A 52,834-nucleotide genomic window follows, 5' to 3' on the forward strand; every position below is an offset into this window, starting at 1 on the left:
AATCGATTTAATTACGAGAATTTTTTGGATACATTGTTAGAAAATCGAGTACCTTATACGAAGAAGACTGTACCTAAACAAACAGTTCTAATAATGGAGAAAGAAATTGATCCAGTCGTATATTTTATCGAGAGTGGTGTAGTTTCATTAGAACGTGAGGGGCAAGTCATTTCATTTTTAGGGGCTAGCCAGATTGCTGGGTTAAGTAACACTTTTATTATTGAGGAAAGTTTATATACTTTTAGAGCGTTAGAGCGATGCAGTGTGTATGCGTTTCAACGTGAAGCTGTGGTTGAATTATTACTCAGTATGCAAGAGGGCTGGATTTATTTGTATATGAATCACATGAACCATGACGGTTTCTTAGTAGAACAATGTTTAATTATGCGAGAACCGAGTGAAATACGGCTGAAGCATTGTTTAGCAGCATTGTTACCGAAATATGCTGTTTTAGAAGGCGAAACAGTGATACTGGAAAGATGTTTCACAAAGAAAATTATTTCGAATTATGCTAATGTAAGTACGAAAACAATGACGCAGACGTGGAAGAATTGGAGTGATGAAGGGTATATTGATGGTGCTGCAAATCAGTTTATATTCCATTCCATTGATTTTTTGCAAGAATAGGACAGAAAGAGGATAGTGCCCGTATAAAAGTGGCGAGACTATCCTCTTTTTATGTTTTAGAGCGTGTAGGTCATGGTGTAATCGTCCATGATGAAACCGCCGCCGACATCGGTTATAAGGGCTTTTTCGACGGTGAACCCCATTTTTTTGTAGGCTTCGATGGAATTTATGTTGTATTTATTCACGAAAAGTCGGATGCTTGGCAAGTTGTTTTTTTCTGCAAATTGGGTGATTTCGGTGAATAGTTGTTTGCCAATTCCTTGTTTGTGGTAGGTGGGATCAATGTATAGTTTACTAAGGAATAGTTCGGTGTCTTTTTGGTAGAATGCCGCGTAGCCAACGAATGTGGAGTCTTGGTAGGCCATGAGGTAGGTTGTGCCATTCGTGATTTCGCTATATATGGTGTCAGCGGATTGGAATTTGTTCAACATGTAGTCGATTTGTTCTTCGGTAATGATAGAAGGATAGTGTTCGTGCCAGATGTGGTGTGCGAGTTTGGAAATATGTTGGCTATCTTCTTTTGATTTTGCAATTTTTATATGCATGGTAAAACTCCTTTATTTGAAAGATAGTATTATCGTAGCATATTGGAGATTTGATGGGAAGTGGAGCGGGTTGGGAAGGTAGACAAAACTCATAAAAATAGACTTATCATAGGAGTTGCTCGTGTGTCATTGATTTTCGAAATGGGGGTCGATATACTGAGAATGAAAACGAATACAAAAATGGCTGGAAAACTGTTTTGGGATAGGTGAGAGGGGCGGGATTTGATGAAGAAAACGGCGTACATAATTTCACATTCGCATTGGGATCGGGAGTGGTTTTTACCGCTGGAGACGTTGCGTTATCGGTTGGTGACGTTGCTGGATGAGACGGCGGATTTGTTGGAGAATAAGGATGGGTTTGATTATTTTCATTTGGATGGGCAGACAATTATGTTGGAGGATTATTTGGCGGTGAAGCCTGGGGCGCGGGCGCGGATGGAGCGTTTGGTTCGAGACGGAAAATTGCGGATTGGTCCTTGGTATATGTTGCAGGATGCGTTTTTGACGAGTAGTGAGGCGAATGTGCGAAATCTGCTTTATGGGATGCAGGATGCGCGGGAGTTTGGCGCGGTGGAGCGGATTGGGTATTTTCCGGATACGTTTGGGATTTATGGTCAGGCGCCGCAACTTGTGAAACAGGCTGGGATTGATTCGGTGATTTTTGGGCGGGGCGTGAAGCCGACTGGATTTAATAATCAGGTTTTTGAGGGTGGTTACACGTCGCCGTTTTCGGAAATGTTTTGGCAGGCGCCGGACGGGACACGGGTTTTGGGCGTGTTGCTGGCGAATTGGTATTCGAATGGGAATGAGATTCCAGTGGGGCGCGAGGATGCGTTGGCATTTTGGGATAAAAAACTTGCGGATGTGGCGGATTATGCGTCGACGGATGCGTTGCTGTTTTTGAATGGGTGTGATCATCAGCCGGTGCAAGTGGATTTACCGGAGGCGTTGGATGTGGCGCGGGAGCTGTATCCGGACGTGGATTTCAAGCATAGTCATTTTACGGAATATGTAGCGGAGTTGCGGAAGTTGTTGCCGAGTGAGGATTTGCAGGTGATTGAGGGCGAGCTTACGAATCAGCGGACGGATGGCTGGTCGACATTGGTGAATACGGCTTCGTCACGGATGTATTTGAAGCAGGCGAATCAACGGGTGCAGCAGTTGCTTGAGAAGCAGGTTGAGCCGATTGCGGTGATGGCGACGCGGACTGGGACGGCGGCGTACCCGGAGGAGTATTTGAAGTTTACGTGGAAGTTGCTGATGGAGAATCAGATTCATGATAGTATTACGGGCTGTAGCGTGGACGCGGTGCATCGGGAGATGGAGACGCGATTCATGAAGGCGGAGCAGGCGGCGCGCGCGATGCTGGACGATAAGGTGGCACGGATTGTGCGGCGAGTGGACACGACGGCAAAATTTGATGGGGGCGCTGAGGCTGTGCCGGTTGTGGTGTTTCATACGTCGGGTTATGCGGCGACGTGGGTCGTGACGGTGGATGTGGAGTTTGCGCGGACGTATTTTGCGGAGATGCCGTTTGAGGAGATTCCGGCGTATTTGGATTCGTTGCCAAGTGTGCGATTGGAGATTCGGGATCGGGACGGGAATTTGGTGGATGCGGACGTGACGGAGCTTGGGATGCAGTTCGATTATGAGCTGCCGGATCGGGCATTCCGGAAGCCTTATTTTGCGCGGCGCTATCGTGTGCGCTTTGTTGCGGAGGATTTGCCACGGATGGGTTTTGCGACGTATTTTGCTGTACCTGTGCGGGGTGAAAAGGAGACTGTAAGGGTTGAAAATGACGCGAAACGGTTGGAGAATCAGTTTTTGCAAGTGGATGTTGCGAAAAATGGTTCGTATACGCTGGTTTGTAAGGAGTCGGGGCAAACGTTTGCTGGGCTTGGGGCGTATGTGGATCAGGGCGATATCGGGAATGAGTATATGTTTAAGGAGACTGGCGACGGGCTACGGGTTTCGACGGAGGGCTTGGACGCGGAGTTTGTGGTTTTGGAGAGTTCGAAGGTTCGCAAAACAGTGGAGATTACGCATCGGATGATGTTGCCGGAAAGTGCGGATGCGGAGGCTTTTTCGGATGAGAAGGCGCGTGTGGTTTGGCATCCTGGACGGGTGTCGCCGAGATCGGAGCGTTTGCGCGAGTTTGTCGTGCGGACGAGATTGACGCTTGAGTCGGGTTCGAAGGCGCTGAAAGTGGATGTACGTTTGGATAACGACGTGGCGGATCATCGTTTGCGTGCGGTTTTCCCGACTGGAACGACGCGCGCGACGCATTTTGCGGATAGTGTTTTTGAGATTGTGGAACGGCCGAATCAGGTGAGCGAGGAGTGGCAAAATCCGAGTAATGATCAGCGGCAGCAGGCTTTTGTGGCGGTTGGAGGCTTGATGGTGGTGAATCGTGGTTTGCCGGAATACGAGGTGAACGCGGATGGTTCGGAGATTCGTTTGACGTTGTTACGTGCGAATTCGGAGCTTGGTGATTGGGGCAACTTCCCAACTCCTGAGGCGCAGTCGTTTGGCGAGCAGGTCGCGGAATTTTATGTGATGCCGTATGTGGAGGAGACGCTTCGGACGGAGGCGGCGAAATGGGCGTATGAGTATCAGATGGAACCGCTGGCTGTGCAGGCGGATGGGCAACATGACGGGGAGCTTTCGAGTCGTGTGGAATTTGCGATGTGGCATGACGCGCCGGGACTTATTTTTTCTAGCTGGAAACGGGCGTCGAGCGGGGACGCGGAAATTTTGCGATTTTATAGTGTGAGTGAGACGGTGCGGGAGATGGCGTTGCTGGATGAGATGCGCAAAACGACGATTTTGGAGGAAGCGGTTCCGGATGTGGCGTTAGCGCGGAGTTGGCAGGTTGCGCCGAGTGAAATTATAACGTGGAGAAAAGAGGATGGGAAATGACGACGAAAAATGTGCCGAAAAGTTTTCAGAAAATGATTAATCGGGTTGCGGAGGTTTTTCCAGAGCATGAAAAGTTACAGGAAATGTTTCAGCAATGCTTTTTAAATACGTACGCGACGACGCTGACGGAGACGAAGGAGGGCTTGCCGTTTGTGATTACTGGGGACATTCCTGCGATGTGGTTGCGGGATTCGACTAGCCAAATTCGGCCGTACTTGATGGTGGCGGAGGATGATCCGGAGATGGCGGCGGTGATTGCGGGACTTGTGAAGCAGCAGATGCGTTTTGTGCAACTGGACCCGTATGCGAATGCGTTTAATCAGGAGGCGAACGGGAAGGGTTTTCAGACGGATAAAACGGAGATGTCGCCGCACGTTTGGGAGCGCAAATATGAGATTGATTCGCTTTGTTATCCGATTCAGCTGGGCTATTTGCTGTGGCAGAGTACGGGAAGTTTGGCACATTTTGACGCGGATTTCCGTCGTGGTGTGGCGGCGATTCTGGCTGTTTGGAAAACGGAACAGCATCATGAAACCGAGTCGCCGTATTCGTTTGAACGTGCGGATGTTCGCCAGTCGGATACGCTGAATCGTGATGGAAAGGGTACGGAGGTCGCGTACACCGGCATGACGTGGAGTGGCTTCCGGCCTAGTGATGACGCGTGTCTTTACGGTTATTTGGTGCCGAGCAATATGTTCGCTGTGGTCGCGCTTGGTTACCTCGAAGAAATCAATGAGGCGTGTTGGAAAGACGCGAATCTTACCACGGAAATCGCGACGCTAAAATCGGAAATTGAGCAGGGAATTCAAGATTTTGCGCTGCAGGAGCATCCTTATTATGGCGAAATGTACGCCTATGAAGTCGATGGAACTGGACGTAAAAATTTCATGGATGACGCGAATGTTCCGAGTCTCCTAGCCGCGCCGTACTTAGGTTTTGGCGATTTCACCGATCCAAAATACCTCGCAACACGGCATTTCATTTTGAGTCGCGAAAATCCTTTTTATGTGGAGGGAAGTCAGCTGACGGGGATTGGCAGTCCGCATACGCCAGATCATTACGTGTGGCCAATCGCGCTTAGTGTGCAAGGTATGACGGCGACGAATTTATCGGAAAAGCTAGCGATTCTGGAGATGCTGACAACGACGGATGGCGGTACTGGTTTTATGCATGAAGGCGTCAACGCGAGCGATCACAACGAGTACACCCGCGAATGGTTCGCCTGGTCGAACGCGATGTTCAGCGAATTCGTTCTGAGTCTGTGTGGCATCTGCGTGAAAGGCTCGCCGCTAGCCAAAAATACAAAATAAAATGCGAAAAGAGTGCGCCTAATTTGGCTCGCTCTTTCGTTGTAGGAGATGATATATGATGAATAAAGTAGAAAAAATGGATAAATTCTTCGTCGCCAGCCAGTGGTTGATCCGCTTCGTCTGGGCGAACCTCATTTGGATGTTTCTGATCGTTCTAGGGCTGGGCATTTTCGGCTTCATGCCAGCAACCGCAGCGCTTTTCACCGTAACTCGGAAATGGTCGCAAAAAGATATTGATGTCGCGATTTGGCCGACCGCTTGGAAAGCCTACAAAAAAGCCTTCGTAGAGACCAATTTGGCGGGATTATGTTTCGCGGCGATTCTGGGATTCCTATACATCGATCTCCGCATCGTTTTTGCAACAATGAATGGCTTGGCGTCAAGCTTGCTCTACTTTTTTCTGTTTTTCCTATTCGCGATGACGATACTTGCGCTCGTGAATTATTTTTCCGTTTACGCGCATTTCATTTATCCGCTACGAGGCTATGTTATCCAGTCGTTCTTGCTCGCCTTCACAAGCTGGAAAACCTCACTGCTGCTCATCGCGGGCTTTGGAATCGCGGCTTATCTCATCGCCCAAGTCCCAGCGCTCATCCTCTTTATCTCAGGCGTTTTGCCGGCGTATTGGGTGATGAAAGTCAATCTCGTTCGCTTTCAGAAAATGCAAGCAAAAATCGCAGCCCAATCCGCGCAAAATGTGGCATAATAGGGACTGGGGGTGTTTTCTAAAATGAGTGCAAACAAACGAAAACGGCGAATTTTTCAGCGCATGTTATTGATTTTTTCCTTAACATCGCTGTTCACCGTCGGACTACTGCTGTTTTTCATATCCAAATACTACACGAACATAAAAGTCGATGCCGTGTTGCAAGAAACGAAAGCGGTTTCAGAGTCGCAACTTGTCGCAGTGGACCGAAAAGAAGCCGCGCTCGTCGCCATGACGCAGGAAATCTATAAAAACAGCGATCTCATGAATGACGTCCAGATTGCGATGACCCACGATTACGCCGACTATATCCGGCAGAACATCGATAACTATTACGCGCGGCAAGGCTTTTACAGCGTGGATTTGCAGAGTTTTCTGAGGTCCTATTTTACATATGATGAGGATGTAATCGCGGTGCAGCTTGTGTCGGCGGACAAAGAATTCACGTATACTTTTCCGACAAATTATGGCAAATGGCAACCGTTTTTCGAAAAATACGGCGAGAAAAAACTGCTACAGAGCATTTCGCGTAAAGAAAATGTATTCCGATTGGGCGAGAGCCTCGTGTTCAAGCAAGTCATCAATGATCCGAGTACGCTGCAACCGCTTGGAACCGTTTTGATGTACACCGACCCCGGATTCCTAGGCGATCTGATTCCAAGTACCAAATCAGCATCCACATTCGCCGTCCTAAACCGCGAAAAGGCAACGCTATACAGCAATCACGCGCTCCCTGACATCACGTCCGAAAATATGGAAAATGGCTACCGTCACGGCAGCGGCTACATCCAAACCACCGAAGAACAAGCATCCGGCGTCTTCGGCCAAGTCGTCATCCCAGAAAGCCAAATCGGCGGCATCCCCGTTCTCCAATGGACACTATTCGGCGTCGGAGTTGGCCTCGTCCTGATTTCCATCGCGGTCAATTTTTTCATCAGCAGGCGCTATTCCAACCGCATCCAGGTTATTATCGACGGCATGGATCAAATGGAAAAAGGCGAGCTCCACGCCAAGCTTCCCGTCGACGAACGCGAAGATGAACTCACGCTGATCAGTCAAAGCTTCAACAAGATGGGAGACAGCCTGAACGACTACATTAAGCAGGTTTACACGCTCGAAATCGAGGAACAGAAAGCCCAGTTGAAAGCGCTACAAGGCCAAGTCGAGCCTCATTTCCTCTACAACTCTTTAGAAGCCATCCGCATGCACGCGAGGTTAGAAGGCGCGAAGGTGACCAGCAACATGATTTACCACCTATCCACGCTTCTGCGCTACACCGCCGACAATATCGAGATGGTCACGCTTGCCGACGAGGTCAACTACGTCCGCCAATACTTACAATTCATGGAACTCCGCTACCAACAAGAAGTCCCATTTTTCCTAGAAGTCGAAGAACCACTATTAGAACACCCATTTTTAAAATTCACGCTACAACCGCTCGTCGAAAATTTCTTCAAATACGCGCGACATGAGGAAAAGCGAACGAGCCTCACGTTCAGCGCAAAACGAGTTGGCGGCGTACTCGAAGTGAGGATGCGTGACGACGGACTCGGCATTACAGACGACAAAATGCGTCAAATACAGAGCGATCTCGCGGATGAAAAAAGCGAACAGGGCCGCATTGGACTTGTGAATATTCACCGCCGCATCCAGCTTTATTTTGGAGAACAATACGGACTCGCGATTACGAGCATCGAAGGCCAGGGCACCGAAGTGACACTACGCGTTCCATACACATCGCAGGGGAGGAAAAACTATGTTGAAAATGCTTTTAGTAGATGACGAACCGCTGATTGTGCAAGGTTTACAGGCGGTAATTCAGGAATTTGATGAGGAAATTGAGATTATTGGAACCGCGAAAAACGGGATGGAGGCGCTGACGCATTTCGCGAATGAGCCGTGCGACCTCGTGATTACGGATATCAAAATGCCGAAAATGGACGGTTTACAGCTGATTGAGGCTTGGAAAAAAGAACAACCCGAGACGAAATTCATCGTTTTGTCGGGATTCCAGGAATTTGAGTATGTGAAACGAGGACTCGCAATCGGGATTGAGAATTATTTGCTCAAACCGCTGAACGAGACGGAGTTACTTGAAACAATCACGCAGATTAAAGAGAAAGTGGAGGCCGATTTTCAAGCGACGGGAGACGATGCCGCATACTATATTTTGCGGGATAATGCGCTATGGCGTTGGCTAAATGACCGCATTGGGATGGAAGATTGGAAGGAACGGATGGCGCTTTATAAAATGCCGCTTGCCAAAGAAATGAGGACGGCGCTCGTGTGGATTCAGCCGATGTATGGACAGGTAGACCGAACGGCGGACGGCTGGAAAAAGCTACAGAGCCATTTGCGCGCGGAATATCCTTTCATGTTGCTAAATCCCGAAGAAGAACTGCTCATCGGTTTAATGGCGGAGGACGATGCTGGAATCGCGGCGCAGATCACGACGGTATACGAAGAAATCGGGGCCCTCATCGGCGTGGAACAATGCTTCTTTTTGATGAGCGAAGTTGGAACCGGAACCGCCTATTTTCCGAAAGCATTCCGCGGCCTCGAACAACTACTCCAAGAACGCCTCGTCTCCTCACCAGGCACACTTATTTCCGCCGACAAAATTTTACCGCATCGCTGGCGCCCGAATTTCAGCCAACATCAACTAGCGCGCGCCCTCGTTTTGCAGGAAAAAGAAAAGACGCTAACCTGGCTCGATAATTTTTTCACCGAATGGGAGGCACACCTTTACGAAAGCGACCCACATCAAGTCATCCGCGTGCTCAGCGAAGTCGCGCTCATGATGTCCGAATCCGACCCGGAGCAACTACTAAAAGCGATCCGCAGACTAGACGGCGCCGCAACCCCATGCGAACTCAAAACCACGATGCTGGAGCTGATTCACCCATTTTTCGATCGCAATCAACACGATGACAACAGCAAAAGTCCGATTATCCAGAAAATCATTTCTTACGTCACCGAACATTTCACAGAGGGCATGTCACTGAAAACGCTAGGCGCCAAGTTCCACATTAACGCCGTTTATCTCGGTCAACTTTTCCAAAAAGAAGTCGGCAGTCATTTCACGGACTACCTCAATCAATACCGCGTCAACCATGCCAAAGAAGTGCTGCTAACAACCAAGCAACCCGTGACCGCGATCGCCGAAGAATCAGGCTACACCGACATGGCCTATTTTTACCGGCAATTCAAGAAATACACCGGCTACACCCCGAACGGCTTCCGCAAAAAAGAGAAAGTACATTAAAAAAGTGTCGCGTCTCAGCTTACAGAGTGGGGCGCCATTTTTAATACAGGTGGAATTTGCTAAGTTGAAAACGCCGAGCTATAATTGATGTAGTACGCGAAAAGGGGGGACGATATGAGCACTCGTCTGAAAGTACTGTTTATTTTATTAGGCCTCATCTTAGTGATTATACTAGGTTATGTGATATACAAAGATTACTACGCGGATTTCATGCTATTTCTTGACCCAAAAGCAGACCGTGCCCACCTAATGGAAAGTATCCGCAGTCATAAATTAAAAGACGCGTTACTTCTAGTGGCTCTGACCGCTGTCATGTGCGCTATCCCAGGCGTCCCCAACTCGGTTATCGGCATTTTTATAGGTGTGTGTTTCGGTCCGTGGATTGGTGTTTTAATGAACGTCAGCGGAAATATACTGGGAAACTTCATTGTTATCCTAATTTTGCGCAAATACGGTTTATCCAAAAAAGCGAAAGATCCCGGAGAATTCATAACGAATATTTTAAACATGAAAAAGCCTACCGTCGGGATTACAGTAGGGTACATGATACCGGTGCTTCCATCCGTGATTGTGAATTACGCAGCAGTAAAACTGAAATTACCGCTGAAATCTCTTTTGCTGGCGGTGACAATCGGTGTTTTGCCAACCTCCTTTTTATACGCATTTGGAGGAGACGCCTTACTTAAAGGAAATACTAAGATCGCCATTTTATCGATCGTTTGCGTTGTGATTCTTGTATTCGTCCTGCGAATTTTCCAAAAGAGACAAGTACGAAGCAATGCGTGATTGGCGCTATGGCGATCTTAGCAACTATAAAAATAAGAGAGTGAGTGAAGTAGCATGACAGAAACAAAGATAAAACAAATTTTGGTGGCGTTTGACGGTTCAGAACAATCAAAGGATGCATTCCAAGAAGCGGTCAGGATTGCGAAATTCGAAAAAGCGAGTTTGACCTTCCTAACTGTGATAACCGAAATCATGCCAAACGACGACGAACTCTACTTACAGCTGGATGTCCGCCCAGAAATTGACGACATCTACCGAGCGCTGGCAGAAAAAAGATTAGAAACCATAACTGCCGACCTTGATAAAACAATTCCATACAAAAATGAAGCAGTGCACGGCGACGCAAAACGAAGCATTGTAGAATACGCGAAAGAAAACGGAAGCGATCTAATCGTGATTGGCGCAACAGGAAGAGGCGCATTAGAAAGAAGACTAATCGGCTCTACAACAGCATATGTAGTCAACCACGCACCATGTAACGTGATGGTAGTAAAATAACGATTGTTAGAACCCTATACATGAAAAAAAGCCTATCTCATCATTGAGGTAGGACGAAGATATTGCTTTAAACAAATCGAGCGAAAGCGTTTGTATTCAGGGAGTTTGGTGGAAGCCGGAAGCGGAGCATACTGGTGTATGTGATGACTGAAAACAGGGAGGGAGTAGTTTCCCCGACCATGTAAGAAGTTAAGCGTTAGCCGAACCGGAAGTCCGCCAAACTCCCTGAATGCGAGCGCTTGTCGCCGATTTATTTGGGTTATGCACCTTTACATATGAAGTTGCTCGTCTTGCAATCGTTTCATCCGTGTAGTCAAACGATAAAAACGCCGTCTATTTTGAGTTTCCAAAGCAAGATCAATCTCGTTTTGGATTCGTTCCATCCGTTGTTTCTGTGCGAGCATTGTCATGAAACAGTCGATGAACATATCCATAACGATTCTTTCATTTTCAAGCTCCTTGTATTGTTGGGACATTGCTTCAGATATTTTCTTGGCAGACATGACAATCACTCCTTCAAAGTGTATTTTCTAAATTATTAATAGACAATACCACCTTAAAAGAGGGATGAAACCTTTTTATGGAAAAATATTTAGTAACATGGGCGTTTGGATGATGCGTCTGGTGCTATAAGGGGGTTATAAATAGAGGTTATGCGTTTTTTTTTAACATAACGTGAGAAAAATTGCAGAGGGGTCTCTATTTCTGTATTTATCGGGTTATATTAATTAGACGTTTACTTTAGTGATTTCAAAAAACGGTTCTTTTTTCTATATTGTTTAAATAATTTTTATCTAAATATCGCTAATCCAAAGAAAAAAGTATCTAATGGCAACCTGATTTCATATCCTATTTACTTTTCAAAAAAGGGGGCTATGTTTCCTCTCTTTGAGTACATTTTTGAATTCGTTTACATTACCCCATATAGATAAAAAGAAGTAATAAATATATTGTTCTTTAAATTATATACTTTTCGAAAATTTAAATCATAAAGTCAATTGAAAAAATAAAAACGTTGACAATTATACGTTATCACGTTAAATTTACGTTGATAGCGCTATCATGATTTGAATTTAAGGAAGAGGGGGAAGATATAATGAAAACGATAAAGAAAATAATTTCTATGTTACTGATTTGTACGCTAATCATGGGTTTGTTACCGATACAGATGATGGCATCTGCATCGGTGTCTTGGGGAACGGAGTTTATTACTAATATCAACATTACAGATAGGAACGGGAATACTATCTCAGAAGCCCCTATAAGTAAAAGTTTTAAGGTTCGATATGATTGGACGATACCAAATAATATAGATGTTAAAGAAGGAAATACAATGAATATCACGCTGCCAGAAGGACTACGAACAGCGCAAAATGACGTGATGGAGTTCAAAGCTGCGTCAGGCGCGGTCGTGGCAAGAGGACAAGCAACTTCGCCTGGTGGTACAGCCTACAATGTAACGTTTACTGATTATCCAGAAACGCATTCCAATGTAAGGGGATATGTTGAATTTTATATACAATTTGACTCAAGTGTGAAACCTCAGCAGAAAATTGAATTTGATTCTTTGCCTGGTAAACAGCCGGTGACAATAACGGCTATAAAAGAGGATGAAGGGGAAGGCCCTCCTGGGGAACCAGGGCCTGTAGAGATTACCACGGACACCAGTTATAAAATGCGATCGTATAGAGGGAATGGCATAATAGAATGGTATATTTTTGTTATTCCACCTAAACTTAAATCCAATCCAGCAGGTCCGGGCTACTACGACCCAGTATATAACGTTGTGCTAGAAGACACTTATGGCGTAGGTCACACGCTTATTTCAGACTCGGTTAGAGTTAGGCAAGCATACGGAGTTAGAGGCGGATTTTTTGTAGAAAATAGATTGCCTGAGATGGAAATAACGAAAAAGGATGCTGCGGCAAGGACTTTTTCGTTGGATTTAGGGAATCTAGATGATGGTTTCGGAAGAGAGATTACGTACAGAACAAAAATAACAGATGCGGATCAAGAAGCATTTTATAATGAGGTAGCCATCAAAGGAGATGGGTTTGAAAGAAAGATTAACGGTACGTTACGACTTGAAGGCGGTACTGGCGGGGCGGAAGGCGAGCAAGCTGGTTTCACTGTCATAAAACAAGATGAGAATGGCAAACCGCTGGAAGGCGCTAGTTTTGATTTATATCGTATGTCAGCAAGTGGTGGGGAAACGGAGATAGCAACTGACTTAACATCGGATAAAAATGGTGTTATAAGCCATGACAAGTTGCGTTTTGGGACGTATGAGCTTCGTGAAAAAAATGCGCCTGAAGGATATAAACGCTTGGATGCGCCATATCGTTTTGTGTTAGATTCTAGTGGCATGACGACATTGGGAATTCCGATTATCAATGAGCGTGAAAAAGCGCCTGTCGGATCTGTAGAATTAAGCAAGTACGATGAGGCTGACAAAAGTAAACAATTGGCAGGAGCGAAGTTTGATTTATATCGAGGACCACCAGCAGCAGGAAAGACACCAATCAGCTCCTATACAACGTCAGCAAGTGGGATTGTATTAGTCAATGATTTAGAATTCGGAGATTACTATTTTGTAGAGAAAGAGGCACCAGAGGGTTATGAGTTAGATGTAACACCAAGAATGTTCACTATTGGACAAGATCAAGTAGCTGTACCATTTGAATTAGGCGTCGCGAATAGAGCGATTCTTGACCCGACCATTCAGACCATCGCGTTTGAAACGGGGACAGAGAATAAAGTTCTTTTTCCAAGTGAAGCGGCGCAGATTAGTGATCGTGTTTCTTACAACGACTTAACGTTAGGTAAGGAATATCGTTTGGACGCAACACTTGTAACAAAAAATAGTGCACTACAGCTAACAACAGGGCAAAAACAGTTCACTGCAATGAGCACGGCAGGTCAAGAAGTAGTCGATTTAGCAGCTTTTGACGCGAGGGCATTGCGCGGCCAACAAGTTGTAGTATTTGAACAATTGATCGATGTAAAGTCCGGACTTATCGTCGCGACACACGAAGATTTGAACGATGCAGATCAAACAGTGGCATTTTCAGATCCGCGTGGTGGTGTAAGTTTTACAAAAGTAGATGCAGATACGCAAAATCCGTTGGCAGGAGCAGAGTTCACCTTATATGAAGGGACGTCAAACACGCCTGGCAATGCGCTAGGTGTCTATATAAGTGCCGTGTCAACTGGAAAAGTGGAGGTAAATAACTTACCATACGGCAATTATCACTTTGTTGAAATAAAAGCACCGAGTGGCGGTTATATTTTAGATGGTAAGGCGATAGATTTTGAAATTATGAGCGACGGAACGGTTCTAGAGTTGGATAATGTCACAAACAAACGTGATTACCAACCGCGAATCGAAACGCTAGCTTTTGAAACAGGAACGAACAATAAAGCACTGTACCCAGGGGTGGCAACGTCTATTAGCGACCGTGTTATGTATGAAGAATTAACACCTGGCAAAGCGTATCGTCTAGAGGCAGAACTGATGACGAAAGATGGTCAAACTGTGTTAACGCAAGGTTCGAAAACATTCACAACGACAACGGAGAATGGCGAAGAAGTCGTAGCATTAGACGGATTTGACGCACGTGCTTTGAAAGGGCAACAAGTCGTCGTATTTGAACGTCTGATTGATACGTCAACGGATGAAGTAGTGGCAACACATGAGGACTTAAATGATGCAGATCAAACAGTATCTTTCTTTGCACCAAGTTTACAAACATTTGCATTTGAAACGAGCACAGGATTACAACATGACATTCACCCGCACCAAAACGTACAACTTAGCGACCGCGTAGTATATACAAACCTAAATCCAGGCGAGCGTTACACATTAGAAGCAACATTGGTAGACAAGTTAACTGGAAACATCGTTCTAACGCAAGGTTCACACGAATTTATTCCGACAACGGCATCTGGAGAAGTCACAGTACCACTTAACAATTTAGATGCGACGGCTTTAAAAGGTAACTCGTATGTTGTCTTTGAAGTGTTGAAAGATGAGTCAGGACAAGTAATGGCAACACACACGGATAAAGATAGCATGACACAAACCGTATCATTTATTGAGCCAAGCATTGGAACGGTTGCACGCGACAAAGAAACAGGGAAAAGTAGCGTACACGCTGGACCAATCACGATTGTCGATATGGTACAATATCAAAACCTAGACACGACACAAACATATGATATCGAAGGCATTTTGATGGATAAAGCAACGAATCAACCATTACTTGTAAATGGACAAACAATAACGGCGACAAAAGCCTTTAGTCCAGCAAATGTGGATGGTACGGAAGAAATCGAATTCACAGTGGACGCATCACAATTAAATGGCAAAGACATCGTTGTTTTTGAAACATTGAAATTAAATGGCGCGCTAGTAGCCGTTCACCAAGATATTAATGACGTGAAACAAACAATTAAAGTCGTGGATCCAGCGATTGGAACGACTTTGCGTGACGAAGAAACAGCGACACAAGCACCAAGTCCAGAGGAAGATGTAACATTAGTAGACGTTGTCAAATACGAAAACTTAATTCCGGGCCACGAATACACGGTGCAAGGAATTTTGATGGACAAAGCAACAGAAGCACCACTCGTGATTGACGGCGAGCAAGTAGAAGCAGAAACAACTTTCACACCGGAAACAGCAAATGGCGAAGTAGAAGTAACGTTCACATTTAACGCCAAAGGTTTGGCAGGACAGGAAATTGTGGCATTTGAGTATTTATACCAAAACGGCAAAGAAATGACTTCCCACGCTGACATTAACGACGCTAACCAGACAGTTATGTTTAAAACACCGAAAATCGCTACGACGGCAACGAATCAAAACGGCGACAAAAAAATTAATGCAGACAAAGTGACGACCATCATTGATACAATAGGCTATGAAGACTTAATCGCAGGTAAAGAATACACGGTCCAAGGAATTTTGATGGACAAAACAACAAACGCGCCGATACTCGTAAACGGTAAAGAAGTGCGCGGCGAAACAACCTTCACACCAGCAAATATAGACGGTTCTGTGGAGGTAGTCTTCACATTTGACGCAAGTGACTTATACGGTAAGGATATCGTCGTATTCGAGAAATTAATGCGTAACGGGAAAGAAGTAGTCAACCATGAAGATATTAGTGACGAAGGCCAAACCGTATTCATAGAAAATCCAGAAATCGGTACAACATTGCGTGATGCAGAAACAGGTACACAAAGCCCAAGCCCAGAAGAAGAAATTAGCCTTGTTGACACGGTTCGTTATGAAAATCTTACACCAGGTCGTGAGTACACGGTGAAAGGAACTTTGATGGACAAAGTTACAGAAGCACCATTATTAGTTAACGGTGAGCAAGTAGAAGCAGAAACAACCTTTACACCGGAAAGACCGAATGGTGAAGTGGACGTGATTTTCACATTTGGTGCTAAAGGTTTTGCGGGGCAAGGTGTTGTAGCATTTGAGCGCCTATACCAAAACGGTAAAGAAGTAGCAGTTCACACAGATATTAACGATGCAAACCAAACAGTTACGTTCAAAACACCAGAAATCGGGACAACAGCAACCGATCAAAACGGTGAAAAAGAACTGAATGCAGACAACGAAGTAACGATTATCGACGTAGTAGATTACAAAGATCTAATCGCAGGGAAAGAATACACGCTCCAAGGAATTTTGATGGACAAAGCAACAAATGCACCAGTTCTTGTAAATGGTGAAGAAGTACGCGGTGAAACAACATTCACGCCAGAAGATACAGATGGTTCTGTAGAAGTAGCGTTCATATTTGACGCAAGTGATTTATACGGTAAGGATCTAGTCGTATTCGAGAAATTAATGCGTAACGGTAAAGAAGTAGTGAACCATGAAGACATCAACGACGAAGGCCAAACGGTTACGATCAAAACACCAGAAATCGGCACAACTTTACGTGACGAAGAAACAAACACACAAACACCAAGTCCAGAAGAAGACGTGACACTTATCGATACGGTTCGTTATGAAAATCTTACACCAGGTCGTGAGTACACGGTCCAAGGAATTTTGATGGACAAAGCGACAGAAGCACCATTATTAGTTGACGGTAAGCAAGTAGAAGCAGAAACAACTTTCACACCAGAAACACCAAATGGCGAAGTAGACGTAACATTCACATTCAACGCCAAAGCTTTAGCAGGGCAAGAAGTGGTAGCATTTGAGCGTCTATATACCGACAACAAAGAAGTAGCGGTGCATACAGATATTAATGATGCTGACCAAACCGTGACATTCACGAAACCAGACCTAAAAACAATCGCAACAGATCAAAATGGTGAGAAAGAAATCATGCCAGAAGAAAAAGTAAGCATTATTGACAAGGTATACTATGAAGACTTAATCGTCGGAAAAGAATACACGGTAACTGGGAAATTGATGGACAAAGCAACGAATAAGCCAGTTCTATCAAACGGTAAAGAAGTACTAGGCGAAACAACATTCACACCAGAAGAGCCAAACGGTGTTGTAGAAGTAGCATTTGACTTGGACGCACGTGAATTAGGTGGACGTGAAGTCGTTGTCTTCGAGAAATTATTCCGCAATGGGAAAGAAGTTGTGGGACACGAAGACATTAACGACTTAGACCAAACGGTTCGCTTTATCGAGCAGCCAGACCCAGAAAATACAGGTCAACCAGAAAGAGTAGACCGACTAGGAGACCCACAAAATCCGCTAAAACCAGAAAATCTATCTGTAGCGGGTAATGGTATAAGCAAAATAGAGGAAATAGAGAAAGTTGACAAAGTTGACAAAGATAACAAAGGTAAAGAGAACACAATTTTAACAGAAAAAATGCCGAAAACTGGAGACACATTCTCACTGCTGAATCTCTTATTTGGAAGTATAATTATAGTGATGGGGTCGAGTATGTTCCTTCGTAAAAGGAAGCAGCACCTTTAAAGATAAGTCATGAGAGCGTTTATGCAGCGCGTTTTCCAAAGTGAAAGCGCGCTTTTTAATGCGCAAATTTGTGACTCAAAGTATGCATTATATTCCAAGTTAAGCGTTTACAAAATATCAAAATAATGGTAAAGTAGGAATGTATATAAAAAGATGTGATTTTATATGCTCATAAAAACACAAAGAAGGGATGAAGAAAATGAAAAAAATTCTAGCAAGTATGATGATGATAGCTGTTCTTTCCGTTAGTTTTGTTGGTGCGTCGGGAGTTATTAACGAGCAAAAAGTAGAGGCTGCCGCTGCAACTAGTATTTATGTAAAAGTTACTCGCACGTCTCAGATACAATATGGCTCGCTCTATGTTACAGTGTCACAAAATGGTTATACTTATAGAGGTACCGTCTACAATACAAAGGCAGCAGCATGCTATTCTAAGAACGTTACCGATGCTTATTATGGTTGGGTATATAGATAAGCCCTTTTCAAAAAAGTGGACTTGACAATAAGAAACTTCACTAAGGCGTTCACCTGAGGGAGGACGCCTTAGTGTGATTTTTACAAATCTAACGCCAACGCTCTAACTTCTTCAAGAATTTTTTAGTATACATCTTATTAAGGAAAAACTTCCCGACTTTACTCATATCAGATTCCTGAAATCCTTTTAAACTAATTTCGTAAAACTCATCAAACGTTGCGTCAGGATTCGTCCACTCGCCATTTTCGTAACATTTCAAACAGAATTTCTCCGAGCGCGTACCATCTTTTTCCGTACCAAATTCTTCAGGTTTACTCATAGGCATGCCGCAACTTTGGCACTGTGGTGTTTTCGCCATTCTTCATCTCTCCATTTCCATAACATATAGTATAAAGTATAGCGTACTCCGATTCTGCGCACAATAGGCGAGCTGAAAATAGTAATTATTTCATGTACCCGAGGATTAAATCTTGCTCAGCTTGTATCTCTAGTTTGCGAATAATTAACATATACTGATACAAAGCAGTGTTTGAACAGCTGAACTTGTTTTGCTGTAATTGTTGAAAAAGATATTCCAGTGTAGCTGTAAATACAAGATGGAAGTATTGAACCGTTTCTAACAATGGCGTTCCGATATCCTTCCGATCTTCTCCAACATTTTGAAAGATGGAAGTGCTGACATAGTTTTGTTGTATTTGCTTACTAACCATTTGAAAAAGTTGTGTAATTTCCTGTGTTTGCGACACAAGAAACCCGTCGTATTCCTTGCGCTGTGCATATTCGTCGGTCTCCGTGTAATAAGTAGAAACCCAATAGCGGACAATATTTTCTATATTCTGCTCAACATATTGAAAAATTTTTTGCACCATGCGAATCCCCTACTTTCTAAATACTGCCATGCTAATTCATTATACTGCCTTGGCGTAGAAAAAGATAGATGATTCGACGTTGTTCACAGAATTGTCGGAATTATAAGGATATCTGGTAATATTTTTCCTCTTATGAAATAAAAACCAATCACAACTCGCTCGCTATCCACCGAAACTTCCGCTATACTATAAAGTAATAAAGTTCGAAAAAAGGAGAAGTCTATGAATACCAATGAAGTGATGCAACAACTCGAATCTCTCGGTTCTGAGCAAACCAAAAAGACCCTCTGTCGACACGGCGTTAATGAGCCAGTTTTCGGTGTTAAAATCGGAGACATGAAGAAACTTCTAGTCAAAAAAATAAAGGACTCAAATGTTTCACGTGAACTTTTCGCGACTGGAAATTATGATGCACAATATTTAGCAGGCCTGACAATCAACCCAAAAGAAGTCACAAAAGAAGAGCTTCTCACCTGGGCAGAAACAGCGAATTGTTCTGCGATAAACGAAGCAATCGTCGCCAGTCTTGCAGCAGAAACCCCGTACGCAACCGAGCTCGCTAAAACATGGATGGCATCCGACGAAGAACGAATAGAAGATACCGGATGGAGCTGCTACGCCAACTATTTGTCACTAACACCAAACGAGGAAATCAACGAAACCGAGGTCCTCACGCTTTTAGAAAATGTCGAAAAAAACATTCACGAAGCCAAAAATAGCGTCAAATATACGATGAACCAATTCGTCATCTGCACAGGAAGCTACTACCCACCTCTACTTGAAAAAGCCATCTCCGTTGCCAAAAACATCGGCCAAGTACACGTAGACATGGGCGACACCTCCTGTAAAGTCCCGCTAGCAAGCGACTACATCGAAAAAGTAATAGAAAAAGACCGCGTTGGGAAAAAACGAAAACGCGCCATTTGTTAAATGAAAGCCTGTGAAATCAAATTGGTTTCACAGGTTTTCTTTATTCTGGAAAACTAGAATACTAATTTTGTCCACAAATCTATATTTCCCCCACTATTCGCACAGCCCCTAAAAAAGGTACACTTAAGATGTTGAAAACACTTACAAAAGCGGGGTGACACGAATTGAAGAAGTTCTTCAAAAAACTCTACGCGAATAAAATCTGGTTATTCATGGTTTTGCCGGGAGTCGCATGGTTTTTAATCTTTGCGTATTTACCGATGTTTGGAACTGTGATTGCCTTTAAAGATTACCGTGTAGATGGAAACGGTTTCATATCTAGTCTGATGAGCAGTGACTGGGTAGGTTTAGAAAATTTCAAGTTTTTATTTAGAACAGATGATGCCTTTATTATCACGCGAAATACCGTACTTTATAACTTAGTCTTTATCATCGTGGGGCTCCTTTTGGGCGTTGCTTTGGCGATCGTCTTTAACAGTCTCGTGAACAAACGCATGGCAAAAGTCTACCAAACCGGTATGCTATTTCCCTATTTCCTATCCTGGGTTGTTGTAAGTTACTTCCTATACAGCTTCCTGAGTGAAGATAGCGGACTACTTAATTCACTGATTGTTTCCTTTGGCGGTGATCCGATTTCGTGGTACAGCGATCCGAAATATTGGCCCTTTATCCTGATTTTCATGAACATCTGGAAAGGCCTGGGCTATGGAAGTATCGTTTATCTGGCCGCGATTGCCGGAATTGACCGGAACTACTACGAGGCTGCGATGATTGATGGTGCTGGCAAATGGCAACAAATCCGCCACGTGACAATTCCAGCTTTGACGCCACTGATCATTATCTTAACAATTCTAAACGTCGGCAAAATTTTCAACTCTGATTTCGGTTTGTTCTATCAACTTCCGCGAAATTCAGGGCCACTTTACCCAGTGACGGATGTTATCGATACATACGTTTACCGCGGTTTAACATCGCTTGGGGACATCAGTATGAGCGCTGCGGCAGGACTTTATCAGTCGATTGTCGGCTTCATTCTCGTCATGCTGACAAACTATATCGTGAAGAAAATCGATCCAGAATATGCACTATTTTAAAAACGGAGGCGAGTTAATTGGCAGAACAAATAGAACAAGTCGAGCAGTTAGAGCAGGTTAATGGCGACCTCCGCCTGCCGAAAAAAAATAAACCTAACAAATCGGACGTCGTAGATTTTGAACCGAAAATGAACGTAGCAATGAATATCTTGCTCGGATTTCTCGCCATACTCTGCGTTTTTCCGTTCCTGTACATCATCGTTATTTCATTCAGTAGCCAAGATGCACTGGCAACAAACGGTTTCCGCCTCATTCCGAGCGAGTGGAGCACCGAAGCTTATAAATATCTGTGGAATATGAAAGGTCAACTGCTCCAATCATATGGCGTAACAATCGTCGTGACGGTAGTTGGTACTGTGTTTAGCGTATCGATGATCGCCTTATACTCCTACGCGATTTCCAGAAAACAGTTCGCCTACCGCAAGCAATTCACGTTCTTAGCCTTTTTCACGATGCTATTTAGCGGCGGGATGGTACCAGCATACATCGTCATGACCCAAGTACTCCAACTGAAAAATTCCATCTGGGCACTGATTCTGCCACTAGCGATGAACGCATTTTACATCATGATTATGCGGACCTTCTTTATCCGCTCGATTCCAGAGCCGATACTCGAAGCCGCACGAATCGAAGGCGCCAGCGAACTACGCATTTTGCTAAAAATTGTCTTACCATTATCGTTACCTGGTATCGCAACAATTGCACTGTTCAGCACGCTCGGCTATTGGAACGACTGGTTCAACGCCTCACTTTACATCGACAACCCGCAACTAGTCCCGCTCCAATCCTTGTTGATGAAAATTGAGAATAATCTAGAATTCATGCGCCAAAATGCAGACATCGCGTTCACATCGGGAGCCTTCAAAGGAATCCCACAAGACGGCGCAAAAATGGCGATGGTTGTTATTTCGACAATTCCAATCGCGATTACGTATCCATTTTTCCAGAAATATTTCATAAGTGGTTTAACCATCGGCGGCGTAAAAGAATAGCCCAGCGGGCTGAGAAACGGTCATCTGCGTCGTTAAAGATTCCGTTCCGGTGCTCATGTACAGGTCGTACATTCCGCTCCGGTACTCATCCTTGCCTAGCATCTAACCATTTCTCAGCCCGCTGGGGTTCGGCGATGCAAGACTGATTTTGAGTAAAAAAACATTTAAAAAATCTATGATAAAATAGGGTTCTGGGTAGCGCTCGGAATCCTGATGAAAAGGGAGGATTTTTGATGAAGAAGAAACTGTTTTTGGTGATGATTTTGAGTTTTGTGATGTTGGTGATGGCGGCTTGTGGGAGTGATAAATCGGCGAGCGGGGATAGTGAGGTTACGCTGAAATGGTATATGATTGGGACGCCTCAGAAGGATCATGATAAGGTGATGAAAGAGGTGAATAAATATACACAGGAGAAGCTTGGTTTTGGCGTGGATATGACGCAAATCGACTGGGGCGACTACGGTAGCAGAATGCAAACGATGATTAATTCGGGCGAAAATTTTGATATCGCTTACACGGCTGCGGGAGAGTTCGTAACGTATTCTCAAAAAGGCGCGTTCATGGATATTTCGAAGTATCTTGATAACGAAGGCAAGAAGATGAAAGCCGAATTGAATAGCCAGCTTTGGGAAGGCGTGACGATGGATAACAAGGTCTATGGTGTGCCTTCGAACAAAGAAATCGGTGAGCAACAAGTGTATGTTTTCAATAAAAACTTAGTGGATAAATACAAAATGGACGTTTCCAAAGTGAAGAATTTTGCTGACTTAGGTCCGCTTTTGAAAATAATCAAGGAAAATGAGCCGAACATCACGCCAATCGGTGGGAATAAAGACTTTAAACCGGTAACGCCGTTTGATTATTTGATTGACTCTGCGGTTCCGCTTCCATTTGCGGTCGATGAGTACAATGATACTGGCAAAGTAGTGAATTTTTATGAGCAACCTGAAACGGTGAAAATTTTGAAAGACTTGCATGGTTTTTATGAGGATGGCTATGTGAGTAAGGATATCGCGACGTCGACTGATCCGTGGTCTTATGAGAAGGAAAACTGGTTTGTGCGTATTGAGAAATATCAGCCGTACGCGGAATCGATTTGGGATAAGCAAACGAATGGTCAGTATAAAGTGGTGACGCAGCCAATTATGAAAACGCCAATCGTTAAAAATAGTTCTGTGACGGGCGCGATTCAAGCTGTTTCTGTGACGTCGAAGCATCCGAAAGAGTCTGTGGAGTTCTTGAACTTGCTGAACACAGATCCGTATTTGCGTAACTTGGTTGACAAAGGGATTGAAGGGACGCATTACACGGAGCTAGCGGATGGCAGTATTGAGGATCTACCAGCGCGCGTGGAGAATTATTCGATGCCGACTTATGCGCTCGGAAACCACTTTATTTTGAAGCGTTATTCGGATGAGCCGAAAGATAAATGGGAGAAATTCAAGAAGTTTAACGAGGAGTCAAAAGCATCGCCAGGACTCGGATTCTATTTTGACTCGAAAAATGTCCGCACAGAAATTGCCGCGATTACGAACGTTTGTAATGAATTCGGACCAGCGCTTCTGACGGGGACGGTCGATCCGGATGATTACATGCCGAAATTCAAGAAGAAATTGAATGACGCGGGCATGAAAACCGTGATGGCTGAGATGCAGAAGCAGTATGACGCGTTTAAGAAAGAGAATAAGGAAAAGGTAAATTAAATACTGTTAAAACGCTAAGTCGTGGTTCGATAGCCTCTATCAAACCACGACTTTTCTGCGTTCTAAAACTAATTTCCAAATAAACGCTTGACTTTTAAAAACTACAACTGTAGAATGTAATTAACGACAAGTGTAGAAAGTGGAAGGAGGGTTGAGAAAATGAAACGTTTACCGGATGCAGAGTTTGAAATTATGAAGGCTGTTTGGAAGAGTTCGCCACCAGTTTCGACGAATGAAATCATCGCGGTGTTGGATGGGGATAAACATTGGAAACCGCAGACTGTTCTTACTTTATTAGTGCGCTTAATCGAGCGGGACTTTTTAGAAAGTGAGAAAGTTGGGCGGGAAAGGGTGTACACGCCGATCGTTACCGAGGAGATGTATCTTCAATCGGAGACGGAGCAGTTCATGGATAAGCATTACAATAATTCGCTGGTGGGGCTCGTTAATACGCTGTATAAGGGCGGCGATATGTCGGACAAAGACATTGACGAACTGAAAGACTGGCTTTCAAAAAGGAGTTGATAAGATGTGGGGCAAATAATGTTTGACTTACTAGAAGCATCAATCACGATGGCGATTATTATCGTATTGGTCATGTTGTTTCACCACTTTTTCGGGAAAAAATATTCAGCAAAATGGCGATATTACATTTGGTTCGCTGTGTTAATCGGATTGTTGTTGCCGTTTCGTTTGGAGTTCGAAACAGCGTTGATTAAAGCGCCGATTATTGCGCAGACGGGTGTGGCTGAACCGGCTACTACGATGGGGAATCTGAATGAAGTAGTCGATGTTAATCCGGTAAATACAGCCGCGTCGCCAGTTGTGGAATCGTTCTGGACGTTACCGATGGTTTTATTTAGTATCTGGTTCGCTGGATTTGTTGTTTTCCTAAGCTACAACGTGTGGAAGCATTATCGCTTTTTGCGGATGGTGAAAAGGTGGACGACGCCAGTAACGGATGCATCGATTTTGGCATTATTTGAGCAAGAGAAACACAATGTGGGGGTAGCTTCAAAGCATATTGAGATACATATGTGTCGATTTGAAATTAGCCCGATGTTGATTGGATTCCTGAAGCCGACGATTTTGCTGCCGGAAAAACCAATTGATGAGGAAGAAATGGCCCTGATTTTGCGTCATGAATTAGTCCATTTTAAACGCAAGGATTTGTGGGTGAACGCGGCGCTCTTGTTGGCAACTGCGATCCATTGGTTTAACCCATTTGTATACGTGATGGGCCGAGCATTCCAGAACGATTGCGAGGAATCCTGCGATGAAACGTTGCTAACAGGCGAAAATATGGATAAAAGAAGAACATACGGAGAAGCGATTATCGGCTTAATTCGTAACAAAGATGTAAAACGAACAGCATTATCAACTAATTTTTATGGAGGGAAAAAGACATTGAAAAACAGACTGACATCTATCATGGACACGAGTAAGAAGAAGGTGGGCATAGCGGTACTTTGCTGCGGTGCAACGGTTACAGCGATTTTCTTATCGGGAAGCATTTTTATGAATCAAGGCGGCGAAAAAGCGGAGGCGGCTGCTGAAATTACGGCTAAGCGCGCACAAGAAATTGCGTTGGCAGAAACGGGCGGCGGAACGGTTGTGAAGTATAGCCTCGATTATGAGAACGGCAAGAAAATGTATGATATTAAAATCGTGAACGGTAATACGGAATATGAAATGGACATCAGCGCGACGGATGCTAAGATTTACAGTTTTGAGAAAAAGGCAATTAAGGCTACAACCGCAACGAAAACGCCAGCTTCGACTAAATTGACAGTGACGCCGACTAACGAAATCACGGTGGCAAAAGCGAAACAGATTGCGCTAGCTAAAACAGGCGGTGGAACAGTGACGCGTGCTAATGTGGACTATGAAAATGGCAAGAAAGTCTATGATATCCAAATTGTGAACGGAAGCGCGAAGTACGAAATGGATATTGGCGCGACGGATTCTAAAGTATACAGCTACGAAAAAGAAACAATCAGAACGAGTGCAACAACACCGAGCAAAAACACACAAAGTAACACGACAAAACCAGCGCAAAATACAACACCGAAAACGAATACGGGAACAACAAACAAAGTAACGACGAATAAAACAACAACAACCGAAATTTCAGCAGCAAGAGCACAACAAATCGCACTAGGCAGAACTGGTGGCGGAAAAGTGGTACAATCCTATGTGGATTACGAGAATGGCCGTAAAGTGTATGATATTAAAATCGTAAATGGCAACACGGAGTATGACTTGGAGATCGGCGCGGCGGATTCTGTTGTGTACGGTTTCGAGAAGGAAACGATTAATAGAGCGGCTACAAGTACGAAGCCAAACACAAATACAACTGCGAAGTCTGCAGGAACTGTTTACAACGACAACGATGATGACGACGACCGTTACGATAACGACAACGACGACGATGACAGATATGATAACGATTCGGACGATGATGATCGCTACGATAACGACTAAAAATTAGAAATAGGAAACCGTCTTATCACTTTCTTTGGAAGGGATGGGGCGGTTTTTCCAATATTTGTTGGAATGGCGGGATATTTTACGTTATAATAGTGGGAACTGTTGGCATCAGCAGAATCACATTAAAAAGGGGATACATAATGAAAAAGATAGCAAAGCAGAGGTTAAAGGGCGTTTATTTTTATTCGGTTATTGTTTGGTTGGTTTATATGTTTGTGACGGATCAAGTTGGGACGTATAAAACAGAGTATAATGGGTTAGGTTTTTCGATACCGACAATAGGTGATTTTCTGCCAGATACGATATTGGTTGTGTTATTTTTAGGGTTGTTCTATATTTTCGTAGTTTTACCGCTTATGGCATCTATTCAGTGGTTTTTCTTGCGAGTAGCGGATGTGCAAAAGGCGAGTTGGCGCGAAATCTTGGAAGTGTTCATGAAGCAGAATTATGTGCGTTATTTTTTAGCGAGTTTACTTATCACGATATTTACTTTCTTATGGTCGCTTCTTTTTATCGTACCAGGAATCATAAAATCGTTTAGTTACTCGCAGGCGTTTCGATTAATGCGTGATAATCCGGATTTGACGCCTTTAGATGCGATTAACTTGAGTCGCAAATTGATGGATGGACGAAAAACGGATTTATTTATGTTGCAATTGAGCTTTATTGTTTGGTTTATTATACCGCTTGTTTTGCTTATCGCAGCTGTGATTACGGAGAATATCTTGTTGACTCGAGCAACGGATATTGTATTTTTTGTAGTGCTTATTTTCGTTGGGCCTTACTTTCATACCACGAATGCTGTGTTTTATGTCGAGGAAATCAGAGAGCGCTCGGAGCCATTAAAACTATAATTTGGAGGGATTGGGATGGTTGATACGGTGGAGGAATACATGGCGGGGGTGGAGACGGATGAGCAGCGGAAATGGACGATGACATTTGTTAGTTTTATGCGTGAAAATTATCCGGATTTCGAGGAGAAGATTTCGTATCAGATTCCGACATTTAAATTTGGGAAGCAGTATATCGCGTTTTCGAATGCCAAAACACATTTTTCGGTGCATACGCTGGATTTTGAGTTGGTTTTGGAGATGAAGGAGCGATTGCCACACGCTAAATTTGGTAAAGGGTGCGTAAAAGTGAAGTTTGAGGATGATGACGCGATTCCGGAGCTTTTCAAGTTTTGCAGGGAAATTGTTGTTCGAAATCACATAGGAATGTAAGTGGAAATCGCCCAAGTTGGATGACAGCTTGGGTGTTTTTTTGGCTTCTAGACACACTTTTGACAAAATGAGGATAGTAACACTGGATTTCTTGAGGTTAGATATTGGAATTCGTGGTATATTTAAAAGGGAACATAAGTTCTTGTTTTATTTGGGAATAGAGAGGGGAAATTTTGAGATGTATGATGATACGATTTTAGATGGGGCAGTTGTGAATGTGAAGGATGCGTTATTTGGCGCGAAAGGGGACGGAGAGACGGATGATACGGTGGCGATTCAGGCTGCGATTGATGCGCTGTTTGCGTCGCCGGTTGGCCCGGACTCTACGGTTGCGATGGAAGGGGGCATTGTGTTTTTCCCGCCTGGGGATTATGTGATTACGAAGCCGATTCATTTGGTAAATACGGGTGTCAAGCTGATGGGCGCGTCACCGGTTTCGTCCACGATTGTTCCGCGAGGCGAGTTGGTGATGGATGAGAATGGTGTGAAAAAGCTATTGTTTGACGGGAAAGAAGAGGGAAATGCTGCGATTGAGATTAAGTATATTAACAAAGAGGGCAAGCGGACGTTTATGCGGGATATGAATATTCAAAATCTTGGTTTTGATATGGGGAATGTGAATAAGACGACGATGATTCGAGTGATTCGGCCATATGATTTGTGCCATTTTGAGAATTTGATGTTTGTGAATATCCGCGGGACGGCGATTGCTTGTATGAGTGAATATCCAGATAATATGCAGCCGGAGCCAAAAGGATTGGGGCAGGGCGTGATTTTCCGGGATATTCATATTGATAATAGTGCTACAGTGCTCGACAATTTGAAAAATGGGCAGTATGTGACGTTTAATAAGTTGTTGGATCGGGGACGACCGCAAGATGCAACGTTGCCCGCGATTTATTTGGAGAATGTGAATGAGAGTTATATGGACAATGTAAAAGTGAATGCGACGGGTGTGAAGGTTGATTTGGCTGGGAATGTGGTGCGGGATGCGACGAACCAGACGGCGATTTCTTACGCTCCGAGGTCGGCAGTTTTGATGGAAGGTTGCCAAGGTATGAATATTCACATGTCGTCGTTTAACCAGTTGAGCAAGCCGGCGATTGATATTCGGCGCGGGACGATGGGGAAACAGGGCGCGTCGATTTATCATTTTATCGGTGGGAATACGTTCGAGGAGATTTCAGATTCGGCGATTAGAGTGGACGGAGATGTTGTCGCGGCAGGTGCTGGTAAGAATGTCAGCAATATTATTGTGGAGGAAAACCGGATTCTTGGCAAAAAGCAACCGGAGTACCAGTATGTTCTCGATAATTGCGATTTGGTGACGATTCACGGTCGGACTAGTGTGAAAGTCGGGAAAAATGCGCTGAATACGACGATTTATGCGACAGATGTGAATAAAGCGGATGCGGCGAATCCGATTTTGGGTCAGCGAAAAATTCTTGATGAGGGACAGCGAACGTTGATTATTGGGCGGGAATATCGATTTGATGATTATACGCAAACGCTTGCTATCAATTCTGTCGTGAAGCCGGCCGGAGCAATTTTACCGGTACAAAAAATGGCGGATTTGGCGCGTGCTTCGGTGAATAATGTGGGGAAAGTGGCATTTGTGAGGGAAGGAGCGGGTGCGGCGGAGCAGGATAATTTGATGTATGTCAAAAAATGCTTGGATGGGACGCATCAATGGGCGCGCGTTCAAAGCCAGATTGTGTATACGGAAACGGTGACGCCTGTGAAATATAAACTGAGTGCTTCGTATATCACGGGAACTTACACGGGGAATGTGAAAAAACTGCGTGTGACGGCAACGAATAGTGCTGGGACGGTGATTGATAAGCAAGGTGGCGAATTTTTGGCGGATGGGACGTTTCGTTTCTATTATAAAACAGTGTTGAATAATATCAATTATGATGTTAAACTTCAAGTACTTGGAGCGAACGACGAGATTATTTACAAGACGGGGCTCGAATTAGAAGCGTAAGGAGAGATGCGAAAGTGGCGAAATATCCGACGATTCACGAGGCAGCGCTGAGCTTGAAAGGCGCGACGCATGATTACAAAGAAGAATGGGGCGCTGACCGCTTTTTTGTAGGTGAAAAAATGTTTGCGATGCTTGGAACGAACAAAGAAGGCCGCGATATTCTCACGGTAAAAGTGGAGCCGAATCAGGGCGAGATTTTGCGATCAGAAAACCCAGCGATTATTCCGGGTTATTACATGAATAAGTCGCACTGGGTATCGGTATTATTGGATGAAGAGAATAACGCAGAATTCTTGGCAAAATTGTTGGCGCATGGCTACGAACAAGTCTTGCGAAAACTACCGAAGTATCGCCAAAAAGAGATAGAAGGCTAAGAAAAAGAGATTATCGCCGTCAAAGGGTAGCGATAATCTCTTTTTGTGTCATGATTTTAGATCAGCGAGTTGCGCCCGATCGATATCTTTAAAATCAGCTAAATAATCCGACGCGTCTTTTTTCATTATCACGGTCGCGACGCTTTCTGATTTAGCGTTGACGGTGTTCCACAAAGCATCAGGAACAATCACGATTTTTTTCGCGTAAGTCCGTGCATCGCCGAGTGTGATATTGCCGCCGTATGCGACTGTTTGTTCTTTTTCGCCAATTTGGATTTTCGTCGCGTCACCTTGCGCCAACAGGAGTAGCTTTCCGTTTGTGGCGGGTAGCTCTTTCAAAGCTTCTGTTTTATCCGAATCGACCACTTTCGTGAAAGCTTGCTGTTTTTGCATTTTCTTCGCATCCGATTCTTTTATGAAAACGGTCAAATTATCGCCATCACCGTCTTGTTTTGCCTCATAAATAGTAGATGAATCGATATTTTCCTTATTACTAGCAATCGTTTTTGTCACCTGGTCATGACCGCCGTAGACAATTAAGCCTTTCGCTTTATCAAAAATACAGCCGGATAGAGCTAGTAAAAGCCCGCCCAGAACCATTCCAATCAGTAAAGTTTTTTTCATCTTATTCCCAACTCCTAAAATAGATTGAGCATTTCTCTTAGCTCTTAAATCTATCTTACCGAACTTCAAGGCATGCTTCCCGCGATTTACGTGACACTATATGTAGTTTTTCTTACGTTTTTGTAGGAAGGATGTCATTTTGCGTATAGACGAACGATTTTTGCATTCCATTTCGAAAACGTTCGATAATTCATTGACTATTGCCAGGACAAACGGTACAATTAGGAGTGGAAAAAGCTTGCGAAATCGAGCTTAAAAGACCAATTAAATGAGGTGTTTAGATGTCTTCAGTTGTTGTTGTAGGAACACAGTGGGGCGATGAAGGAAAAGGGAAGATTACGGATTTTCTTTCCGAGAATGCGGAGGCTATCGCGCGTTACCAAGGCGGTAATAACGCAGGCCATACGATCAAATTTGATGGAGAAACGTACAAATTGCACTTAATTCCATCTGGTATTTTTTACAAAGAGAAGATTAGTGTTATCGGAAACGGGATGGTTGTTGATCCGAAAGCGCTTGTGACAGAGCTAAACTATTTACATGAAAAAGGCGTAAGTACGGAGAATTTGCGTATTTCGAACCGCGCGCACGTTATTTTGCCGTATCATATTCGCATTGACGAAGCGGATGAAGTACGTAAAGGTGCTAACAAAATCGGTACAACGAAAAAAGGGATTGGCCCAGCGTACATGGATAAAGCCGCGCGTGTTGGTATTCGTATCGTGGACCTTTTGGACAAAGAGACTTTTAAAGAGAAATTAGAGCATAACTTACAAGAGAAAAACCGTTTATTGGAGCGTTTCTATGAGTTGGAAGGCTTTAAAATAGAAGACATTTTAGAAGAGTATTACGAATATGGTCAGCAATTTAAGCAATATGTTTGCGATACATCGGTTGTGTTGAATGACGCGCTGGACGATGGAAAACGTGTTCTTTTTGAGGGTGCGCAAGGGGTTATGCTGGATATTGACCAAGGTACATATCCGTTCGTAACGTCGAGTAATCCGATTGCTGGTGGCGTAACGATTGGTAGCGGCGTTGGCCCTTCAAAAATTAACCACGTTGTCGGCGTTGCAAAAGCTTATACGACGCGTGTTGGTGATGGCCCATTCCCGACGGAGCTTGATAATGAAATCGGCGATAACATTCGTGAAGTTGGCCGTGAATATGGAACGACGACTGGCCGTCCGCGCCGTGTTGGCTGGTTCGACAGTGTTGTTGTCCGCCATGCCCGCCGTGTGAGTGGTTTGACGGATCTTTCCTTGACGCTTTTAGACGTTTTGACAGGCATTAAGAAATTGCAGGTCTGCGTCGCGTATGAGTTGGATGGCAAGGTTATTGAAGAATTCCCGGCGAGTTTGAAAGAATTAGCTCGTTGCAAACCGGTATACGAAGAATTAGACGGTTGGGAAGAGGACATTACGAATGTGAAATCGTTGGATGATTTACCAGCGAATGCGCGTCATTACATGGAGCGTATCGCCCAACTGACCGGCGTTCAGGTTTCGATGTTCTCGGTAGGACCGGATCGTTCGCAGACGCATGTTGTGAAGAGTGTTTGGCGATTATAAAGCTGAAACGGCCCGTTCAGCTCCGAAAAAAACTGGAGCGACCGCAGTAAAAATCCTCTTTTGATTTTTATGGAGGGCGTGAAGTTTTCGAGGAGTTGGCCGTTGAAGCTAGATTTCGAAGACGCAGAACGTGATGTAGAGCATGGATTACATGCTCACTGCGTTCTCATGCATATTGAGGTTCTAAATCGGCAAGTAATGCCTCATAAGAACCACAACAAAGCTGAAAGAGCCCGTTAGCCTCGACAGAATTTGTTAGGGGGCGCAGTGAAAACCCGTACTTGGTTTTTGCGGAGGTCACGAAAATTCCGAGAGGCTGGCTCTTGAAGCTGGATTTCGAAGACGCAGAAATAGGAAGAGAAGTTAGGTATTGCGCCTAGCTTCTCTTTTTTAATGTGTACATAATCTCGTTTCCTTCCGCAAAAACTGGATTTAGCGTGAACCCAAGTTTTTTGAGGAGTTGGGTGGAGCGGTCGTTGTTTTTGTGCGTTACGCCGTCGATTTGTTGGAGTTGTGTGAAACCGTAGTCGAGCACGGCTTTTAAAGCTTCAAGCATGTAGCCTGAACCCTGAAATGTCGGCAATAATTCATAGCCTAAATCCGCGCGTGTCTGTTCTTCTGAGAAATTCCAGAGGCAAGCGGTTCCGATGAGTTCGGCGGTTTCTTGTAGCGTGATGGCCCAGAAAATCCAGGTTTCGCGGTCGATTCCTGTGTTTATTTTATCGATAAATGCGGCGGATTCCTCCAGGTTTTGCTGTAACGGGCGGTCTTGAAAAGCGGCGACTTCCGGATTTGATCGCAGGGCAAAAATGGCGCTGGAATCATCGGGGGTTAGTTGTCTTAGTGTGAGTCGCGGCGTTTGGATGATTGGGAATGTCATAGGATTAGCCTCCTTAGGTTGTTTGTTCGATCATAGAACATTTCTTTGTGAAAAGCAATACGTTTATAGTTTACGTATAAGTTAATGTTATTTTTATCTGTTTGACACAATGGTTATCTATTGTATATAATGCAAGTAAGATGGCTTTTTAGTTTGATTAACTTTAGAGTTTATTGTAAGCGTTTTTTTATAAGGAGGAGCGATGTGAAATGTTGAGAGAAGAATATCCGCGACCGCAATTTGTGAGGGAAAACTGGATGAATTTGAATGGGGAATGGGAATTTGCTTTTGATGATGGGGACGTTGGGTTGCGTGAGGGCTGGTTTCGTGGCGATGTGACGTTTGCGAAACGGATTGTCGTGCCATTTGCGTATCAGACGGCGCTTAGTGGGATTGATGACCAGGCGCATCACGAGATTGTTTGGTATAAGCGGGAGTTTGCGCTGGCGGATTTGGACGGTGGCAAGGAAGTGAAGCTGCATTTTGGTGCGGTGGATTATTCGGCGAGCATTTTTGTGAACGGGCAGAAGGTCGGCGAGCATGACGGCGGGCATACGTCGTTTACGCTGGACATCACGCCCTTTGTGGCTGGTGGTGAGGCTGTGACGCTAGTTGTGAGGGTATTTGATCCGCAAAAAGATGAGACGATTCCGCGTGGGAAGCAGAGTTGGACGCCGGAACCGGACTCGATTTGGTATACGAACACAACGGGAATTTGGCAGACGGTTTGGCTGGAAATCGTGGACGCGCTACATATTGAAAAGCTGCGCATGACGCCGAATGTGGACACAGGTATGGTGGAACTCGATTTGAATTTTGCGGGCGGCGTGATTGGTAAGCGCTTACGATATGCGATTCATTTCGGGGAGACGCTGGTTGCTGAGGATGCGGTGACGTTGACGCAAAACCATATACAGCGCGACGTGGCGATTTATCAAAAACAGATTTTCCGCTCGCCGAACCATAATGACGGCTGGAATTGGACGCCAGAAAACCCGAACCTTTTTCAGATTGAATTTTGCCTAGAGGACGATTCGGTGGTGTATGATGAGGTTTCGTCGTATTTTGGAATGCGCAAGGTGCACACGGAGGCCGGCATGGTTTATTTGAACAACCGCCCCTACTATCAAAAATTGGTGCTGGATCAAGGCTATTGGCGTGATGGTTTGTTGACTGCGCCGTCCGATGAAGCGTTGCGTTACGATATCGAGCTCGCCAAGGAAATGGGATTCAACGGTTGCCGTAAACATCAAAAAGTAGAAGATCCGCGTTTCCTATATTGGGCAGACACGCTGGGCTACCTCGTTTGGGGCGAATGCGCGGCGGCACCAGTTTATACAGAAGACGCCGCGACCCGACTGACTCGCGAATGGTTAGAAATTATCGAGCGCGATTACAATCATCCTAGCATCGTGACGTGGGTGCCAATCAACGAAAGCTGGGGCGTACCAGGCATTCACAACAATCGAGAACAACAACATCACACCCAAGCGATGTATCATCTCATTCATTCGCTCGACAAAACCCGCCCGGTAATCTCCAATGACGGCTGGGAAATGACCGAAACCGATATTTGCGCGGTGCATAATTATTCACACGGCCGCGAAGACGAACCCCAGAAGTACGCCGATTTTAGCAGGACAATCCACAACAAAGAAGCCATTTTGAAATCCCAATCCACCTTACGCGCCATTTACGCAGCAGGATTCGAGCACCAAGGCGCGCCAATTTTGCTAACAGAATTCGGTGGCATAGGCTTTCAAACCGGCGACCAGAGCGGCTGGGGCTACACATCCGTGAAAAACGCCGAAGAATTCGTCGCCGATTACAGCCGCGTCATGCACGCCGTCTACAGCTCAAAAGCCCTACACGGCTACTGCTACACCCAACTGACCGACGTAGAAGTCGAAATCAACGGCCTGCTAACATACGACCGCGAACCAAAATGCGAATTAAAGCGGATACGAGAGATAAATGACCAGTATTTCGATCAGATTGTAGAATAGACCACAAACAAGAAGGGCCTCCCAGCAACGAGGCCCTTCCTATCTATGTGTGAAATGTTTGCCAAGCCAGAGCGAAAGTGCTAGAATAAGTCTTGTCGGTAAAAACATTTATCGTACGGGTTGTTAGCTCAGTTGGTAGAGCAGCTGACTCTTAATCAGCGGGTCGTGGGTTCGATCCCCTCACAACCCATTTCATAAAACCGTTTAGGCTGTAGAGCTTAGGCGGTTTTTAGTTTGTGAAAATAGAGGTAAAAAAGTTAAGAAATGGTTTCCATGGGCAGAGCGTGGGCAGAAGTCTAGAAATAGCGATTTCTATTGTATCAAGTTTAGCGCGTATCATATTTTCATATGCCTCTTAATTTGCCTAGATATTTTCTTGATATGCTTCCTAACATCACCTTAAGTATCTCCTCTACTAATAATATATTCTAACCTCTCATTCATTATATAATTCCAGTATCATGTAGCAAGGTTAGCTATAGAACTAAAATACATTATTCCATTTTAAAAACTCAGAAAAGGGCTTTTTTTATGTATAACATATGGTATAATATTTCCATGAGGTACTAAATAAAGGAAGGATTGAGTAAGAAGTGGCAAAGAAAATACAGCTACCGAGTGGGAGATTATCGGAACATGCGACCGCGATTGGGAAGAATTCAGATGCTTTGGCATTTAAACTAAGCCCCAATGTTGCTTATTCCACAGGCACGGCGCAAGAATTAGTCCAGGATTGCATGGAAATGACACAATTTTTGCAAGCGTTTCCGAGTGCATTTGTAAAAGACGGGCAGAACTTAAAGGATGTAGAGAAAGCTTTTGTGGCATCAGAAAAAGCATTGGGACAAATGTTGCAATCAGGATTGGATTTTGTCGGGAAGAAATGATCATGAGGGGGCATAGGGAAGATGGAAAAAGAGAGAAAACTGCTAGAAAAACGATTAGAAGAGAGTGTCAATAAACGCCGGAAATTAGAGGATATTCAGATAGGATTGATTCAACTGAATCGAGATAAAGCGAATATTCTTGTGAACTTTAGTGACGCGTGGCAAGGGGAGAAGGCCGATAAAACGATGAGTAGACTGGAAGACGCGGTGGAAGAGGAATGGCGTGAGACGCGTAAGTACGTGAATGCGTTAGAAGACGAAATCATCGAGGAAAAACGACAAATTCGCATCCAGTTGGAGAAGTTGAAGGAGAATGCGAAAAATGGCGCGCATTGATATTGCAGAAATACATAATTTTGTATCGGTGTTTATCGCTGAATCTAAGCGAGTGCAACAAGAGTTAGAGCAACGAAAGACGGCGATTGGTAGTTTTTTATCCGATTCGGATATTCAAGGAGAAATCGGTGACCAAGCGAAGGCATACTATCGAGACGTGTACTATCCGCTTATTAAGGCTACGAAAAACAGCTTGCAGGATGCGGAGGAACGTTTGAAAAAGTACGTCTCGGATTTCTATTCACAAGTGGATTCCTCGATGAATGCGAAGCTGGATTTGGCACGGATGTATGAGTTACAAGCCGACATGCGGAAGTATGAGAACAAAATAGAGGCATTGAAAGCAGATACGAATTCCGCGGCTAATAGCATGGCTTCCATCGGGAAAAATATTGGGTTACAATTAGGTATGGAAACGGCGATGGGGCAGTTCCGTAAAGAGGAAGAGATACTAGAGAAATATGAGCAGTTTGAAGCTACGCATCGAAATATGTTGCGTGATGTATTGACGGATTTGCACCAAGTGAAACAGAGCCTTGCACAGATAGAAAGTGGTGTTGCGTTTAATGCTTCGTCTCATATGTTCCAGCCAACGAAAATAAAGTTAGGCGCATTAGCTCCGAAAAAAGCGAAGAAGACGTTCAATTTTGATAAATACGAGAAGACATTGCAGGGCAACTATTGGGTGTTGACGAAGAATGGGAAGACCGATGCCGACTGTGCAGAAGCGACGATTGCATATAATGATTGTCTAAGGGAAGGATCTATTAAGGGAGCCGAGAATAAGCAAGAAGATGTAGCTGCTGAAATAATTAAATCGGCATTAAAAGGCATATACTATTACACCGATGCTCCGATTACAAAGGCGCAAAGCTTCTCACTTATTGCTGGAGTTGCAGCGGGAATGGTTGCGATTAGGGGACGTGGAAAAGCTTTCCCAAGAAGCACTATAAATAAAGTCGAATCCGACCTAAAGATAAAGGAATACGGTAAACCAATTGTTATCGAAAAATCAATCAATACAGGGCTAATCAGAAGCTATGTTCGAGATGTGGAACAGCAAACAGGTCGTAAATTGGCAAATAATCAGGTAGATATGTTGAAAAATGCACTTAGAGAGAAAGAATATACAAAGCTGTCTCCGTCCGATACGAAGGTTCATAGGCGCTCTTTCAATAAAGTGAAGAATTCTCTAATCACAGAATGGGAGCTTAAAACTGGCCAAGTTTGGCCAACATATTCTGATGATGTAATATCTGCAAAAAATGGAGCGGCTATTCGAAATAAAGGAGATCTATATGATGCGCATCATTTGATTGAAAATAATTTTGGTGGAGAACACGAATGGTGGAATATTCACCCTGCAAAATTTCCTAATGAGCATCAAGCGGGAATTCATGGGGCAGGTTCACCAGGAAATGAATTATTTAAAGGAGAGAAATAATAATGAAGTATGATTTTTTAATAGCTAATCATGAGAATAAATTTTATCCAGTGGAGCCTCAGACTATTACGGATGCGCAAAGAGATTTAGAAATCTTATTTCCACAAGAATTAATAGATTTTTATCGTAATGTTGGCTATGGTTTTATAAAAGGTTCAAGACAGAATGTGAACAGATTGATGGACCCGTTATCCGTTCGAGATTTTCGTTTAAAGCAAAATGATTTTGAATTCTTCCCTGATATCGAAGTGTATGATGATTTAGAGGATGAATTGATTTTTTTCGAGGCTAATGAAACTGCTATGATATCAATAAAGTTAGTAGACAGTGAGTCAAGCCCAGTTTATTATGATGAATTTAAAATTGCAGATTCTTTAGCTGAATTTCTACAAAAAGTAGCAATGAATGATATGTATTATATGGATTTGGTTGATTGATGACTTTTTTAAGTTCTTGATGTATAAACCGAAAAATGGTGTATATCAGAATATTTGCTGTAAGTGGAAATCATAAGTAGCTCGTATGATTTCCATTTTGCAAGGATTATTTGATATATACTGTTTTTCAACAGCCGTGTCAAATATTTTTGTATAGAATCAAATGATTATTTATGCTGTTGCTAGGGAGCCTATAGTAGCTGTCTCTAGATTAATTAAATTTATTTTTTATTGGTTAGATATTCCAAATGTGTTATAATGTATTATATCATAACACATTTGGAAAGGGGCTATAGATAACTTTTGGCAGATCATATACTAATATTTATAAAGGAAAAGAGTAAATTTTTTTATTTGTTGATACTAATAGGAGCATTGATTTTTGTTCTATTCAATGGGGTTAAAGTAATATTCACGCATGATGCAGCTATTTTTCAGTTCGCATTCATAGTTTTTAAACATATACTCAGTCTAAGTACTGTCATTATATTGGTTATAGTTACAATGTTATTACTGAGACATAGCAATGCAGTATCTAATGAGAGAGAACAAGATTACCTGGAGAGACAGGATGTGCATATAGAAGTTGATAATGATATTGTGGGTTTAGAAATCAAAGAATATTATACCAGATATACTGGGAAGCATGTGGATATCAGAGTTAAAAATCTATATCATGGAAGTATAGTGTCTATAAAAGGCACTTTAAATTTCTATACATACGAAAATGATAGGATTTACTCTATTCCGATAGAAATCGATAATCTTTTTTTAAAGCAGAATTATAAGGTTTCTGACTTTAATCCTAAACACCGTGCTATTAATTCTTTTGCATACTATGAATTTTATATTAAGGAATTGAAAACAGAGACAAATAGTTTTAAGGATATTAGATTAGTAAGCAGAAGAATAATACACACTTGGTTCTATGAGTTAAATATGAAACAATTCTCTGACCATTTTATTGGCAAGCTTAAAGTAAGATATAATTTAGTATGGCTCAAGGAAAAAAGAATTAGAATCAGATCTTGGATAAGATTTTTTTGTTCTAAACAGGTTTATAGAGTTGAACATAAACCAGTAGTTGAATTTTTTGAATTAATGTTCCGTATAGCGAAAATAACCATGTTAGTTGTGTTTTTCATACTTGTTTTATTAGGCTTAATGTTTGTAATTTATGATTTGAGTAGCATGATTATAGAAATCACAAAATTATTAATATCGAAATGAAATCCATTTTGTGTAAGGAAGCTAAATCGTGTGTAAGTGGAGGCTTTCTTAATACAAAAGCTAGGGAAGGTGTATTAGAAAATACAACTAACAAGTGGAGAGTTTTCCGAACCTACGACAGCGATTGAGAGGAGTCCATCTGTAATTTGATTTATATTTAAGGTTGAGTTGCTGTTATAACGGAATATATAAATGATACGCGTGGGGGCAGTGATTGTAGTGCGAGATAAAGGCGAAAGTCTTCAGGTTGATGAATATATTCGGATTAGAAATCTTATCGAAAGAAAAGGCTGGGGCGCAACAAGCAGTAATGGAAGTATGTTTATAAAAAGAGCTATAAGTCTATATTCAAAGTTAGATACCAAGCAAAGAGATTCATTTCTAGGTTTACTAGAACAATTTGATTTCTATCAAATTAAGGATTATGAGAATTTTTTAGTTGACATATACAGTCAAATGAGGTGGGGAATAGAGGGGCTAGAGAAGATTTTAATAATACCTTTGGAGAAGCAGGGGGAGCTGAATCTGAAAAGTGGTAGTTTAGTTGCATACTTGTTTAGAACGACTCTAATAAAGTACATAGATGAGCGCTTCTTTGAGAATAAATCTTTAGTAATTAAAGTTAAGCACAGATTGACGATTGAGGATGTGAACGAATACGCAGAGAATCCAAATGCAAGAATCGTATTTGTAGATGACTTTATAGGGACGGGTAGGAGTACCACCGAAGTTATAAAGTCGTATAAATTAATGGGACTGAATGAAGAAAATGTGTTGGTTTTAACATTTATTTGTCTACAGGCATCTATAGATAGATTTAATACATGCAAATTCAGATTTATGTACTCGACGAAAGGTAAGACGCTTAGTGATGTCTTTTCCGAAAAAGCAGATTTAGAAGAAAAAAGGATGCTTTTTAAGCAGATATCTAAAAAAATAAATTCACCAAAGGGATATATGAGCGGTTATAATAAATCGGAAGCACTATTAGCCACTATCCGTACGCCTAATAATACCCTCCCATTCTTTTGGCGCGATAACAAACAAAAAAAAATACAATCATTATTTCCTAGATAAATTATGTAAGGAGAGGCATGTATGGACAAAAAAAGATATCAAAAACTTTGGAATTTGGCATTTCTAAAATTAGTTATGAATGAAAAAAGTGTAGCATCAATTATCCCAGAAGATATAGATAAATTTGAAGAAAATTTGGAAAGGCTTAAAAATAATAATATTATTTTAGATGTTGATAATGGCATTACAATTACAAATAAGGGATTGGAGTATATAGATCAGATAGAGAGGGAACTAGATTTAATGAAAATAGATAAGTTTATTTTCCCTGAATTTGAACATATTGTTGATAAGCTTGATGAAAATGAGATATACTTACCTTGAGCCTTTTTATTAGCTAATAGTTTTTCTGTGTTTAGAGAAGAACATATGCGTCTGATTTCAGCGTGTATAAAGAGAACCTTGTTTCAAGCTATTCATTAAGAACATCCACCACAAGGGATTGTGGAGTCTGTTCTTAATGAAGTATATCGCAAAACAGCGATATACTTGCACTAGCCTTGATTTTGCAGCTATCGCATTCTAACTAAGCGTCCTAAGTTATTATGCTCAATCTCCAAAATCAAGGCTAGTACAGATAATAATTTAAAAGATGTGATAAAAAGGCTCATTTTGGGGGATTATGATGGAGTGGAACGAATACAAAGATAGATTCACTAAGAAGGCTGAGCAATCTGGATATAAAGAGAGCTATATAGAAAAAAACTTAGCTTACGCTGAAGTTATTGTGAAAAAGGGGTATCCTATTATTTATGATGTGGTTCACCTTTCTAAACTTGTAGGTGTTTCATATGAATATATTTTTAAAGTTTCTAATGCATCTAAGTATTTTTATCGTAGATTTGAAATTAAGAAAAAGAATGGTAAAAAAAGAACTATACATGAGCCACTTCCATTGTTAAAGTCTGTACAGATGTGGATTCTAAGAAATATTTTGGAAAAAAAAGAAGTAAGCATTTATGCAAAGGCGTATAAGAAGGAAGTTTCATTGAAAGAAAATGTTAGGTTCCATAGAGGACAGAAAATTGTGATGAAGTTAGATGTATTGGATTTTTTTTCTTCTATAGAACCTAGATTTGTAGATAACTTCTTCAGAAGTATTGGGTATAGTAAGAACTTGTCAAGAGTATTAACTAATATTTGTGTGCTTAATCATGGTTTACCTCAAGGTGCACCTACTAGCCCATATTTATCCAACATTGTAATGTATAACTTGGATAGAAAAATATCCAGTTACTGTAGGGTAGAAAAAATACGATATACGAGATATGCCGATGATATGACCTTCTCTGGGGATTTCAAACCTGCGAAAATAATCCATTTTTTAAAGAAAGAGTTATCAAAGTTAAATTTGGAATTAAACTATAAGAAAACCAAAATACTCAGACAGAATGATAGACAAAATGTAACAGGTGTAGTGGTTAATCAAAAAATTCAAATTGATAGAACTACTAGGAATAACTTGCGTTTAGAGATGTATTTTTAAAAAAAAAATCAAAAGAAACATTTGAGTAATGCTTGTGAGGCTGGGCAGGAAAGAAAATATTTGATAGGATTACTAGGCAGGGTGAACTACGGTTTGCACATAAATGAAAAAGATACTGTTTTATTAAATTATAAAGAAATAATATATGAAGTGCTTTCTCGCTACAGAATATAAATAGCTCAGAAGCATTGTGAACTATATTACTTTTTTGCTTTTAACTCACATTAAAAATGCAAAATAAACAGCAACTTGTAAATAACCGCTATAAAAACCATGCAATTTCACAAACTAGATATAGCAATAGCAACGATTATAGAGTCTAATTTCATTTTTCGTGACTCTTAATCAGCGGGTCGTGGGTTCGATCCCCTCACAACCCATACACAGAATGAAAAGAGCCTTCGCTAAACGCGGAAGCTCTTTTTAATATAACAAAAACTACCTACTCATTACCTTACTTTTAACATTCGCTAAAGAATCTGCAATTTTCAATGTAGCTTTGACGGCTTTTCGATTCAAAGTACCTCTATAATGCTTGATTTTAGCGTTCATTTTCTGATTTTCATCAATACTCATCTGTAGCTTTTTACTAGTCTGCTCAAGTTCTTTTTCAATCGTTTCATTTTTTTCTTGATGCTCGGCTATCTTTTGTTTAAATTCCGTTCTTTCATGTGAAAAAGAGCTTTTAACCTGTTTCAGCTGATCATTCACGCGATTCACGTGGTATCTTAACTTGAAATCACTACGCTCTTGCAATAAATTAGAAGTCACTTTTATGCGTTCTAACATAGTTTTGGCATCAAGTACTGTAATCGGTTCTGCGCTAGCCGGAAAATCAATTGATTGGACGAGCTCATCTAATGGGGCAGTTTTACGATTCCGGTCATCTTTGTATATATGATCCAGCTCGTTTGTCTCCAAGAAATCAATGTAATTATCGAAATTCCGCGCCTGTACTTTTTCGGCGGATTTCAAATCTACTTTACTTAAGAGGTCATACACATCGGTTACGCCATCTAATTCATCAATCGTGACGTGCGTAAGGGCGTGATAGGAAGCTAATTCTCGCATTCTAGCATCTTGCACAAAAGAAATATTGGGCGTTCCAACAATTGTCGGGATAACGTTACCATGCAATCGTGAACCGATACTAAAATCAACATTTTTAACAAAGTCATACCAACTCGGCATACTCGTAAAATATTTCACGCGGCCTTCTTGGTAATATTTATGATCAATGGCTGTAGGATAACCCGGAATATCGCTAAAAATGTCAGGTCCTCCTGCAAACATTAAATGGAACTCATCTAAGTGTTGCGGAATAAAATAATAGTCTTTATGGGTCTCAATCATACTGTTCAAAAATTGTACAGCCACTTCTGAAGAAATCGGAGAAGCATTGATTGCAATAGAAGATTTTTCGGTCAAATGGACGTCTCTTATTTTTAACTCTCGCCCAAAAGTATAGAGAGATGGGCAACCAATAACGCGATAATCGACGCCTTCATTAAATCCTAATTTTTTTAAATAATCAGCTGTGATTTGTCCACGTACTCCGATTTGAGACGATTTTTCAAGCACTGCTTTGACAAAATTGGTAACGTCTTCATCAAATGCAAAACCTGCGTCCAATTGGGGCTCATAGTTTGCGCGTAATCCAACACCAGTAACCACGACTGGAATTTTCAATCGGCGAATTAATTCCGTATAATTTCGCAACGTAGGCCGAAAGTCATCGCGAAAAGCGTCTGCTAGTGGGATAACGTAGAGATCATAATTCGCATTAATCTTATCCGCTAAGTTAGGATTAGAAGAAAGACCATCCGCATGTATTTCCACATTGTCGTTCCATAGTGTTCGGTAGATACTGTATTGATAAGCAAGATTGCCATTGTTAAACCCTGTACGATCTTTTAAATACATATCTTCAGCTGTATAAACATTGGTGGGGCGCATTCCAGATCTAATGAGTATTTTCTTCATTAAGATGCCACGTCCTTACAATTTTTATAATATATCCTATTTGAGTATATCAAACTGCTATCAGTAAGGGAAATTTTTAGTAAATAAATTGCTATTTGATATACTTATCGAGCTAGAATAACTATAAATGTATCAAAAAAAGCTATTTTATCCCTCGTTACAAGAGACAAAACAGCCTTCCTCATCACCCATTCCCCGTAATCAAATTCCACACCAACAGCACCAAAGCTAAAACTAACAATAAATGTATTAACTTCCCACCGATGCGTAGAATCAGACCAATAACCCAAATCACAAATAAAACCACAATAATCGTCCAAATAATTCCTGACATATGTAACCTCCTCAGGCTCTGCCGTCCTTATCTTTACCACTCTGCAAAAAGGTGAAACATACGAATTAGTAAGGTAGCAAACCGGAAATATGCTAAAATAAAGCAAATCTCAATAAAAAGGAATGATAAGCATGAAAATCCACATAACATCTCAAACCGAATCTGACATCCCAGAACTATGGGAAATCGAAAAAAGTGTGATGGTGAAAGGAACCACCCCGCATGTCGTGACCGAAAACGATTATGAGCAATTCAAAAAAGACGTCATGACGCAAAATATGCTCGTAGCTAGAAAAGAAGACGGAATCGTTCTAGGATCTCTCGTCTATCACAGTCCAGGGCTAGCCCCATCTCGCCAAAAACAATGGCTTTTCGGCATCTCGGTAGCCAAACAAGCGCAGGGGCAGGGCGTTGGAAGACAGCTGATTGAACATTTAATCGAGCTCGGTAAACAAAATAACATCGGCAAAATTGCGCTTCGGGTCATGGCTACCAACACGAATGCCCTCCACTTTTATCAACATCTTGGCTTTGAGCAGGAGGCCTATTTTAAGCGTGAATTCTGGGAGGACAATCAATGGTTAGATGACTACCAGTTGGCCTATTATCTTGATTAGTCGCTAAAATTCATCTATTTCCCAAAACCATGGTATAATCTTCTGGGAGGTATATCATGACAAAAGATGTTAAATTTAGCAATATAAAAGGGATTCTCATCTTCTTAGTAGTACTCGGCCATTTATTACTCATAGTCAGAGGCGGCATGGAGTCGCTCATCCTGCTAATCTACGCATTCCACATGCCAGCATTTATTTTTCTGAACGGCTATTTCGCGAAAAACGTGACTTGGAAAAAGGTATTAAATCTACTTTTGCTATACATAATCTTTCAATCATTCTACGCGGTCATAACATACGTCACACATTACGGCGAAATATTCACGTTCCGCTTCACAACGCCAATTTTCCACTTATGGTACTTAGTCAGTCTAGCATGTTTCTACGCAGTCGCAATCCTGCTCCACAAAATCGGGAAGTATCGGATCTGGAGCATGTTCATCATAGCGGGTATCTTAGTCGCTAGCGTCGGAATTCGCTGGTGGGCAACAGGTTTCCTAATCGAAAACCCGACAATTTCAGGCCAATTCCTATCCATCCAGAGAACATTCGTATTTTTCCCATTCTTCTTGCTCGGTTTCTACATCAACAAAGAGACGATGGACAAATGCAGCGTGGCGCTAGGCAACTTCAAATTCAAAGCACTACTCAGCGCAGTTCTGATTTTCATCATCGTCTACGTGCTATCCAACAACCCACTACGATTTGAAAATGCGTTTTACGGCTTCCTGCAATCCAGCGCTTTTTCCAACACGATCCTGCAATTCCTAAAAATCGAGTTCCAGCAATACATCATCGCACTTATCATGATTACGATTCTATTCATGCTCGTCAACAATCGCGAAAGCACACTCACAAAATGGGGCGATAATTCACTAGTCATTTTCCTGCTCCATCCGATATTTTTCTTCATCATTCGAATGTTCGCCGCGGATTTCACGACTTGGAACCCCTTCGTAAAACTCGCTTTCATCATCTGTATCTCGATTTTCGCATGCAGCTCGTTGGTTGCCATTAGCAGTCATATTCGCTGGCTACTGAACCCTCTAGACAGCATTCAAAAACTCCGACGCACCGAAATATTGGAGGAAGAAGCGTAATCCAAAATAAGCATGAGCGCAATCAGGCTCGTGCTTATTTGTCGTTCGCCTTATAAATTGGTATAGCCTTATTCGGCATGTGATTTTCCTAGCTGCATTCAACGTATAAAAAAATACATTTGCGACATATAACCCTACGAATATACACATATATTCACAAACTCGGGACATTTGTTGTATGTCCGTCCTATTTACCCGATGATTCAGCCTATTCATATATAAAATTAAAAACATAGTAATACCCTTTATCTATCAATGGTTACAAAGAAAAATAAAAATTATAAGCGTTCTTCTTTGTCGAATGGGTAATTTCTGTGGTACAATAAACTCAAATGATAGCGTTTACATTGTGAAATAAAAAAGTATGGTGTTTGGATTCGTTTTGCTGTATGATAGAAGAATAATCTTGAAAGACATTGTTTCACAGAGGCTCGAGATGTTGCCTGATTGGTAGGGTTTCATCTGGCCAATAATAAGGGGGAAATACATATGTCAGAAGAACGAACATTAGAGAGAGGCTTAAAAAATCGTCATGTGCAGTTGATAGCGATTGGGGGTGCGATTGGGACTGGTTTGTTCCTTGGTTCTGGGAAATCGATTCATTTAGCTGGTCCGTCGATTCTGTTTGCCTACACGATTACTGGGATTATTTGTTTTTTGATTATGCGTGCGCTTGGTGAATTGTTACTATCAAATTTGAATTATCATTCTTTTGTCGATTTTGTTTTTGATTATCTTGGAAATGGAGCCGCGTTCGTCACAGGTTGGACGTATTGGTTCTGTTGGATTTCGATTGCGATGGCGGATTTGACTGCGGTCGGTCTTTACACACAATTTTGGTTCCCGAATGTGGCGCAATGGGTTCCAGGGCTAATCGCGTTAGTTATTTTGCTCGTGATGAACCTTGCAACCGTAAAGCTGTTCGGCGAAATGGAATTTTGGTTCGCGCTAATTAAGGTTATTGCTATTTTAGCCTTGATTGTCGTTGGTACATTTATGATTATCAAAGGATTTTCAACGGATGCAGGTGCGTCTAGTTTTACTAATCTATGGAGTCACGGCGGTTGGTTCCCGAATGGTGCGAGCGGCTTTATCCTGTCGTTCCAGATGGTTGTATTCGCCTTTGTGGGCATCGAGCTCGTCGGTCTGATGGCTGGTGAAACGAAAGATCCTGAGAAAGTTATTCCAAAAGCGATCAACAATATCCCAATTCGGATTATTATCTTCTATATTGGTGCGTTAATCGTGATTATGAGTATTTATCCGTGGAATGACATTAACCCGGCGCAAAGCCCGTTCGTGCAAGTTTTCGCGGCACTCGGAATTGCGGCAGCTGCGGCAATCGTTAACTTCGTCGTCTTAACTTCGGCAGCATCAGCGTGTAACAGTGCGGTTTTCAGTACGAGTCGTATGGTTTACTCACTAGCTAAGGAAAAAAATGCACCATACCCAATGACAAAATTAACATCGCATAAAGTTCCGGCAAATGCGCTGTTCTTCTCCACAATCGTTATCTTGATTGCAGTTATTCTGAACTACGTGATGCCAGAAGGTGTGTTCACGTTAATCACGAGTATTTCGACAGTGTGTTTCTTGTATATCTGGGGAATCACGGTTATCTGTCACATGAAATATCGCAAAACACGCCCAGAACTTGCAGCGAAAAGTAAATTCAAAATGCCGTTATATCCAGTTGCGAACTACGTTATTCTCGCGTTCCTTGCGTTCATTCTAGTCGTTCTAGCATTGGCGGAAGACACACGCGTGGCACTGTTCGTAACACCGGTTTGGTTCGTACTTCTGGTTGGGATTTACTTTATTCGTAAAGCTAGAGGGCAGAAGCAAGAACAGAATGCGACAGATTTAGACTAATATATAGATAGTAGAAAACGCTCCTTTCGAGGGGCGTTTTTGCGTTAAACTTGAATAAATCCTTTTTCAGGCGCAAAATAGGGTATATAGAAAGTAAAGCGTGCAGATTAGGGGAATGTTGGATGGATTCGGTGATTTTAATTACGATTATTATTGTGATTGTTGGCTTGGCCTTCGATTTTATAAATGGCTTTCATGATATTGCGAATGCGGTGGCGACGAGTATTTCGACGCGTGCGCTGAAACCGCGGGTAGCGATTGGGATTGCTGCTGTGATGAATTTTTTCGGGGCGATTTCGTTTACGGGTGTGGCGGTGGCTTTGACGTCGAGCATTGTGGATCCGTTTGCCTTGAAAAATGGGGAATTCGTGGTTTTATGTGCGCTGATTTCGGCGGTGATTTGGAATTTGATGACGTGGATCGCGAAAATGCCGAGTAGTTCGTCGCACGCGCTGATTGGGTCGATTGCTGGTGCTTCGATTGCTTCGGCGGGGAGTTTTGGCGTGCTGAATTGGAGTGGATTCACGACGATTATTATTGCGTTGATTATCTCGCCAATTATCGGTTTTTCGGTCGGATATTTGATTTATTCGCTGTTCAAATTCATTTTTCGGAATAAGAAGTTGGTACAGACGAATCGGCATTTCCGGATGGCGCAGATTGGCACGACGGCGATGCAGGCCTACGCGCACGGAACGAATGATGCGCAGAAGACGATGGGAATTATCACGCTGGCCTTGATTGCGAGCGGTTTGCAGACGGATTCCACGATTCCATTCTGGGTGCAAGTGAGCTGTGCGGCCGCGATGGCGCTCGGTTCATCGATTGGCGGTTATCGGATTATTAAAACGGTAGGCACGAAAATCATGAAAATTGAACCGGTGACTGGTGTTGCGGCGGATCTAGGCTCACTTTCGGTAATCATGAGTGCGACGCTAATCCATTTGCCAATCAGTTCGACGCAAGTGATTGACAGTTCGCTGATGGGCGTTGGGACCGCGAATCATAAGAAGGAAGTTAACTGGCGGACTGGGAAAAGTATGCTGGTGACGTGGATGATTACATTGCCGTGTGCGGGTATAATGGCGGCGGTGGTTTATTGGATTAGTGCGGCAATATTTTTGTGAGTGGAAAAAGAGTAGTATGGAGCAGATTATTGGTTTTACACAACGACGAACATAATAATTAAAGGGTCGAGAATAGTCGCTGCCGTGTTGTGGCAACTATTCTCGACCCTTTTTTTACAAAAACAACACCATATGCTCTTCATCAAAATACGTGCCATCCAGCTTCAAAGCGCGTTTCTCGAGACTGTAAGGTACAAATCCAAGCGAGGTATAGAGTTTTCGTGCCTGCTTATTATTCGTAACGACGGATAAATAAACTTGCTCGATGCCTTCTAGTTGTTGCGCCTGCTCGATTGCAGTGCCGATTAAGGCTTTGCCGACGCCGCTGCCACGTCTTTCTGGGGCAACGTACATCGCGACGATATTGGCTCGGTGACGCGTTTTGATACGTTCTTCTCGAATTAAAGTCACGACGCCAACTAAATTCCCGCCTGAAAATGCGCCGAATGTCAGGGAATATGGGGATTGGAAGCGGATTTCGTATTTTTGTAAGGCGGTGTATTTCTCTTCTTCAAAACTTGTCGCAAAAGCTGCGGGACTTTCTTGCAGGGCTTGGAGTCTGATTTTTACGTATTGATCGACATCTGCTGTGGTTAAAAGCCTGATTTCCATTTTTTCACCCCTGATTCCAAGTTTTTAATACTTAGTCAGTAATGATCCTGCTGCTTCGTCGATAATGAACACGACATTTGGATGTTTTTGCAAAATGGATGCTGGGCAATCTTCGGTAATTGGGCCTTCGAGTGTTGCTTTTACGGCCTCTGCTTTTCTTGTGCCAGAAGCGGTTACAAGGATTTGTTCTGCTTCCATCATATCGGCAAGACCGAGCGTCAGCATTTGTTCTGGTGCTTCTTCGCGTGTCACTTTGTAATAAAGCATCGTGCTATTAATCGTGGAATCGTCGCTATCTGCTAGGAATAAACGGGAGTCAAAAGGTGTTCCAGGCTCGTTCGCGCCTAAGTGAGCGTTTACACCAAGTCCGAGAATTTGTAAATCACGTTTATTGTCACGCAAAATCTTATTATAGCGCGCGATTTCTTCGTCAAAACTGGATAAACTACCATCTAATAGGCCGATTTCGCGTGGTTGCTTTTTAATTTGATCGTAGAATTTTTGGTGCATGTAGCTGTATACGCTGAATGAGCTTTCGCGCGGGGCGATAAATTCATCGAGGTTCATCATAAACACTTTTTCGATGTCGACTTCATCATTATTGATGCCTTTTACGAGATTTTCGAACATACCGTCATAACTTGCGCCGGTTGTTGTGTTGATTACTGGGTTTTCTTTGGAATCGATGACTGCTTTTACAACGTCATACGCTTTTTCGGACATTTCTTCATATGTTTTTGTACGGATTATTTTCATTAGTTCTCCTCCTTGTCGATTAACTCCAGAATACCGTGTTTTGGGTGATTTTGCAACATTCAGATTTGCATTAGAGTGAACTGGAAGGTGTATACTGAACTTGTTGAAAAAGCAAGATTGCACGCTGTTATTGTTTTTAATGACTAATAATCGAATGAATCTATGTGAAAAAGTGCTTGGTTTCGCTTACAAGGACTTTTTGCCGTGGAATTGTCACATTTGAAAAATGGTAAATTGGGGGATAAGGAGTGTTTTTTGGTCGATTTTTAGTGTGGGAAACTCTATTTTGTGTCGGAGTTGCTAATTCGGAAAATGGCGGGAAATGTTGAGATGTAATCTTTTATAATATTGGTGGAAAACGATGAAATATCTTGAAATTTTGTGTTTTTGGTGGAAAATGCAATTGTTTCGCGTGATTTGGCGAGGTATACTTTCTTTATCTGAATCAACACGTTATGAGTTGTTTTGGAATTATGTTGTTGAAAGGGAGTTGATTTTGTGAAACGGAAAGTAGTGTTTTTTGCTTTTGTGATGATGTTGATGTTTGTTTTTGGTGGAGTGATGAGGGTTCAGGCGGCTGAGGTGATTCAAGTGGATCGGTTTATGGAGAAGGATAATAAGGCGGCTGCGACGGGGAATGCGCTTGGATGGGCGAAAATTTTGGAAGCGATTAACCTGAGTGATGACAGTACGACGATTCAGTTTGGGACGGGGAAATATTATGTTGATAATACGTTAAAAGTCCCGTCTAATGTGATTATTAAAGGGGCGACGGCGAATGCGAAAGATAGTGAATTAGTTTTCACGGCGCCGAAGCAAGGGTTGACGACAGAGGCTGCGAATCCTACGAGCCCTAAGTACATAAAGAATGTGTTGATTCGCGATATAAGCATTCGGTATGAGATTGATCCAGTCATTATGAGTGGGCATGCGTACGCGTTTTCTTTGATTAATTTTGCGGGGGATTATAAGGATGATAGTACATCGCTTGCTGAGCCTTACGAGCGCCTCGATAATATCCAAATGGAGAACATTATTGCGGACGGGAATGAGCAGGCGAACTCGATTATTTATCTGGGTGGGATTAAGAATGGATCGGTGAAAAACTCGGAAATTCGGAATTCTAATTTGCAGAGTGGGATTGCGATGGAGTATTGCCAGACGGTGGTTGTTGAGAAGAATAAGATTGAAAATATTGGTCGTGCGGGTATCGTGATGTATCGCGGGAATGGTGGTAGCGGAACGAAGCAAATCTCGATTATTGGGAATGAAATTCGTGATTGGATGCAGCGCTATGGTACGCAGCATTTTTATGCACCGGCGAACATGGAATATTCAGCGGATGATCGGAAATCGATGGTGGACGGCGGGATTGATAGTTACGGTGCCGCGAATAATAATATTATCATTGATAGCAACCGGCTTATCGGCGGGGAGGGCAGCAATAAATACAATCCGAGCAATATTCAAATCAATAACACCGAGCGAAAAAAGAAGGATCCACAGGCAACGGATTTAAGTTTACAGCATGAGGTGCAGACGGATAAGGATGGTAAAATTGTAGCGGATAGCGTGGATGCAACGCTACAGAAAAATATGACGGGTTACACGGCGATTCGCTTGTCTGGGGCGGAGAACGTGCGGGTTACGAATAATTTTGTCCAGTTGGATAGTTATGATAATTTTGCGTTTATGGCGCTGTATGAACGGGATCGCCAAGGTGTGAAAACAACGCCGAAAAATATTATTATTAAAAACAATGATTTCAATGCGAGTGGTAGGATTCGTTATCCGGTGCGAATTTTGACGGGCGCGGTGAATAAATCGCGTGGTATTAGTATTGAGAACAACCGTTTCGACATTGATGGGTTGGTGGATAATTATTATAAGGTGATGGTGGAGGTTCGGAATCCGGTGGAACTGCTGAGTGTTACGGATAATAAGGCTTCCTGGGATAAGCAAATCAATGGCTGGGTAACGGTTGCGGATACGACGACTTCGAACTATATTAATAACCTCTTGATTTGGGGGAATGCTGGTACGAAGAAGACGGATGCGACGCGGGTGTTGAATAATACGATGCCGTCGACGTTGCGGATTGCGCCACTTGAGCTTCCGAATCCGGTGACGCCGTTTATTGGTAATTTATACACGGGATATGCAGATTATAAAGTCGGCGAAACGAATATTAAAGGAATGTTGGTGAATAATCAAGGGCGCTATCAAATCGTGATGGTCGTTATTAATGGCATTGGTATCAAAAATGCGACAGTGAACCCTGATGGGAGTTTCTTGATCAATGTGAAAGCGAACAATATAACGAAGGATATGCAAGTTGCGGTGCGCTATCGGGTGAATGGGAATGAGACGTATGATTCTGAGATGCAGGTGAAAATTACAGAATAAGGGATCAAAAACACGTCAATCTGTGTTGGAAAAATAGTTGCAAGATGAAGTGAGTGTGTGCTATACTCAGGTTAGAGAAAAGAATGTGGGCAGGCACATGGTCAACTCGATATAAATGTCAGACATAAGGGCTGACTGTTGGCGAGCAACGGAAAAACCTGCCATGTGGAGAGAAGAGTAGCACTAGCTATTCTTCTTTTCTTTATCTAATTTTCATGAGTCTAGTGGTAGTAAGTCAAGTGAAAAGGAGTAGTTATTCGAGTAAAAACTTCGTTTTAAGACCGAACAAAAC

General features: G+C 42.6%; 45 protein-coding genes and 1 tRNA gene (1 of these 46 only partly in view). 36 read left to right on the forward strand and 10 right to left on the reverse strand.

Going from position 1 to position 52,834, the window contains the following annotated elements; all coding sequences use genetic code 11:
• A protein-coding gene (locus EP58_RS15595) for a Crp/Fnr family transcriptional regulator (RefSeq protein ID WP_052164946.1) crosses the window boundary here: on the forward strand, positions 1-627 show its 3' portion. Its footprint begins 45 nt before the window's first position; the window shows 627 of its 672 coding nt (coding positions 46-672); its start codon lies beyond the left edge, outside the window; its stop codon occupies positions 625-627.
• A gap of 56 nt (positions 628-683) precedes the next feature.
• Here EP58_RS15595 and EP58_RS15600 read toward each other — a convergent pair whose 3' ends face one another.
• The gene (locus EP58_RS15600; protein ID WP_036094754.1) at positions 684-1,172 is read right to left on the reverse strand and encodes a GNAT family N-acetyltransferase; all 489 of its coding nucleotides are present in this window, start codon (positions 1,170-1,172) and stop codon (positions 684-686) included.
• Between the two features lie 222 nt (positions 1,173-1,394).
• On the opposite strand from EP58_RS15600, the gene EP58_RS15605 reads away from it, so the two are divergent.
• The 7 genes from EP58_RS15605 to EP58_RS15635 all read left to right on the forward strand — a co-directional run bounded on the left by EP58_RS15605 (position 1,395) and on the right by EP58_RS15635 (position 10,656).
• Positions 1,395-4,091: an alpha-mannosidase gene (locus EP58_RS15605; RefSeq protein WP_036094755.1), complete on the forward strand. Its 2,697-nt coding sequence runs from the start codon at positions 1,395-1,397 to the stop codon at positions 4,089-4,091.
• The gene (locus EP58_RS15610; protein WP_036094756.1) at positions 4,088-5,401 is read left to right on the forward strand and encodes a glycoside hydrolase family 125 protein; all 1,314 of its coding nucleotides are present in this window, start codon (positions 4,088-4,090) and stop codon (positions 5,399-5,401) included. Before EP58_RS15605 ends, EP58_RS15610 begins: the two co-directional genes overlap by 4 nt.
• Positions 5,402-5,456: 55 nt before the next feature.
• Positions 5,457-6,107, forward strand: coding sequence for a YesL family protein (locus tag EP58_RS15615; RefSeq protein ID WP_236637267.1), 651 nt, complete (start codon positions 5,457-5,459; stop codon positions 6,105-6,107).
• A gap of 24 nt (positions 6,108-6,131) precedes the next feature.
• On the forward strand, positions 6,132-7,889 hold the full coding sequence (locus EP58_RS15620) for a sensor histidine kinase (RefSeq protein WP_036094757.1): 1,758 nt from the start codon (positions 6,132-6,134) through the stop codon (positions 7,887-7,889).
• Positions 7,864-9,372 (forward strand): response regulator transcription factor, encoded by a 1,509-nt coding sequence (locus EP58_RS15625; protein WP_036094758.1) that lies wholly within the window; start codon positions 7,864-7,866, stop codon positions 9,370-9,372. The genes EP58_RS15620 and EP58_RS15625 overlap by 26 nt, the downstream gene beginning before the upstream one ends.
• Before the next feature lie 114 nt (positions 9,373-9,486).
• On the forward strand, positions 9,487-10,158 hold the full coding sequence (locus EP58_RS15630) for a TVP38/TMEM64 family protein (RefSeq protein WP_036094759.1): 672 nt from the start codon (positions 9,487-9,489) through the stop codon (positions 10,156-10,158).
• A gap of 54 nt (positions 10,159-10,212) precedes the next feature.
• The gene (locus EP58_RS15635; protein ID WP_036094760.1) at positions 10,213-10,656 is read left to right on the forward strand and encodes a universal stress protein; all 444 of its coding nucleotides are present in this window, start codon (positions 10,213-10,215) and stop codon (positions 10,654-10,656) included.
• A 269-nt stretch (positions 10,657-10,925) separates the two neighbouring features.
• On the opposite strand, the gene EP58_RS15640 is transcribed toward EP58_RS15635, so the two are convergent.
• Positions 10,926-11,159 (reverse strand): IDEAL domain-containing protein, encoded by a 234-nt coding sequence (locus EP58_RS15640; RefSeq protein ID WP_036081429.1) that lies wholly within the window; start codon positions 11,157-11,159, stop codon positions 10,926-10,928.
• 593 nt (positions 11,160-11,752) lie between these two features.
• Between EP58_RS15640 and EP58_RS17105 the strand changes: the two genes are divergently transcribed.
• A complete protein-coding gene (locus EP58_RS17105) occupies positions 11,753-17,620 on the forward strand; it encodes a VaFE repeat-containing surface-anchored protein (RefSeq protein ID WP_052171475.1) in 5,868 nt (1,955 codons plus the stop codon).
• Between the two features lie 199 nt (positions 17,621-17,819).
• Entirely contained in the window at positions 17,820-18,095 is a 276-nt protein-coding gene (locus EP58_RS15650; RefSeq protein ID WP_036094761.1) for a hypothetical protein, read from the forward strand.
• Positions 18,096-18,183: 88 nt separating this feature from the next.
• Here EP58_RS15650 and EP58_RS15655 read toward each other — a convergent pair whose 3' ends face one another.
• Both EP58_RS15655 and EP58_RS15660 read right to left on the reverse strand, forming a co-directional pair.
• Entirely contained in the window at positions 18,184-18,453 is a 270-nt protein-coding gene (locus tag EP58_RS15655; RefSeq protein ID WP_036094762.1) for a zinc ribbon domain-containing protein, read from the reverse strand.
• A gap of 85 nt (positions 18,454-18,538) precedes the next feature.
• A complete protein-coding gene (locus tag EP58_RS15660; protein WP_036094763.1) occupies positions 18,539-18,964 on the reverse strand; it encodes a hypothetical protein in 426 nt (141 codons plus the stop codon).
• Positions 18,965-19,186: 222 nt separating this feature from the next.
• Here EP58_RS15660 and EP58_RS15665 point away from each other — a divergent pair, with 222 nt between their 5' ends.
• From EP58_RS15665 to EP58_RS15710, 10 genes are all read left to right on the forward strand, one after another.
• Positions 19,187-19,894: a DNA alkylation repair protein gene (locus EP58_RS15665; RefSeq protein WP_036094764.1), complete on the forward strand. Its 708-nt coding sequence runs from the start codon at positions 19,187-19,189 to the stop codon at positions 19,892-19,894.
• A 212-nt stretch (positions 19,895-20,106) separates the two neighbouring features.
• Positions 20,107-20,988 carry an ABC transporter permease gene (locus EP58_RS15670; RefSeq protein ID WP_373862716.1) on the forward strand — a complete coding sequence of 294 codons (882 nt, stop codon included), beginning with the start codon at positions 20,107-20,109 and terminating at the stop codon, positions 20,986-20,988.
• A gap of 17 nt (positions 20,989-21,005) precedes the next feature.
• Positions 21,006-21,980, forward strand: a complete 975-nt coding sequence (locus EP58_RS15675) for a carbohydrate ABC transporter permease (protein WP_036094765.1) — start codon at positions 21,006-21,008, stop codon at positions 21,978-21,980.
• Positions 21,981-22,213: 233 nt separating this feature from the next.
• On the forward strand, positions 22,214-23,683 hold the full coding sequence (locus EP58_RS15680) for an ABC transporter substrate-binding protein (RefSeq protein ID WP_036094766.1): 1,470 nt from the start codon (positions 22,214-22,216) through the stop codon (positions 23,681-23,683).
• 159 nt (positions 23,684-23,842) lie between these two features.
• Positions 23,843-24,208, forward strand: a complete 366-nt coding sequence (locus EP58_RS15685; protein ID WP_036094767.1) for a BlaI/MecI/CopY family transcriptional regulator — start codon at positions 23,843-23,845, stop codon at positions 24,206-24,208.
• Between the two features lie 6 nt (positions 24,209-24,214).
• A complete protein-coding gene (locus tag EP58_RS17110) occupies positions 24,215-26,167 on the forward strand; it encodes a M56 family metallopeptidase (RefSeq protein WP_052171476.1) in 1,953 nt (650 codons plus the stop codon).
• Positions 26,168-26,313: 146 nt separating this feature from the next.
• Entirely contained in the window at positions 26,314-27,027 is a 714-nt protein-coding gene (locus EP58_RS17115) for a DUF975 family protein (RefSeq protein ID WP_052171477.1), read from the forward strand.
• A gap of 15 nt (positions 27,028-27,042) precedes the next feature.
• Positions 27,043-27,396 carry an iron chaperone gene (locus EP58_RS17120; RefSeq protein ID WP_052164942.1) on the forward strand — a complete coding sequence of 118 codons (354 nt, stop codon included), beginning with the start codon at positions 27,043-27,045 and terminating at the stop codon, positions 27,394-27,396.
• A gap of 178 nt (positions 27,397-27,574) precedes the next feature.
• Entirely contained in the window at positions 27,575-29,383 is a 1,809-nt protein-coding gene (locus tag EP58_RS15705) for a glycosyl hydrolase family 28-related protein (protein WP_036094768.1), read from the forward strand.
• A gap of 14 nt (positions 29,384-29,397) precedes the next feature.
• Positions 29,398-29,757, forward strand: a complete 360-nt coding sequence (locus tag EP58_RS15710) for an MmcQ/YjbR family DNA-binding protein (protein ID WP_052164941.1) — start codon at positions 29,398-29,400, stop codon at positions 29,755-29,757.
• Between the two features lie 48 nt (positions 29,758-29,805).
• Here EP58_RS15710 and EP58_RS15715 read toward each other — a convergent pair whose 3' ends face one another.
• Entirely contained in the window at positions 29,806-30,381 is a 576-nt protein-coding gene (locus EP58_RS15715) for a lipoprotein BA_5634 family protein (RefSeq protein WP_036094769.1), read from the reverse strand.
• Positions 30,382-30,662: 281 nt separating this feature from the next.
• Between EP58_RS15715 and EP58_RS15720 the strand changes: the two genes are divergently transcribed.
• Entirely contained in the window at positions 30,663-31,952 is a 1,290-nt protein-coding gene (locus tag EP58_RS15720) for an adenylosuccinate synthase (RefSeq protein ID WP_036061244.1), read from the forward strand.
• A 376-nt stretch (positions 31,953-32,328) separates the two neighbouring features.
• Here EP58_RS15720 and EP58_RS15725 read toward each other — a convergent pair whose 3' ends face one another.
• Positions 32,329-32,832, reverse strand: a complete 504-nt coding sequence (locus tag EP58_RS15725) for a GNAT family N-acetyltransferase (protein WP_036094770.1) — start codon at positions 32,830-32,832, stop codon at positions 32,329-32,331.
• 209 nt (positions 32,833-33,041) lie between these two features.
• Between EP58_RS15725 and EP58_RS15730 the strand changes: the two genes are divergently transcribed.
• From EP58_RS15730 to EP58_RS15775, 10 genes are all read left to right on the forward strand, one after another.
• Positions 33,042-34,838: a glycoside hydrolase family 2 protein gene (locus EP58_RS15730; RefSeq protein WP_036094771.1), complete on the forward strand. Its 1,797-nt coding sequence runs from the start codon at positions 33,042-33,044 to the stop codon at positions 34,836-34,838.
• Between the two features lie 117 nt (positions 34,839-34,955).
• Positions 34,956-35,028, forward strand: a tRNA-Lys gene (locus EP58_RS15735).
• 403 nt (positions 35,029-35,431) lie between these two features.
• On the forward strand, positions 35,432-35,725 hold the full coding sequence (locus EP58_RS15740; RefSeq protein WP_036094772.1) for a DUF3130 family protein: 294 nt from the start codon (positions 35,432-35,434) through the stop codon (positions 35,723-35,725).
• Positions 35,726-35,746: 21 nt separating this feature from the next.
• Complete coding sequence (locus EP58_RS15745; RefSeq protein WP_036094773.1) at positions 35,747-36,061, forward strand: hypothetical protein; 315 nt, start codon at positions 35,747-35,749, stop codon at positions 36,059-36,061.
• Positions 36,048-37,505 (forward strand): T7SS effector LXG polymorphic toxin, encoded by a 1,458-nt coding sequence (locus EP58_RS17835; protein ID WP_036094774.1) that lies wholly within the window; start codon positions 36,048-36,050, stop codon positions 37,503-37,505. The genes EP58_RS15745 and EP58_RS17835 overlap by 14 nt, the downstream gene beginning before the upstream one ends.
• A gap of 2 nt (positions 37,506-37,507) precedes the next feature.
• Positions 37,508-37,942, forward strand: coding sequence for an SMI1/KNR4 family protein (locus EP58_RS15755; protein ID WP_036094775.1), 435 nt, complete (start codon positions 37,508-37,510; stop codon positions 37,940-37,942).
• Between the two features lie 573 nt (positions 37,943-38,515).
• A complete protein-coding gene (locus tag EP58_RS15760; protein WP_137657326.1) occupies positions 38,516-39,172 on the forward strand; it encodes a hypothetical protein in 657 nt (218 codons plus the stop codon).
• Positions 39,173-39,391: 219 nt separating this feature from the next.
• A complete protein-coding gene (locus EP58_RS15765; RefSeq protein WP_036094777.1) occupies positions 39,392-40,249 on the forward strand; it encodes a phosphoribosyltransferase-like protein in 858 nt (285 codons plus the stop codon).
• 21 nt (positions 40,250-40,270) lie between these two features.
• Positions 40,271-40,573: a hypothetical protein gene (locus EP58_RS15770; RefSeq protein WP_036094778.1), complete on the forward strand. Its 303-nt coding sequence runs from the start codon at positions 40,271-40,273 to the stop codon at positions 40,571-40,573.
• Between the two features lie 301 nt (positions 40,574-40,874).
• Positions 40,875-41,735 (forward strand): retron St85 family RNA-directed DNA polymerase, encoded by an 861-nt coding sequence (locus EP58_RS15775; protein WP_052171478.1) that lies wholly within the window; start codon positions 40,875-40,877, stop codon positions 41,733-41,735.
• Positions 41,736-42,173: 438 nt separating this feature from the next.
• Here the strand turns inward: EP58_RS15775 and EP58_RS15780 are convergent, their stop codons facing one another.
• Both EP58_RS15780 and EP58_RS17390 read right to left on the reverse strand, forming a co-directional pair.
• Positions 42,174-43,718, reverse strand: a complete 1,545-nt coding sequence (locus tag EP58_RS15780; RefSeq protein WP_036094779.1) for a polysaccharide pyruvyl transferase family protein — start codon at positions 43,716-43,718, stop codon at positions 42,174-42,176.
• 184 nt (positions 43,719-43,902) lie between these two features.
• Positions 43,903-44,052, reverse strand: a complete 150-nt coding sequence (locus EP58_RS17390) for a lmo0937 family membrane protein (protein WP_112859896.1) — start codon at positions 44,050-44,052, stop codon at positions 43,903-43,905.
• A gap of 131 nt (positions 44,053-44,183) precedes the next feature.
• Here EP58_RS17390 and EP58_RS15785 point away from each other — a divergent pair, with 131 nt between their 5' ends.
• The 4 genes from EP58_RS15785 to EP58_RS15800 all read left to right on the forward strand — a co-directional run bounded on the left by EP58_RS15785 (position 44,184) and on the right by EP58_RS15800 (position 48,768).
• Complete coding sequence (locus EP58_RS15785; RefSeq protein WP_036094780.1) at positions 44,184-44,669, forward strand: GNAT family N-acetyltransferase; 486 nt, start codon at positions 44,184-44,186, stop codon at positions 44,667-44,669.
• A 56-nt stretch (positions 44,670-44,725) separates the two neighbouring features.
• Positions 44,726-45,769: an acyltransferase family protein gene (locus tag EP58_RS17125; RefSeq protein WP_052171479.1), complete on the forward strand. Its 1,044-nt coding sequence runs from the start codon at positions 44,726-44,728 to the stop codon at positions 45,767-45,769.
• A gap of 489 nt (positions 45,770-46,258) precedes the next feature.
• Positions 46,259-47,641, forward strand: coding sequence for an amino acid permease (locus EP58_RS15795; RefSeq protein ID WP_036094781.1), 1,383 nt, complete (start codon positions 46,259-46,261; stop codon positions 47,639-47,641).
• A gap of 122 nt (positions 47,642-47,763) precedes the next feature.
• Positions 47,764-48,768, forward strand: a complete 1,005-nt coding sequence (locus tag EP58_RS15800; protein ID WP_036094782.1) for an inorganic phosphate transporter — start codon at positions 47,764-47,766, stop codon at positions 48,766-48,768.
• Between the two features lie 114 nt (positions 48,769-48,882).
• Here the strand turns inward: EP58_RS15800 and EP58_RS15805 are convergent, their stop codons facing one another.
• Both EP58_RS15805 and EP58_RS15810 read right to left on the reverse strand, forming a co-directional pair.
• Entirely contained in the window at positions 48,883-49,380 is a 498-nt protein-coding gene (locus EP58_RS15805) for a GNAT family N-acetyltransferase (RefSeq protein WP_036094783.1), read from the reverse strand.
• Positions 49,381-49,404: 24 nt separating this feature from the next.
• On the reverse strand, positions 49,405-50,136 hold the full coding sequence (locus EP58_RS15810) for a glucosamine-6-phosphate deaminase (RefSeq protein ID WP_036094784.1): 732 nt from the start codon (positions 50,134-50,136) through the stop codon (positions 49,405-49,407).
• A gap of 498 nt (positions 50,137-50,634) precedes the next feature.
• Here EP58_RS15810 and EP58_RS15815 point away from each other — a divergent pair, with 498 nt between their 5' ends.
• A complete protein-coding gene (locus EP58_RS15815; protein WP_036094785.1) occupies positions 50,635-52,542 on the forward strand; it encodes a right-handed parallel beta-helix repeat-containing protein in 1,908 nt (635 codons plus the stop codon).
• Positions 52,543-52,834 lie beyond the last annotated feature (292 nt).

This window comes from Paenilisteria newyorkensis (genome assembly GCF_000766145.1).
GTDB classification, from domain to species: Bacteria; Bacillota; Bacilli; order Lactobacillales; family Listeriaceae; genus Listeria_A; species Listeria_A newyorkensis.

Coding starts and splice junctions, on each gene's coding strand:
- EP58_RS15670 (WP_373862716.1), top strand. CDS start 20,107: ATGGTTTTGCCGGGAGTCGCATGGTTTTTAATCTTTGCGTATTTACCG.
- EP58_RS15600 (WP_036094754.1), bottom strand. CDS start 1,172: ATGCATATAAAAATTGCAAAATCAAAAGAAGATAGCCAACATATTTCC.
- EP58_RS15800 (WP_036094782.1), top strand. CDS start 47,764: ATGGATTCGGTGATTTTAATTACGATTATTATTGTGATTGTTGGCTTG.
- EP58_RS17105 (WP_052171475.1), top strand. CDS start 11,753: ATGAAAACGATAAAGAAAATAATTTCTATGTTACTGATTTGTACGCTA.
- EP58_RS17835 (WP_036094774.1), top strand. CDS start 36,048: ATGGCGCGCATTGATATTGCAGAAATACATAATTTTGTATCGGTGTTT.
- EP58_RS15810 (WP_036094784.1), bottom strand. CDS start 50,136: ATGAAAATAATCCGTACAAAAACATATGAAGAAATGTCCGAAAAAGCG.
- EP58_RS15755 (WP_036094775.1), top strand. CDS start 37,508: ATGAAGTATGATTTTTTAATAGCTAATCATGAGAATAAATTTTATCCA.
- EP58_RS17115 (WP_052171477.1), top strand. CDS start 26,314: ATGAAAAAGATAGCAAAGCAGAGGTTAAAGGGCGTTTATTTTTATTCG.
- EP58_RS15680 (WP_036094766.1), top strand. CDS start 22,214: ATGAAGAAGAAACTGTTTTTGGTGATGATTTTGAGTTTTGTGATGTTG.
- EP58_RS15775 (WP_052171478.1), top strand. CDS start 40,875: ATGGAGTGGAACGAATACAAAGATAGATTCACTAAGAAGGCTGAGCAA.
- EP58_RS15705 (WP_036094768.1), top strand. CDS start 27,575: ATGTATGATGATACGATTTTAGATGGGGCAGTTGTGAATGTGAAGGAT.
- EP58_RS15785 (WP_036094780.1), top strand. CDS start 44,184: ATGAAAATCCACATAACATCTCAAACCGAATCTGACATCCCAGAACTA.
- EP58_RS15795 (WP_036094781.1), top strand. CDS start 46,259: ATGTCAGAAGAACGAACATTAGAGAGAGGCTTAAAAAATCGTCATGTG.
- EP58_RS15665 (WP_036094764.1), top strand. CDS start 19,187: ATGAATACCAATGAAGTGATGCAACAACTCGAATCTCTCGGTTCTGAG.
- EP58_RS15650 (WP_036094761.1), top strand. CDS start 17,820: ATGAAAAAAATTCTAGCAAGTATGATGATGATAGCTGTTCTTTCCGTT.
- EP58_RS15610 (WP_036094756.1), top strand. CDS start 4,088: ATGACGACGAAAAATGTGCCGAAAAGTTTTCAGAAAATGATTAATCGG.
- EP58_RS15655 (WP_036094762.1), bottom strand. CDS start 18,453: ATGGCGAAAACACCACAGTGCCAAAGTTGCGGCATGCCTATGAGTAAA.
- EP58_RS15630 (WP_036094759.1), top strand. CDS start 9,487: ATGAGCACTCGTCTGAAAGTACTGTTTATTTTATTAGGCCTCATCTTA.
- EP58_RS15715 (WP_036094769.1), bottom strand. CDS start 30,381: ATGAAAAAAACTTTACTGATTGGAATGGTTCTGGGCGGGCTTTTACTA.
- EP58_RS15745 (WP_036094773.1), top strand. CDS start 35,747: ATGGAAAAAGAGAGAAAACTGCTAGAAAAACGATTAGAAGAGAGTGTC.
- EP58_RS15730 (WP_036094771.1), top strand. CDS start 33,042: ATGTTGAGAGAAGAATATCCGCGACCGCAATTTGTGAGGGAAAACTGG.
- EP58_RS15625 (WP_036094758.1), top strand. CDS start 7,864: ATGTTGAAAATGCTTTTAGTAGATGACGAACCGCTGATTGTGCAAGGT.
- EP58_RS15685 (WP_036094767.1), top strand. CDS start 23,843: ATGAAACGTTTACCGGATGCAGAGTTTGAAATTATGAAGGCTGTTTGG.
- EP58_RS15805 (WP_036094783.1), bottom strand. CDS start 49,380: ATGGAAATCAGGCTTTTAACCACAGCAGATGTCGATCAATACGTAAAA.
- EP58_RS15615 (WP_236637267.1), top strand. CDS start 5,457: ATGATGAATAAAGTAGAAAAAATGGATAAATTCTTCGTCGCCAGCCAG.
- EP58_RS15770 (WP_036094778.1), top strand. CDS start 40,271: ATGGACAAAAAAAGATATCAAAAACTTTGGAATTTGGCATTTCTAAAA.
- EP58_RS17125 (WP_052171479.1), top strand. CDS start 44,726: ATGACAAAAGATGTTAAATTTAGCAATATAAAAGGGATTCTCATCTTC.
- EP58_RS17390 (WP_112859896.1), bottom strand. CDS start 44,052: ATGTCAGGAATTATTTGGACGATTATTGTGGTTTTATTTGTGATTTGG.
- EP58_RS15635 (WP_036094760.1), top strand. CDS start 10,213: ATGACAGAAACAAAGATAAAACAAATTTTGGTGGCGTTTGACGGTTCA.
- EP58_RS15620 (WP_036094757.1), top strand. CDS start 6,132: ATGAGTGCAAACAAACGAAAACGGCGAATTTTTCAGCGCATGTTATTG.
- EP58_RS17120 (WP_052164942.1), top strand. CDS start 27,043: ATGGTTGATACGGTGGAGGAATACATGGCGGGGGTGGAGACGGATGAG.
- EP58_RS15780 (WP_036094779.1), bottom strand. CDS start 43,718: ATGAAGAAAATACTCATTAGATCTGGAATGCGCCCCACCAATGTTTAT.
- EP58_RS15640 (WP_036081429.1), bottom strand. CDS start 11,159: ATGTCTGCCAAGAAAATATCTGAAGCAATGTCCCAACAATACAAGGAG.
- EP58_RS15725 (WP_036094770.1), bottom strand. CDS start 32,832: ATGACATTCCCAATCATCCAAACGCCGCGACTCACACTAAGACAACTA.
- EP58_RS15720 (WP_036061244.1), top strand. CDS start 30,663: ATGTCTTCAGTTGTTGTTGTAGGAACACAGTGGGGCGATGAAGGAAAA.
- EP58_RS15660 (WP_036094763.1), bottom strand. CDS start 18,964: ATGGTGCAAAAAATTTTTCAATATGTTGAGCAGAATATAGAAAATATT.